Annotated in this window: 54 protein-coding genes, 1 other RNA gene and 1 pseudogene (2 of these 56 cut by a window edge); 22 read left to right on the top strand and 34 right to left on the bottom strand. The window is 55.9% G+C overall.

Annotated elements, in window-relative coordinates; genetic code table 11:
* The 3 genes from USF70_RS00840 to USF70_RS00830 form a co-directional block, all read right to left on the bottom strand.
* A protein-coding gene (locus USF70_RS00840) for a beta-galactosidase (RefSeq protein WP_232938496.1) crosses the window boundary here: on the bottom strand, window positions 1–2918 show its 5' portion. It extends 172 nt beyond the left edge of the window; the window shows 2918 of its 3090 coding nt (coding positions 1–2918); its start codon is at window positions 2916–2918; its stop codon lies beyond the left edge, outside the window.
* 102 nt (window positions 2919–3020) lie between these two features.
* Window positions 3021–4091 carry a LacI family DNA-binding transcriptional regulator gene (locus USF70_RS00835; RefSeq protein ID WP_320735170.1) on the bottom strand — a complete coding sequence of 357 codons (1071 nt, stop codon included), beginning with the start codon at window positions 4089–4091 and terminating at the stop codon, window positions 3021–3023.
* A 77-nt stretch (window positions 4092–4168) separates the two neighbouring features.
* A complete protein-coding gene (locus USF70_RS00830; RefSeq protein WP_069303744.1) occupies window positions 4169–4780 on the bottom strand; it encodes a YczE/YyaS/YitT family protein in 612 nt (203 codons plus the stop codon).
* An 86-nt stretch (window positions 4781–4866) separates the two neighbouring features.
* Between USF70_RS00830 and USF70_RS00825 the strand changes: the two genes are divergently transcribed.
* Window positions 4867–6288: a PLP-dependent aminotransferase family protein gene (locus tag USF70_RS00825; RefSeq protein WP_232938498.1), complete on the top strand. Its 1422-nt coding sequence runs from the start codon at window positions 4867–4869 to the stop codon at window positions 6286–6288.
* An 81-nt stretch (window positions 6289–6369) separates the two neighbouring features.
* Here the strand turns inward: USF70_RS00825 and USF70_RS00820 are convergent, their stop codons facing one another.
* From USF70_RS00820 to ffs, 3 genes are all read right to left on the bottom strand, one after another.
* Window positions 6370–6585, bottom strand: coding sequence for a hypothetical protein (locus tag USF70_RS00820; protein ID WP_023310588.1), 216 nt, complete (start codon window positions 6583–6585; stop codon window positions 6370–6372).
* On the bottom strand, window positions 6582–6833 hold the full coding sequence (locus USF70_RS00815; RefSeq protein ID WP_023310587.1) for a hypothetical protein: 252 nt from the start codon (window positions 6831–6833) through the stop codon (window positions 6582–6584). Before USF70_RS00815 ends, USF70_RS00820 begins: the two co-directional genes overlap by 4 nt.
* 260 nt (window positions 6834–7093) lie before the next feature.
* Window positions 7094–7190: signal recognition particle sRNA small type (ffs, locus tag USF70_RS00810), an RNA gene on the bottom strand.
* Window positions 7191–7274: 84 nt separating this feature from the next.
* On the opposite strand from ffs, the pseudogene USF70_RS00805 reads away from it, so the two are divergent.
* A pseudogene (locus tag USF70_RS00805) lies at window positions 7275–7672 on the top strand (MGMT family protein).
* A gap of 33 nt (window positions 7673–7705) precedes the next feature.
* Here USF70_RS00805 and USF70_RS00800 read toward each other — a convergent pair.
* Window positions 7706–8233, bottom strand: a complete 528-nt coding sequence (locus USF70_RS00800) for a YbaY family lipoprotein (RefSeq protein ID WP_008503301.1) — start codon at window positions 8231–8233, stop codon at window positions 7706–7708.
* A gap of 200 nt (window positions 8234–8433) precedes the next feature.
* Between USF70_RS00800 and tesB the strand changes: the two genes are divergently transcribed.
* Entirely contained in the window at window positions 8434–9294 is an 861-nt protein-coding gene (gene tesB, locus USF70_RS00795; protein ID WP_320735169.1) for an acyl-CoA thioesterase II, read from the top strand.
* A gap of 189 nt (window positions 9295–9483) precedes the next feature.
* On the opposite strand, the gene amtB is transcribed toward tesB, so the two are convergent.
* From amtB to USF70_RS00770, 5 genes are all read right to left on the bottom strand, one after another.
* On the bottom strand, window positions 9484–10773 hold the full coding sequence (gene amtB / locus USF70_RS00790) for an ammonium transporter AmtB (RefSeq protein WP_023310584.1): 1290 nt from the start codon (window positions 10771–10773) through the stop codon (window positions 9484–9486).
* A gap of 35 nt (window positions 10774–10808) precedes the next feature.
* The gene (gene glnK / locus USF70_RS00785) at window positions 10809–11147 is read right to left on the bottom strand and encodes a P-II family nitrogen regulator (protein ID WP_008503304.1); all 339 of its coding nucleotides are present in this window, start codon (window positions 11145–11147) and stop codon (window positions 10809–10811) included.
* Between the two features lie 220 nt (window positions 11148–11367).
* A complete protein-coding gene (locus USF70_RS00780; protein WP_320735168.1) occupies window positions 11368–13149 on the bottom strand; it encodes a SmdB family multidrug efflux ABC transporter permease/ATP-binding protein in 1782 nt (593 codons plus the stop codon).
* On the bottom strand, window positions 13142–14914 hold the full coding sequence (locus USF70_RS00775) for a SmdA family multidrug ABC transporter permease/ATP-binding protein (protein WP_087822098.1): 1773 nt from the start codon (window positions 14912–14914) through the stop codon (window positions 13142–13144). Before USF70_RS00775 ends, USF70_RS00780 begins: the two co-directional genes overlap by 8 nt.
* Window positions 14915–14944: 30 nt before the next feature.
* The gene (locus tag USF70_RS00770) at window positions 14945–15403 is read right to left on the bottom strand and encodes an Lrp/AsnC family transcriptional regulator (RefSeq protein WP_320735167.1); all 459 of its coding nucleotides are present in this window, start codon (window positions 15401–15403) and stop codon (window positions 14945–14947) included.
* Window positions 15404–15518: 115 nt separating this feature from the next.
* Here USF70_RS00770 and USF70_RS00765 point away from each other — a divergent pair, with 115 nt between their 5' ends.
* On the top strand, window positions 15519–16565 hold the full coding sequence (locus tag USF70_RS00765; protein WP_048975527.1) for a PLP-dependent cysteine synthase family protein: 1047 nt from the start codon (window positions 15519–15521) through the stop codon (window positions 16563–16565).
* Window positions 16566–16605: 40 nt separating this feature from the next.
* Here USF70_RS00765 and cof read toward each other — a convergent pair whose 3' ends face one another.
* Window positions 16606–17424 carry an HMP-PP phosphatase gene (cof, locus tag USF70_RS00760; protein ID WP_039263943.1) on the bottom strand — a complete coding sequence of 273 codons (819 nt, stop codon included), beginning with the start codon at window positions 17422–17424 and terminating at the stop codon, window positions 16606–16608.
* A 101-nt stretch (window positions 17425–17525) separates the two neighbouring features.
* Between cof and USF70_RS00755 the strand changes: the two genes are divergently transcribed.
* Both USF70_RS00755 and queC read left to right on the top strand, forming a co-directional pair.
* Window positions 17526–19226 (top strand): SgrR family transcriptional regulator, encoded by a 1701-nt coding sequence (locus tag USF70_RS00755; RefSeq protein WP_320735166.1) that lies wholly within the window; start codon window positions 17526–17528, stop codon window positions 19224–19226.
* Between the two features lie 66 nt (window positions 19227–19292).
* Entirely contained in the window at window positions 19293–19988 is a 696-nt protein-coding gene (gene queC, locus USF70_RS00750) for a 7-cyano-7-deazaguanine synthase QueC (protein ID WP_023310577.1), read from the top strand.
* 60 nt (window positions 19989–20048) lie between these two features.
* On the opposite strand, the gene USF70_RS00745 is transcribed toward queC, so the two are convergent.
* The 9 genes from USF70_RS00745 to bolA form a co-directional block, all read right to left on the bottom strand.
* Window positions 20049–20447 carry a YbgC/FadM family acyl-CoA thioesterase gene (locus USF70_RS00745; protein WP_032646165.1) on the bottom strand — a complete coding sequence of 133 codons (399 nt, stop codon included), beginning with the start codon at window positions 20445–20447 and terminating at the stop codon, window positions 20049–20051.
* 99 nt (window positions 20448–20546) lie between these two features.
* On the bottom strand, window positions 20547–20927 hold the full coding sequence (locus USF70_RS00740; protein ID WP_232938506.1) for a helix-hairpin-helix domain-containing protein: 381 nt from the start codon (window positions 20925–20927) through the stop codon (window positions 20547–20549).
* 147 nt (window positions 20928–21074) lie between these two features.
* The gene (gene ppiD / locus USF70_RS00735; RefSeq protein WP_033144773.1) at window positions 21075–22946 is read right to left on the bottom strand and encodes a peptidylprolyl isomerase; all 1872 of its coding nucleotides are present in this window, start codon (window positions 22944–22946) and stop codon (window positions 21075–21077) included.
* Window positions 22947–23158: 212 nt separating this feature from the next.
* On the bottom strand, window positions 23159–23431 hold the full coding sequence (gene hupB / locus USF70_RS00730) for a nucleoid-associated protein HU-beta (protein WP_002444653.1): 273 nt from the start codon (window positions 23429–23431) through the stop codon (window positions 23159–23161).
* A gap of 210 nt (window positions 23432–23641) precedes the next feature.
* Window positions 23642–25996, bottom strand: coding sequence for an endopeptidase La (gene lon / locus USF70_RS00725; RefSeq protein ID WP_023334706.1), 2355 nt, complete (start codon window positions 25994–25996; stop codon window positions 23642–23644).
* A 182-nt stretch (window positions 25997–26178) separates the two neighbouring features.
* A complete protein-coding gene (clpX, locus tag USF70_RS00720; RefSeq protein WP_024906819.1) occupies window positions 26179–27453 on the bottom strand; it encodes an ATP-dependent protease ATP-binding subunit ClpX in 1275 nt (424 codons plus the stop codon).
* Between the two features lie 126 nt (window positions 27454–27579).
* Complete coding sequence (gene clpP, locus USF70_RS00715; protein ID WP_010428105.1) at window positions 27580–28203, bottom strand: ATP-dependent Clp endopeptidase proteolytic subunit ClpP; 624 nt, start codon at window positions 28201–28203, stop codon at window positions 27580–27582.
* Window positions 28204–28463: 260 nt separating this feature from the next.
* The gene (gene tig, locus USF70_RS00710) at window positions 28464–29762 is read right to left on the bottom strand and encodes a trigger factor (RefSeq protein ID WP_023310569.1); all 1299 of its coding nucleotides are present in this window, start codon (window positions 29760–29762) and stop codon (window positions 28464–28466) included.
* 330 nt (window positions 29763–30092) lie between these two features.
* Window positions 30093–30410 carry a transcriptional regulator BolA gene (gene bolA / locus USF70_RS00705; RefSeq protein ID WP_021241655.1) on the bottom strand — a complete coding sequence of 106 codons (318 nt, stop codon included), beginning with the start codon at window positions 30408–30410 and terminating at the stop codon, window positions 30093–30095.
* Window positions 30411–30715: 305 nt separating this feature from the next.
* Between bolA and USF70_RS00700 the strand changes: the two genes are divergently transcribed.
* The 8 genes from USF70_RS00700 to USF70_RS00665 all read left to right on the top strand — a co-directional run bounded on the left by USF70_RS00700 (window position 30716) and on the right by USF70_RS00665 (window position 39588).
* Window positions 30716–31294 (top strand): lipoprotein, encoded by a 579-nt coding sequence (locus USF70_RS00700; protein WP_023310568.1) that lies wholly within the window; start codon window positions 30716–30718, stop codon window positions 31292–31294.
* A gap of 46 nt (window positions 31295–31340) precedes the next feature.
* Window positions 31341–32816: a muropeptide MFS transporter AmpG gene (ampG, locus tag USF70_RS00695; protein ID WP_033144772.1), complete on the top strand. Its 1476-nt coding sequence runs from the start codon at window positions 31341–31343 to the stop codon at window positions 32814–32816.
* 477 nt (window positions 32817–33293) lie between these two features.
* A complete protein-coding gene (cyoA, locus tag USF70_RS00690) occupies window positions 33294–34241 on the top strand; it encodes a cytochrome o ubiquinol oxidase subunit II (protein ID WP_014882770.1) in 948 nt (315 codons plus the stop codon).
* Between the two features lie 16 nt (window positions 34242–34257).
* Window positions 34258–36249, top strand: coding sequence for a cytochrome o ubiquinol oxidase subunit I (gene cyoB / locus USF70_RS00685; protein ID WP_213787634.1), 1992 nt, complete (start codon window positions 34258–34260; stop codon window positions 36247–36249).
* Entirely contained in the window at window positions 36239–36853 is a 615-nt protein-coding gene (locus USF70_RS00680) for a cytochrome o ubiquinol oxidase subunit III (protein WP_023334703.1), read from the top strand. Before cyoB ends, USF70_RS00680 begins: the two co-directional genes overlap by 11 nt.
* Entirely contained in the window at window positions 36853–37179 is a 327-nt protein-coding gene (locus tag USF70_RS00675; protein ID WP_006176899.1) for a cytochrome o ubiquinol oxidase subunit IV, read from the top strand. Before USF70_RS00680 ends, USF70_RS00675 begins: the two co-directional genes overlap by 1 nt.
* 11 nt (window positions 37180–37190) lie before the next feature.
* A complete protein-coding gene (gene cyoE, locus USF70_RS00670) occupies window positions 37191–38078 on the top strand; it encodes a heme o synthase (protein ID WP_013095848.1) in 888 nt (295 codons plus the stop codon).
* Window positions 38079–38226: 148 nt separating this feature from the next.
* Entirely contained in the window at window positions 38227–39588 is a 1362-nt protein-coding gene (locus USF70_RS00665) for an MFS transporter (protein ID WP_045887932.1), read from the top strand.
* Between the two features lie 32 nt (window positions 39589–39620).
* Here USF70_RS00665 and USF70_RS00660 read toward each other — a convergent pair whose 3' ends face one another.
* Window positions 39621–40112: a YajQ family cyclic di-GMP-binding protein gene (locus tag USF70_RS00660; protein ID WP_033144770.1), complete on the bottom strand. Its 492-nt coding sequence runs from the start codon at window positions 40110–40112 to the stop codon at window positions 39621–39623.
* A 121-nt stretch (window positions 40113–40233) separates the two neighbouring features.
* Here USF70_RS00660 and panE point away from each other — a divergent pair, with 121 nt between their 5' ends.
* On the top strand, window positions 40234–41145 hold the full coding sequence (gene panE, locus USF70_RS00655; protein ID WP_320735165.1) for a 2-dehydropantoate 2-reductase: 912 nt from the start codon (window positions 40234–40236) through the stop codon (window positions 41143–41145).
* Entirely contained in the window at window positions 41108–41698 is a 591-nt protein-coding gene (gene yajL, locus USF70_RS00650) for a protein deglycase YajL (protein WP_033144768.1), read from the top strand. The genes panE and yajL overlap by 38 nt, the downstream gene beginning before the upstream one ends.
* Before the next feature lie 61 nt (window positions 41699–41759).
* Here yajL and thiI read toward each other — a convergent pair whose 3' ends face one another.
* Complete coding sequence (gene thiI, locus USF70_RS00645; RefSeq protein ID WP_048978945.1) at window positions 41760–43208, bottom strand: tRNA uracil 4-sulfurtransferase ThiI; 1449 nt, start codon at window positions 43206–43208, stop codon at window positions 41760–41762.
* Window positions 43209–43399: 191 nt separating this feature from the next.
* Here thiI and xseB point away from each other — a divergent pair, with 191 nt between their 5' ends.
* From xseB to USF70_RS00625, 4 genes are all read left to right on the top strand, one after another.
* On the top strand, window positions 43400–43642 hold the full coding sequence (gene xseB, locus USF70_RS00640; protein WP_008503331.1) for an exodeoxyribonuclease VII small subunit: 243 nt from the start codon (window positions 43400–43402) through the stop codon (window positions 43640–43642).
* On the top strand, window positions 43643–44542 hold the full coding sequence (ispA, locus tag USF70_RS00635) for a (2E,6E)-farnesyl diphosphate synthase (protein WP_008503332.1): 900 nt from the start codon (window positions 43643–43645) through the stop codon (window positions 44540–44542).
* Window positions 44543–44566: 24 nt separating this feature from the next.
* Window positions 44567–46429, top strand: coding sequence for a 1-deoxy-D-xylulose-5-phosphate synthase (dxs, locus tag USF70_RS00630; protein ID WP_320735164.1), 1863 nt, complete (start codon window positions 44567–44569; stop codon window positions 46427–46429).
* A gap of 63 nt (window positions 46430–46492) precedes the next feature.
* Entirely contained in the window at window positions 46493–47467 is a 975-nt protein-coding gene (locus USF70_RS00625) for an aldo/keto reductase (RefSeq protein ID WP_063930900.1), read from the top strand.
* A gap of 61 nt (window positions 47468–47528) precedes the next feature.
* On the opposite strand, the gene thiL is transcribed toward USF70_RS00625, so the two are convergent.
* The 5 genes from thiL to nrdR form a co-directional block, all read right to left on the bottom strand.
* Window positions 47529–48500: a thiamine-phosphate kinase gene (gene thiL, locus USF70_RS00620; protein ID WP_182383108.1), complete on the bottom strand. Its 972-nt coding sequence runs from the start codon at window positions 48498–48500 to the stop codon at window positions 47529–47531.
* Window positions 48501–48577: 77 nt separating this feature from the next.
* A complete protein-coding gene (nusB, locus tag USF70_RS00615; RefSeq protein ID WP_006809908.1) occupies window positions 48578–48997 on the bottom strand; it encodes a transcription antitermination factor NusB in 420 nt (139 codons plus the stop codon).
* A gap of 21 nt (window positions 48998–49018) precedes the next feature.
* Window positions 49019–49489 (bottom strand): 6,7-dimethyl-8-ribityllumazine synthase, encoded by a 471-nt coding sequence (ribE, locus tag USF70_RS00610; RefSeq protein WP_006176874.1) that lies wholly within the window; start codon window positions 49487–49489, stop codon window positions 49019–49021.
* A gap of 87 nt (window positions 49490–49576) precedes the next feature.
* Complete coding sequence (ribD, locus tag USF70_RS00605) at window positions 49577–50680, bottom strand: bifunctional diaminohydroxyphosphoribosylaminopyrimidine deaminase/5-amino-6-(5-phosphoribosylamino)uracil reductase RibD (protein WP_320735163.1); 1104 nt, start codon at window positions 50678–50680, stop codon at window positions 49577–49579.
* 4 nt (window positions 50681–50684) lie between these two features.
* Window positions 50685–51134, bottom strand: coding sequence for a transcriptional regulator NrdR (gene nrdR, locus USF70_RS00600; RefSeq protein ID WP_008503337.1), 450 nt, complete (start codon window positions 51132–51134; stop codon window positions 50685–50687).
* Between the two features lie 152 nt (window positions 51135–51286).
* Between nrdR and USF70_RS00595 the strand changes: the two genes are divergently transcribed.
* Together USF70_RS00595 and USF70_RS00590 are read left to right on the top strand one after the other, a co-directional pair.
* A complete protein-coding gene (locus USF70_RS00595; RefSeq protein WP_033146491.1) occupies window positions 51287–51826 on the top strand; it encodes a DUF3251 domain-containing protein in 540 nt (179 codons plus the stop codon).
* A gap of 267 nt (window positions 51827–52093) precedes the next feature.
* A complete protein-coding gene (locus USF70_RS00590; RefSeq protein ID WP_033146490.1) occupies window positions 52094–52957 on the top strand; it encodes a nucleoside-specific channel-forming protein Tsx in 864 nt (287 codons plus the stop codon).
* A gap of 145 nt (window positions 52958–53102) precedes the next feature.
* Here the strand turns inward: USF70_RS00590 and USF70_RS00585 are convergent, their stop codons facing one another.
* From USF70_RS00585 to yajC, 5 genes are all read right to left on the bottom strand, one after another.
* Complete coding sequence (locus USF70_RS00585; protein WP_033144762.1) at window positions 53103–53783, bottom strand: helix-turn-helix transcriptional regulator; 681 nt, start codon at window positions 53781–53783, stop codon at window positions 53103–53105.
* Between the two features lie 14 nt (window positions 53784–53797).
* On the bottom strand, window positions 53798–54163 hold the full coding sequence (locus USF70_RS00580) for a VOC family protein (RefSeq protein WP_033144761.1): 366 nt from the start codon (window positions 54161–54163) through the stop codon (window positions 53798–53800).
* Window positions 54164–54305: 142 nt separating this feature from the next.
* The gene (gene secF / locus USF70_RS00575) at window positions 54306–55277 is read right to left on the bottom strand and encodes a protein translocase subunit SecF (RefSeq protein ID WP_033144760.1); all 972 of its coding nucleotides are present in this window, start codon (window positions 55275–55277) and stop codon (window positions 54306–54308) included.
* Window positions 55278–55287: 10 nt separating this feature from the next.
* Window positions 55288–57135 carry a protein translocase subunit SecD gene (secD, locus tag USF70_RS00570; protein ID WP_071884810.1) on the bottom strand — a complete coding sequence of 616 codons (1848 nt, stop codon included), beginning with the start codon at window positions 57133–57135 and terminating at the stop codon, window positions 55288–55290.
* A 27-nt stretch (window positions 57136–57162) separates the two neighbouring features.
* Window positions 57163–57409: the 3' portion of a preprotein translocase subunit YajC gene (gene yajC / locus USF70_RS00565; protein WP_003859109.1), read on the bottom strand. It continues 86 nt past the right edge of the window; the window shows 247 of its 333 coding nt (coding positions 87–333); its start codon lies off the right edge, out of view — the gene reads right to left on this strand; the stop codon is at window positions 57163–57165.

Genomic DNA, 57409 nt, shown 5'->3' with positions numbered 1-57409 from the left:
CGCAGCTGCTGCTGGCCGTAGCGGCTCACCGAGAAATGGAACCGGCCGTTCAGCTGATGCGTTCCCACCACAAGTTCCCGGGTATCGCAGCGCAAACCATTTTCCGTCGGGAAGATATACGGCGTGTGCATGGCCTCGAGAGGTAATGTCCAGCGACCCTGCTGCGCCGCCAGCTTTCTGTCCGGGTAGTTTTCATGCGGCCCCAGCCCCAGCCAGTGAACGTTTTCCGGCGTTTCGGCAAGATGAACGCTCAGGCCAACGCGCGCGGGTTCAGGGATATCAGATGCCATATCGACCTGAATATCGCCATGCAGAACGCCCCGATCGTCTACCCGCCAGACTTTACGGCTCATGAACAGGGCTTTGCCGCGATACTCAAGTACGTGCTGGGTTGTGACCACCACGTCGCCTGCGTGCTGCTGTGCCTCACAGTGCAGAACGCGCGAGGTGAGATCGTACATGCCCGACGCTTTCCAGCGCTCAACCCAGGCGTTCGGATCGATCTGCGTCGCCTCGCTCACGCCAATGTCGTTATCCAGCGGCGCGCGGCTGACGTTATCCGTCAGAGGTGAAAGGAGCGTTTCAACGCCGTTTCGCCACCATTGAGTCAGGTGTCCGGATGCGCGATCGAACTGCCAGCGCTGTTGACGATGGGCGATCTCCAGGATGCGATCGTTTTGCGTTAACACCGGCGGCTCGCCCGCCGGGACTGGCGGAGCAATAAAAAGGGGAGCCGGAAGCGGCCACTGCTCCCACGCGCAGCGGTGGTCAGCCGGAGACCACGGCGTTGCCCGCGGCTGGCGTACTTCAACGTTCAGCCAGACCTCACCCGGCACGGCTTTCAGCGCCGGCAGGTCAATCTCCAGACGCTGGGTGCCTTCAGGCGCCATCGAGAGCGTCACCTCGCCCGCGGCCAGCACGTCCCCGTCCCGGGCAACCGTCCAGTTCAGCACTTCGTTATCGGTGTGGCGGAACAGATAGCCGCTTTGCACCTCAATCACCAGCGGAGAGGTGCTGACCCGCGTAAAGGTAAAGAACTGCTGGGCGCGCTGCGCCTCGAACAGCGCCGGGTGCGGCGAGCGATCGGGGAACACCAGCCCGTTAAGACAGAACTGCCGATCGTTCGGCTTATCGCCGAAGTCTCCGCCGTAGGCCCAGAACGCGTTGCCCTTTTCGTCCCGTTTCGTCAGGGCCTGATCGACCCAGTCCCAGACAAACCCACCCTGCAGGCGAGGATGGCTGCGAAACGCTTCCCAGTATTTCGCAAACCCGCCAAAGCTATTTCCCATCGCGTGGGCGTATTCACAGAGGATCAGCGGGCGCGTTTCGTCCGGCATGCTGATCCATTTCTTGATTGACCATTTAGGCACTGCCGGGAAGGGCTGATCCCGATCGACCCGGGCGTACATCGGACAGACAATATCGGTCGCCGCCGTGTTCGCGCCGCCGCCTTCATACTGCACCGGACGCGTAGGATCGGTGGTTTTCAGCCAGCGGTACAGCGCATCGTGATTTGCGCCGTGGCCCGACTCATTGCCCAGAGACCAGATGATAACCGAGGGATGATTACGATCGCGCTGCACCATGCGGGTCACGCGTTCGCTCATGGCGGGCAGCCAGCGCGGATCGTCAGCAAGGCGGCTCATCGGCACCATGCCGTGCGTTTCGATATTGGCTTCGTCAACGACGTACAGCCCGTAGCGGTCGCAAAGCCGGTACCACATGGGATGGTTCGGATAGTGCGAGCAGCGCACGGCGTTGAAGTTGTGCTGCTTCATGATTTCGATATCGCGGCGCATGGTCGCTTCGTCCATCACCTGGCCGTTTTCCGGATGATGCTCGTGCCGGTTAACCCCGCGGATCAGCAGCGGTTTACCGTTAAGCTTCAGCAGGCCATTGCCGATCTCAACGCGGCGGAAGCCCACGTCGCACGCCTCAACCTCCAGCACCTCACCCTGAGGGTTAAGAAGCGCAATCGTCAGGCGATACAGTTCTGGCGTTTCAGCGCTCCAGAGCGCGGGCTGGTCAACAGGGATCGCCGCCGTTAAGCGCTCTGCCCAGCTGCCGCGCTCGTCGACGATGGCAGATCCTGGACGCCGGGAAACGCTGGCGCATTTTTCACCCGTGCGCCACAGGGTCATGACCACCTCGCAGTCTGCAAAGCCAGCGCCTGCCAGCGCGACATCCACCTTCAGCACCGCGCGGTCCAGCTCCGCATTCAGATCCGTCACCACGTGATAATCGGCAATCTGCGTCTCGGGTTTATGCAGCAGCGCCACATCGCGGAAGATGCCGCTCATGCGCCACATGTCCTGATCTTCCAGATAGCTGCCGTCGCACCAGCGCAATACCATGACCGCCAGCCGGTTCTGCCCGGGGCGCAAGGCCGTCGAGAGGTCAAATTCGGCGGGCAATCGGCTGTCCTGGGAATAGCCCATCCACTGCCCGTTGCACCAGAGATGGAACGCCGAGTTCACACCGTCGAAGATGATGCGGGTCTGCCCGCTTCGAAGCCAGGCGTCATCCACCTCAAATGTGAGCGAGTAACAACCGGTCGGGTTTTCCTGCGGCACGAAAGGCGGGTTAACGCGAATAGGATAGGTGACATTGGTATAGATGGGCGTGTCGAACCCCTGCATCTGCCAGTTAGACGGCACGGGCATCGCAACGGCATCGGCGCAATCTTCGGTTACCCATGCCTGAGGAACCTGCTCCGGCGCGGTAAAGTAGCTAAACCGCCACACTCCGTTCAGAGAGTGCCTGCTGATGGATCCAGCGTCCTCTCTGGCAGAGGGTTCATTGCGCCAGCTGTGTAACGGCGCGTGTGCGGCCAGACGGTTCCACTGGGTGACGCCAGGATTTTCCCAGTCCCGACGGGCCAGAATGGCGCTGAGGGTCAGCGGTGAAGTGGTGGACATAATAACCTCTTTGCGAAGCGCTCACAATTTTAGTTAACATGCCCTGGCACCCGACAACGGTAAAGCGTTCAATCGCGGGGTAGCGAGTCCGATCACAAAGTTTTATTTGCGGGCAATCTGCTCGGCAAGCAGTGCCAGACTTCTGAGCTGCTGCGCCAGATCCTCGCGTTCGGCCTGCTTAGGGTTGCGCCGTGCGCTGGAATGACGGGTAACCAGCGTCACCGGCAGCTGAACCTGCCGGCACGCTTCGCCCCCGGAAGGCGCCAGCAGCCACTCCACGCTGCGTTCGCCCGCCTCGCGAAACGCCTGACGAATGGTTGTCAGCGGCGGGGAAAACCAGGCGCTGTCGGCCGTATCGTCAAACCCTACCACCGAAAGCTGGCCAGGGATCGCGATCCCTTTTTCCGCGCAGGCGCGCATCGCCCCGAGCGCCATCTGATCGTTCGCCACCAGAATCGCGTCCGGTAATGCCGCACCCGACAGCAGCACGTGTCCCTTCTCATAACCGCTGGCCGCGCTCCAGTCACCGTAGGCCACAGCCGTCGCGTTAAGACCCGCCAGCGCCAGCGTCGCTTTCCAGCTCGCCAGGCGCGCCCGCGCAGAGACCGAGCTTTCCGGCCCGCTCAGCAGGGCAATGCGCTGATGCCCCAGAGAAAGCAGATGCTCAACGCCCAGACGCGCCCCCTGCTCCGCGTTAAACACGAGGCTGTTTACCCGCGCTGAGGGCGCCACATCGAGGAACAGCACCGGGACGGGCGACGCCAGCACCCCGAGCTCTTCGGCGTGCGGATCGTCAAGCGGCACATTCACCAGCAGCGCGTCCACCCGCTGTGCCAGCAGCGCCTGAAGCGCGGCCTGACACTGCTGGGGTTGCTCCACCATGGAGATAAGGACGCTCGCCCCCTGTTCCGCCGCACGCGATTTGACCGCCGACACAATTTGCGAAGGCGCGTGCAGGGCCAGGTCGGTGGTGATGAGGCCCAGCGTACGGGTGCGTTTTCCCGCCAGCTGCTGCGCCCGAAGGTTAGGAACGTAGTGCAGCTCCGCCATCGCCTGCTGCACCTTTTCTCGCGTGCGGGCAGACACATGTTCCGCGTCGTTAATGACGCGGGAAACGGTCTGATAAGAAACCCCCGCAAGGAGGGCGACATCATAGAGAGTGATTGCTTTCATGCTTTCTGGCATCGCGATTTTCGAAGCGTCTATTCTGGCACAGCGACGCCGTTAAAACATGTGAGCGCTTCGCAAAATTAAACAACCCGCTCCGGCTGGACTATTTCCGCAATGCGCGGCTTCTGGCGGAACCAGGGCAGGCAGAGCTGGATAAGCGGGCCAATGGTCAGTGCATACAGTACGGTTCCCACCCCAAACGTGCCGCCAAGCACGCACCCAATCAGCAGAACGGACACCTCAATTGAGGTACGCACGCTGCGAATGGACCACCCCAGTCGGGCGTGAATGCCGGTCATCAGGCCGTCGCGCGGGCCTGGCCCGAAACCGGCCCCGATGTACATGCTGGTCGCAATCGCGTTCATCACGATGCCCGACACCAGGAAAGCAATTCGAACGGGTAACGAATCCAGCTCCGGGATAAGCGCCATGCTGGCGTCCGCCGCCAGGCCGATACAAATCACGTTGCTGATCGTGCCAAGCCCCGGCATCTGGCGCAGCGGGATCCACAGCAGCAGCACCGCCGCGCCGGTCACAATGATCACCGTCCCGATAGTCATCCCCAGCTGCATCCCCACCCCGAGGTGAAACACATCCCAGGGATCGACACCCAAATCGGAACGAATAAACATTGCGGTGGAAAGGCCATACAGTCCTAAACCGACATAGAGTTGTAGCAGACGACGTACCATTTTTATCTTCTCCAGTGAACCATGCTTTCATCCTGACCTAAAATGGCACTATGATTAATGTCCAGTTTTCAAATAGTGGACTGCATATGTCATCACGTCGCTTCGGAAGCCAGTCTCTGGTACGCCTTTTAGGCCACTGGCAGCAAGCCTCATCCCGCACCCCGCTCTGGCGACAGCTGGCCGACGCGCTGCGTCTGTTAATCCTTGATGGACGTCTGGCACTGAATACGCGGCTGCCGGGCGAGCGTGAGCTGGCCACAGCGCTGGACGTGAGCCGAACCACCATCAGCAGCGCGCTCGCCCACCTGCGTGAAGAGGGGTACCTTGAAAGCCGCCACGGCAGCGGGTCGCGGGTCATTCTCCCGGACACGCGCGCCGTTCCCACCCTTTCCGCGGCGAGCGCCGCACTGGATCTCTCCACTGCCGCCCTGAATGCCGGGCCGGAGATCCATCAGGCTTATGCCCATGCGCTCACGGCCATTACCCCGCATCTCTCGCTGACGGGCTACGATCAGCTGGGGCTACCGACGCTGCGGGAGGCCATCGCTGCGCGCTATACCGCGCGGGGTCTTCCCACCCGCGCAGACGAAGTGATGGTGGTCAATGGCGCCGTCAGCGGCTTTGCGCTGGTGCTGCGGATGATGACCGGGCCGGGGGACCGCGTCGTGGTCGATCACCCCACCTATCCGCTGGCGATTGCCGCCATTCAGGGGGCGCAGTGTCGGCCAGTCGGGGTGTCGCTGCCGGAAACCGGCTGGGATACGGATGGCTTTGCCGCAACGCTTGCCCAGACGGCGCCGCGCCTGGCCTACCTGATGCCAGATTTTCATAATCCGACCGGGCGCTGTATGGATATCGCCACCCGTCGGGCCATCACGGATATTGCAGCCCAAACCCGCACGGCGCTGGTGGTGGATGAAACGATGGTGGATCTCTGGTTTGCTGCGCCTCCCCCGCCACCGCTGGCCGCCTTTAACCCGCAGGCCACCGTCATCACCTTAGGCTCTGCCGGAAAAAGCTTCTGGGGCGGGCTGCGTCTCGGCTGGATCCGTGCCTCATCGCGCATCATCGCCACCCTTGCCCAGACGCGGGATACTCTGGATTTAGGCTCGCCGCTGCTCGAACAGCTGGCAATGCGGTGGCTCATTAACAACAGCGAGACGTTTCTGCCCGCACGCCGGAAGATGCTGGCGGAACGGCGCGATCGATGTGGTGACCTGCTGCGCGAACATTTCCCGGAGTGGAAATTCCACGAGGCGGAAGGCGGGCTCTCTTACTGGATAGAGCTTCCGGGCATGCTGGCGACACAGCTTGCCGCGCGGGCAGAAATAATCGGGATTAACCTGGGAACCGGGACGCGATTTGGTTTATCGGGGGCGTTTGACCGCTATTTACGTATGCCCTTCTCGCTGGAATCGACAGAGCTTGAGCAGGCGTTGCTTAGGATCAAACCGTTATGGCTCGCCCTGAATAAAAACGTGCCATCGTTAAAACGCAGCGTGATCTGATATTTAAATATTTGAAGCAGATCATAAAATAAAAACTGCTGACTGTAATATATGCAGTCAGCAGTTTTCACTGGTCAGGGTTTAATGCTGAGGAGGAATAGGAAAGCCTTTTAGTGAAATAACGAAGTTATCACCGTCTTTCTTTATTTTTGCACCGGTATCACACCAGTCAGACGCAATACGAAAGAACTCATCGCTTCCAACATTCCAGCCAAGACGTACATGCTTCACGTAGCCTGAACGCAACAGATCGCAGGCCTCGTTGTAGTCACTGGCGGTTGACAGTTGTTGTTTCATTTTCTCTTCTTCAGAAGTTTACGTAGAGCCTTGATTTCTTTAGGAGTAAAAGGAGAAACACTCTCTTCTTCCGTATGCTGATTATCAATATCCTCTTCCGATACTCCCGCCTCTTCTACTGCTTCGAACGCCAGCAGCAGCAGTTTCTCTGTCGTCACGCTTAAATTCTCGTTATTGACTTCCGCATAGTGGCGAAGTCTTTCTTTTAGCGCGTCATCAATCTTAACGTTTAATACCGCTGTAGCCATGTTTGTCACTTCCCTTCGGAATAAGTACTTTATTTAATACACGAACTTAACAATGTTATCCAGATATATATTTTTTTGAGTTATGGAAGAAAATAACCGTCCGATTATAAAATGACAGTCTATTATTACAGGTTTATGACAATAATATTTCAGTGCAATGAAATATATATTACACGATACAGGCGTAGTTTTATTGTGGAGTAATGCTTTGAGGGAGAGGTGAAGCTGAAGAATCTTAGGAGGTCACAAATGGGTGGGGGCCCTGCCAGCTACATCCCGGCACACACGTCGTCTGCCCTGGCTGCTTCCTTCCGGACCTGACCTGGTGAACAGAGTAGCGTTGCGGGAGAACCAACAGAGCCCCCATTGAGAGCGTTGATAACCAACGCGCTGGCGCATTATCCCTGTGCTAAAGCCCAATTGCAAGCGACCAGCAACCGGATGCTGGTTTCTTGCGCAAACAGGCGCAGCAATCATGAAGATCTTCGTTTACCATAGCTTTCCAGAAACTCCCCACAGGTAAAGGTATGGACGAACACGACTCCTTTCCACAGCGCGTATGGCAAATCGTGGCCTCAATCCCGGAAGGCTACGTCACCACCTATGGTGATGTCGCGCGTCTGGCCGGTTCCCCGCGCGCGGCGCGACAGGTTGGAGGCGTCCTGAAACGGCTGCCGGAAGGCAGTACGCTGCCCTGGCATCGGGTGGTGAACCGTCATGGCGCCATTTCACTCACCGGGCCGGATCTTCAGCGTCAGCGTCAGGCGTTACTTTCAGAGGGTGTGCAGGTGTCAGGGTCGGGTCAGATCGATTTGCAGAAGTTTCGCTGGGTATATTGACCCCTCTCCCGGAGGAGAGGGGAAATGCAGAAATTACATCTGAGTCGGTGGAGTTGGCAGAGACGGCTGATTGGTCTGCGGTGCGACCGGCACTTCGGTCTGCTGCACCGGCACCAGGTTCAGATCGATTTTTGTCCCACCGTTGTTGATCGCTTCCTGGACCGTATCGGTGATAAAGACCAGCTTGCCGTTGATGGTTACCGCTGCGCTCAGCAGGATACGGGCGTTAGGCTGCACGTCCGACGGGTTATACGGCAATACGAAGCTAAACGGCGCCTGCTTGCCTTCAGTACGAACGGCACGCTGGGCAACGACTTTCGACGGCGCGTCGGCCAGAGAAGCATCAGACAGCGTTACGGTTAATACCGCATCCGGCGGCAACGCCACTTTCTGTTTAATCCAGATGGTACCGGAAACATTAGGCTGCTGAATGGATTGCTGTGAAAGGGTATTAATCCCGTTCGGGTCGGCTGCTGGTACTGGCACTTGGGCGCTTTTACCGGCACAGGCGGACAACGCCACCGCAATAGCTACACCACTTAGCATGGGCACGAGTTTCATTGAAGTCTCCTTATCAATGCACCAGCGGGATCGATCCCATCCGATGTCGTTTCAATCACATAACGTATTCAAGTGTGGCACAGATCACCGATTTATGCCTGAAAACGTGCCGATATTCAGATTATTCTACCCATCGGACCACTTTCATTTCTGCGTTATACTCTGCCTATCTTTCGCTACGGCGTTTATTGAGGACAACTATGAGTCAGGCACTGAACAATCTGCTGACATTACTGAATCTGGAAAAAATTGAGGAAGGACTCTTTCGCGGACAGAGCGAAGATCTCGGCTTACGCCAGGTCTTCGGGGGGCAAGTCGTTGGACAAGCTCTGTACGCAGCAAAGGAGACTGTCCCGGCAGACCGTCTGGTGCATTCGTTCCACAGCTACTTCTTACGCCCTGGCGATAGCGCAAAACCGATTGTGTATGACGTTGAAGTCCTGCGAGACGGCAACAGCTTCAGCGCGCGCCGCGTAGCAGCTATTCAGAACGGCAAGCCGATCTTTTACATGACCGCCTCTTTCCAGGCGCCGGAATCCGGCTACGAGCATCAAAAAGTGATGCCCCCGGCTCCGTCGCCCGACTCTTTAAAATCAGAGACGGATATCGCCCGCGCGCTGGCGCATCTGCTTCCGCCGCAGGTCAAAGAGAAATTTCTCTGCGATAAGCCTCTGGAGATCCGCCCGGTTGAGTTCCACAACCCGATGAAAGGCCATGCTGCCGAACCGAAACGCCAGGTCTGGATCCGTGCCAACGGGACCGTGCCGGAAGATTTCCGCGTGCATCAGTATCTGCTCGGCTATGCGTCAGATTTCAACTTCCTGCCGGTGGCGCTGCAGCCGCACGGGGTTGGTTTCCTGGAAAAAGGGATGCAGGTCGCGACGATCGATCACTCCATGTGGTTCCACCGTCCGTTCAACATGAATGAGTGGCTGCTTTACAGCGTGGAGAGTACCTCAGCGTCGAGCGCGCGAGGGTTTGTGCGCGGGGAGTTTTATACTCAGGATGGCGTGCTGGTCGCGTCTACGGTGCAGGAAGGGGTAATGCGTAATCGCGGGTGATTGTGTGCGGCCTGATGCCCTCACCCTGACCCTCTCCCACGGGGAGAGGGAATACACATTAAAAACGGCAACCGAAGTTGCCGTTTTGCTTTTGCCTTGTGCGGCCTGATGGCCTCACCCTGACCCTCTCCCACGGGGAGAGGGAATACACACTAAAAACGGCAACCGAAGTTGCCGTTTTGCTGTTTATCAGGCGTTATACGCATTCTCGCCGTGGCTGTTGACGTCCAGGCCTTCGCGCTCCTGCTCTTCCGGTACGCGCAGACCCACCGTCATATCCGCCAGCTTATAGCCAATGAAGGCCACAACGGCAGACCAGACAACGGTGATTGCAATACTTTCCAGCTGCACCAGCACCTGATGAACCATGGTCACGCCTTCTGCGTAGCCCACGCCACCGAGCGACTTCGCGGCGAAGATACCGGTCATGATACAACCCACGATACCGCACACGCCGTGAACACCAAACACATCGCATGGGTCGTCAACGCGCAGCACACGTTTCAGTGCGGTCACGCCCCATAGACCCGCCAGACCGGACACCAGGCCGACCAGCAGCGCGCCACCCACGCCGACATAACCGCATGCTGGCGTAATGCCAACCAGACCGGCAATGGCACCCGAGCAGGCACCCAGCAGTGACGGTTTACCGCGTACCGCCCACTCGCCAAACACCCAGGAGAGGATTGCACCCGCCGTGGCCACAACGGTGTTCACGAAGGCCAGCGCGGCGATTTCGTTTGCTGCACTTGCCGAGCCGGCGTTGAAGCCAAACCAGCCAAAGTAGAGGATAGCCGTACCGGTAAACACCATCGGCAGGTTGTGCGGTTTAAACGCTTCTTTACCGAAGCCCACGCGTTTGCCAATCAGGTAGGCACCCACCAGACCCGCTACCGCGGCGTTGATGTGTACAACGGTACCGCCCGCGAAGTCCAGCGCGCCGTGCGTTGCCAGCAGACCGCCACCCCAGACCATGTGCGCAATCGGCACATAGGAGAGCGTCATCCAGACCACCACGAAGATCAGCACGGCAGAGAAACGGATACGCTCGGCGAGCGCGCCCACAATCAGCCCGACGGTAATACAGGCGAAGGAGCCCTGGAACGCAACGTGGATGTACTGATAGAAACTGCCCATCAGCGCGGTCAGCTCAATATTTTTCAGCATCACCCAGTCGAAGTTACCAAAGAACGCGTTGCCCGTACCGAACGCCAGCGAGTAACCGTAAACCACCCACAGCACGCAGACCAGTGCGAACGTCACAGCAACCTGCGTCAGCATGGAGAGAACGTTTTTGCCACGGATCAGGCCGCCGTAGAACAGCGCAATGCCCGGAATTGACATGAACAGCACCAGCGCGGTGCTGATCATCATAAAGGCGTTATCGGCTTTGTCGACCACCGCAGGGGTAGCAGCCAGCGCCAGGCCCGGCAGCAGCGCCAGCGAACCCAGACCCGTTTTAAGTGTTGCTATCTTCATTTTCTCGATCCCTATCACTGTGTGCCAGGCGTTATTTACAATGCCGCTTCGTCAGATTCGCCGGTACGGATGCGAATGACGCGCTGCAGTTCGGCAACGAAAATTTTGCCGTCGCCAATTTTGCCGGTATAAGCCGCTTTGCTAATGACATCAATGACTTCATCAAGCTGATCGTCAGCAATCGCGACATCAATTTTTACTTTTGGCAGAAAGTTAACGCTGTATTCCGCCCCGCGATAAAGCTCGGCATGACCCTTCTGACGACCAAAGCCTTTCACTTCGGTGACAGTCAGTCCCTGAATACCCATTGAAGACAACGCTTCACGCACGTCTTCGAGTTTGAATGGTTTGATTACAACCGTAACCAGCTTCATAGATCCCCTCCAGTCAGAATTCGGTAATGGCCGCAGCTTACGCAGAAGGTATTGCAAGGGGTGTGCCAGAAATGAAAACGAGGGGGAACGGCGGCGCACAGAGCATTACGCGGCCGTAATAAACGAACAGGTGAAAAAAAACGCACCATGCCGGTGCACGGTGCGTTTCAGTTTTGCACCAACAGGAATGACTGTTAGCGCGTCGCCTCATTTTGGTGCATCAGGCGCTAAGCGACTCTTCATCACGCACGCTGGCCGCCAGCTCTTCGCCCGCCAGCTGCAGCTGGTACATCTGCCAGTAGCGCCCTTTGGCTTCCAGCAGTTCACGGTGCGTACCGCGTTCAACGGCCTGTCCGCGATGTAGCACCAGAATGGTATCGGCATCGACGATGGTGGAAAGACGGTGGGCAATCACCACCAGCGTCGTATGGTCGCGTACGGCGGCCAGCGCCTGCTGAATGGCCTGTTCGGTGCCGGAGTCAATACTGGCCGTGGCTTCATCCAGAATCAGTATCTGCGGCGTTTCAATCAGCACCCGCGCCAGCGCCAGGAGCTGCTTTTGCCCGACGGAGAGATTGTTCCCCTGCTCGCCCAGTTTGGTATTGATCCCATCGCTAAACCCGCGCGCCAGCTCTGCCAGCTGCACTTTTTCCAGCACGTCCCAGACCTGCTCCTGGGAGTAGTCTCGCCCCAGGGTCACGTTGGCGTAGAAGGTATCGGCCAGCACGACCGGATCCTGCTGCACCATCGCGACGCCTTTACGCAACACGGTGTGGCTGAGAGACGCGAGCGGGCGCCCATCGAGGCGGATTTCGCCGTGCGTGACCGGGTAATAGCCCATCAACAGGCTGGCAAGCGTGCTCTTACCGCTGCCGGTATGCCCTACCAGCGCCACGAAACAGCGCGACGGAACGTCGAGCGTGATGTCCTGCAGCACCAGCCGGTCTTCGCGATAGGCAAACGAGACGTTATCAAAGGCGATAGTCCCGCTTTGCAGAGGTCGCTCGTCATTGCCGTAGGCCTGGCGCGGCCTGTCCATCAGCTCAAACACGCGCTCACCGGCGACCACCGCCTGCTGCAGCATCGATTGCTGGGTGGTAAGCTCGATCAACGGCTCGTTAAGACGCCCGAGATAGCTGATAAAGGCGTACAGCACGCCCACTTCAATCGTACCGTTTGAGCTCAGCCCGAAGAGCATCAGCAGCCCGCAAAGCACCAGCGCCGAGAAAAGGCTCAGCAGCGGACGCAGCAGGAAACCATCAAGCCGCAGCGTCTGCATACGCGCCATGTAGTGCGAACGGCTGGCTTCCCCCATGCGTTCGCCAAAGCGCGCCTGCTGGCGGAACTGCTGGATGACGCTCATGCCGTTGATCACTTCGTTGAAGCCATCGTTAATGTCGGCCAGATACGCGCGCACCCGACGCACGATCGGCGTGCTGTAACGCTGGTAAATGACCATGACAATCAGCACCGCCGGGAAGATGGTGATCGCCACCAGCGCCATGCGCCAGTCGAGGCTGAACATCGCCACCAGCATCGCGCCAATCAGCGCCGCGCTGCGTAACACCGTCGCGACCACGGTAACGTACAGATCGCGGATCACCTCGGTATCGTTGGTCACGCGCGAAATCACCTGCCCGACCGGCTGGATGTCAAACTCGCTGAGCGGCTGGCGAAGCGCCGCGTCCATCACATCCGTACGCAGCTGCTGAACGACGCCCACGGCTGCGCGGTTAAACAGCAGCGACTGCGCATAGTGCAGCCCTGCCGCCGCCAGCTGCAGGCCAACGTAGGCCACGCCTAAGCCCGCCACCAGCCCCAGCGGAAGGTAGCTTTTGGCGACCATGTTGTCGATAAAATAGCTGATGAGCAGCGGACCGCTCACTTCAGCAATCGCCGCAATCCAGAGTAGAAGCACGGCCACGGAGAGCGGTTTACGCCACGGCGAGCCGTAGGCCAGCAGACGTTTGAGCGTCGGCCACATCGTTCCGAGCTTACGCATTAGCGGCCTCCTCATCCTGCTCCGGCGCATCATCCAGCGCCGCCTCAAGCTGTTGATAGCGGTACATATCGCGATACCAGCCCGGCTGCTCGGCAAGCGTTTCATGCTGCCCGCGCTGGGCAATGTGCCCGTGCTGTAAGACCACAATTTCGCTGGCTTCGGTGAGCGCCGACAAGCGGTGGGCGCTGATAATCACCGTGCGTCCGTCGCCCCACTGGCGCAGGTTATGCAGAATTTGATGCTCGGTACGGCCGTCCACGGCGGAAAGCGCATCATCCAGGATCAGAATTTCAGCATTCAGCAGCAGCGCGCGGGCAATCGATATACGCTGCTTTTGCCCGCCGGACAGCATGACGCCGCGTTCCCCGACTTCCGTTTCGTACCCCTGCGGCAGACGCAAAATATCATCATGAACGCTGGCCAGACGCGCCACATGTTCAATCTCTTCCTGCGTCGCCCCGGGGCGTCCCAGGGCAATGTTGTTTGCCACGGTGTCCGAAAATAAAAACGGCGTCTGGCTGACGACCGCCAGGCGACCGCGCCACTCGTCCAGCAGCAGTCTGGTCAGGGGGATATCGTGAAAGCGGATATCGCCCTCGGTGACGTCAAAGTGGCGCTGAAGCAGAGAGAGCACGGTACTTTTGCCGGATCCCGTCGGGCCGCAGATCCCCAGCATCTGGCCCGGCTGAAGCGTAAAGCTAACGTTCTCCAGCACCGGATGCTCCGTATGCGGGTAGACAAACTTGCGGACGTCGACGGTCATGGCGCCGCGCCCTTCCGGTACGGCCTCGCTACCGTCGATGACCACCGGCGCTTCGGCCAGCATGGCGCGAATGCGGCTGTAGGCAGCGCTGCCGCGCTCCACGATGTTAAACATCCAGGCCAGCGCCAGCATCGGCCAGATCATGAGCCCCAGATACATCGCAAAGCTGGTCAATTGCCCCAGGGTAAGCGTGCCCTGCACCACCATCCAGCTTCCGCCGCCAATGGCCAGCATATTTGCCATGCCGATTGCGATATAAATCGTCGGGTCAAAACGGGCGTCGATACGCGCGACGCGCATGTTTTTCGCCCCGGTGTCTGCCGCATCGGCGGCAAACAGCGCAGACTGACGGTCCTCCAGGCCAAACGCTTTGATCATGCGGATGCTGGTCATGCTCTCCTGGGTGCGATCGTTCAGAGACGAAAACGCCGCCTGCGCCAGCTTGAAGCGCTCGTGCAGCTGTTCGCCATAGCGATTGATCGCCAGCGCCATGATCGGCATCGGCAGCAGGGCGAGCAGGGTCAGCTGCCAGCTGATCTGCGTGGACATCACGATCAGCACCGCACAGCCCATCACCAGCGAGTCCACCAGCGTCAGCACTCCTTCCCCGGCGGCAAAGACCACGCGATCGACGTCGTTCGTCGCGCGGGCGATGAGATCCCCGGTGCGATGACGAAGATAAAATTCGGGATGCTGTCGGCTCAGCTGGCGGTAAAAATCTTCACGTAGCTCAACGGCCAGCTGATAGGACGCACCAAACAGCAGCACGCGCCAGACGTAGCGCAGCAGATAAACAATGACCGCCGTCAGCACCAGCGTGCCGACCCACATCAACACCCGTGCGGTGGTGTAATGCTGTTCGGTGACCCCATCCACGACGTACCCCACCACTTTCGGCGGGATCAGCTGCAGGATGGCAATAATAATAAGCAGGGCGACTGCACCGAGGTAGCGTTGCCACTCCCGACGAAAGTACCAGCTTAATTGGGCAAATAATCGCACGCGGTTTGTTCCTGAAGGTATTTTACGAAGTTATTCAATGGGTAATGCTGTGGTGTATTTAATCTGTTCCATGGCAAAGCTTGAGGTGACGTCCGACAGACCCGGAACGCTGTTCACCAGCCCCTTGTAGAAATCATCATAGCGCTTCATGTCGGCCACCTGGACGCGCATCAGGTAATCATACTCTCCGGCCATACGCCAGAAACCGAGCACTTCGGGCATCTCAGACACCTGAGTAACGAAGCGGCAATACCACTCGCTGCTGTGATGCTGGGTTTTTATCAGCACAAATGCCGTCAGCCCAAGCCCCAGTTTTTCGGGATCTAACAACGCGACGCGCCCCAGAAGAATGCCGTCATCTTCTAGCTTCTTAAGGCGCTTCCAGCACGGAGTGGTGGTCAGATTAACGGCATCTGCCAGCGCCTGCAAAGAGAGGGTACAGTCATTTTGCAGCAATGAAAGGAGCTTGCGGTCAATTTTATCTAGCATACCCACCTCACAGAGAAAATTTTTCTCTCTTCATTCTATTTTAAAGGCCAGATAGCAACAATTTTTTCTGTGCTTTTCGCTATCCTAGGCACAAAATGACAAACGGATAACGACGATGAATAGCACCTGGGTTAAACATGCGATCAGCGAAATCAATGCCGACTATCAGCGCTCGGCGGATACGCACCTGATTCGCCTTTCCCTGCCGGGATTTGACGGCATTCAGCTCTATCTGAAGGATGAAAGCACCCATCCCACCGGTAGCCTGAAGCATCGCCTGGCGCGCTCGCTGTTTTTATACGGTTTATGTAACGGCTGGATTAAAGAAGGCACCACTATTATTGAATCTTCGTCCGGTTCAACGGCGGTGTCCGAAGCCTATTTCGCCCGCCTGCTGGGCCTGCCGTTTATCGCGGTGATGCCGTCCTGCACCGCAAAACGCAAAATCGAACAGATCGAATTTTACGGCGGTCGCTGCCACTTTGTGGAAAGCGCCTGCGAAATCTACGCCGCCTCCGAAATGCTGGCCCGTGAGCTGAACGGCCACTATATGGACCAGTTCACCTTCGCCGAGCGCGCGACGGACTGGCGCGGCAATAACAACATTGCCGACAGCATTTTCCGCCAGATGACCCACGAACCGCATCCGGTTCCGTCCTGTATCGTCATGAGCGCCGGTACCGGCGGCACGTCAGCCACGATTGGACGCTATATTCGCTGTCAGGGCTACGATACCCAGCTGATGGTGGTTGACCCGCAGAACTCCGTCTTCCTCGACTACTGGCAAAACCGCAATGCGGAGCTGCGCAGCCCGGTGGGCAGTAAAATTGAAGGGATTGGCCGCCCGCGCGTGGAGCCCTCTTTCATCCCCGACGTCGTGGATGAGATGATGCGCGTGCCGGATGCCGCAAGCGTGGCAACGGCTCACTGGCTGGAAACGCAGCTGGGGCGCAAGGTGGGTGCATCGACGGGCACAAATATGTGGGGCGCACTGCAGCTTGCCGCCCGTATGCGCGAAGAGGGCCGCACCGGTTCCATCGTCACGCTGCTGTGCGACAGCGGCGAGCGTTATCTCGATACCTACTACAACGCGGAGTGGGTGCAGGCCAACATCGGCGATATCGCCCCGTGGAAAGCGCAGATTGCAGACCTGGTGAAATAAAAAAAGCCAGACCGAAGTCTGGCTTGCTGGAAGGGTCTCACTATTCGGGGGAATACGGGAGATTATTGTTGTCCAGCCAATGCGTCAAAAAATGGGACACTGCTTCATTGCGGCAGTGGCCAATAACCGGCAGATGGGGAAGTTCTGCTTTCAGCTGCGCCATCGCATTCCCCATGATCAGACCGCGACCTACGCTACCCAGCATTTCGCGGTCGTTCATGGCGTCACCAAACGCCATACACTCCTGCAGCGTTAAGCCCAGGTGGTCGCTGAGTACCGCCAGAGCGGAGCCTTTGTTACAACCCACCGGCAGCACTTCCAGACAATCCACCGCCGAGAAGGTCAGGTGCGCCCGGTCGCCCAGCGCCTCATTCAGCTGAATCCTTAAGCGGCACAGATCGTCATGATCGCCGCAGAAGCAGATCTTGGTTACCGCATGAGCGGGGATCCGACGCAGATCGATAAGCTGATATTTGAAACCGCTGTATACATGCGCGTGCAGCAGTTCAGGAATTTCACGTCCGGTAAACCAGCCCCGATCGTTAAAGACGTGGATACTGGCCTGCGTGTCCCAGGTGCTGTGCAGCACGATGTCCGCCACTTCCGGGTTGAGATCCTGCCGGTGCAGCACATCGCCTTCTACGGAGTGAATTCGCGTCCCGTTGCCGGTGATCAGAAAGGCGTCGAGGGAAAACGCGCCCAGCAAATGGCGCATCTCCAGCACATGGCGGCCAGTGGCAAACGTCAGGGTGACATCACGCTCGCGCAGGCGCTTCAGCGTGTTCAGGGTTTTTTCCCCTAAACGGTGATCCGGCATTAACAGCGTACCGTCCATATCAAATGCAGCTAGCCGAGCCATGATTACTCCCGAAATGTGATGCGGTTAACTTGTGCAACAGTATCGTGTGAGATATACGGAAGTAATAGTGAATAGATGAAAATTATTGTTCCGGGTTTCTTATGCGCCAGCTCAATCGACTCAACCAGTATCACCGCCTCTGGCAGCCTTCGCAGGGTGCAACGCAACAGGTCACCATCAGCGAGCTGGCCGCCCGCTGTTTTTGTAGCGAGCGGCATGTCCGAACCCTGCTGCGCCAGGCCCAGGAGGCGGGCTGGCTCAGCTGGCGAGCGCAGTCTGGCCGCGGTAAGCGCGGTGAGCTCACGTTCCATGTCGCCCCGGAGTCACTGCGCAATGCGATGATGGAAGAAGCGCTGAAAAGCGGGCAGCAGCACAACGCGCTGGAACTGGCGCAGCTTGCCCCTGAAGCGCTGCGGTCATTACTGCATCCTTTTTTGGGCGGGCAGTGGCAAAACGACACGCCGACGCTGCGCATCCCCTACTATCGCTCGCTGGAGCCGCTTCAGCCGGGTTTTTTACCGGGCCGGGCAGAGCAGCATCTGGCGGGAGAGGTCTTCTCAGGCCTGACGCGTTTTAACGGTAATAGCAGTGAACCTACGGGCGATCTGGCGCATCACTGGGATGTCTCTGCTGACGGCCTGCGCTGGCATTTCTACATTCGCTCCACCCTGCACTGGCATAACGGCGATAAAATAGAAACGCCGCAACTCCAGCGAAGTCTGACAGCGCTGTTGACGCTTCCTGCCCTGCGCACTCTGTTTCAGAGCGTCTTATGTATCGAAACAACGCATCCACAGTGTCTGACGTTTACGCTGCATCAACCGGACTACTGGCTGCCGCACAGGCTGGCAACCTACTGTAGCCGTCTGGCGCATCCCGACCATCCTGTGGTTGGCAGTGGCCCGTTTCGGCTGGCCGCCTTTGAGCCCGACCTGGTTCGTCTGGAAAGCCATGAGCAGTATCACCTGAGCCATCCGCTGCTCAAAGCCATCGAATACTGGATCACTCCCCAGCTTTTTGATTACAGCCTGGGCACCAGCTGTCGCCACCCGGTGCAAATCGCGATCGGCGAGGCCGACGAGCTGGAAAGTCTGCGGCTGGTAAGCAGCAGCACCAGCCTGGGGTTCTGTTACCTCACGCTAAAACAGAGCGCGCACCTGAGTGAGATCCAGGCAAAGCGGCTTATCAATATCATTCATCTCTCCAGGCTTCTTCACACACTTCCGCTAAACGAAGGGCTCATCACACCCACCCAGGAACTGCTTCCCGACTGGACAATCCCCGAATGGCCTGATTTATCGGACGTCACCCTCCCTGAAGCGTTGACGCTGGTTTACCATCTCCCTGTTGAGCTTCACACCATGGCCAGCCAGTTGAAGGCATACCTGGCGCTACAGGGGTGTGAACTGACCGTCATCTTTCACGACGCCAAGACGTGGGACGGATGCCTGGAGCTTGCCGATGCAGACATCATGATGGGGGACAGGCTGATTGGCGAAGCGCCGGAATATACGCTTGAACAGTGGCTGCGCTGCGATGCCCTCTGGCCGCACGTTCTTAGCGCACCGGCTTACGCCCATCTGCAAGCCACGCTGGATGCGGTACAGACTCAGGCCGAGGCTCGGGATAGACACGCGGGACTGCAAGCCATCTTTAACCGGTTAATGGAGAGTGCGGTGCTGACGCCACTCTTTAATTATCAATACCAAATCAGTGCTCCGCCTGGCGTGAATGGTATACGCCTCAACACCCGCGGCTGGTTTGACTTTACCGAAGCCTGGTTGCCCGCGCCCAAATCGTGAAGAAGCTGGTCGCCGTCGTGGTCAGACGGTAACATAACGTTTTTACCGTAACAGTCGAGATGATTTATGAAACGTGCCGTCGTCGTGTTCAGCGGAGGACAAGACTCTACTACCTGCCTGGTCCAGGCCCTTCATCAGTACGATGAAGTTCACTGTGTCACTTTCGATTATGGTCAGCGTCATCGCGCTGAAATCGACGTTGCCCGTGAACTTGCCCTGAAACTGGGCGCACGCGCGCACAAGGTGCTGGACGTTACGCTGTTAAATGAACTGGCCGTGAGCAGCCTCACCCGCGACAGTATTCCTGTGCCAGACTATGAACCCGATGCCAGCGGCATTCCAAATACCTTCGTGCCGGGCCGTAATATCCTGTTCCTGACTCTGACGGCGATCTACGCCTACCAGGTAAAAGCCGAAGCGGTGATCACGGGCGTGTGCGAGACCGACTTCTCCGGCTACCCGGACTGTCGTGATGAGTTCGTAAAAGCGTTAAACCACGCCGTCAATCTGGGGATGGCGAAAGAGACGCGCTTTGAAACTCCGCTCATGTGGCTGGATAAAGCCGAAACCTGGGCGCTGGCGGACTACTGGGGCAAGCTGGACCTTGTTCGCAGCGAAACGCTTACCTGCTATAACGGTATCAAAGGCGACGGTTGCGGCCAGTGCGCGGCCTGTAATCTGCGCGCTAACGGGCTAAACCACTATCTTGCCGATAAATCCGGCGTGATGGCCGCGATGCAGAAAAAGACCGGTCTTAAATAGGGCTACTTGACCGTGCTGTCGCAAACAGGTGTCGACAGCACGAGTACGCCTTAACATGTCTTACACGATCATCAACTCCAGCTTTTCCCGCAGTTCCCCTTCCAGCGGCAGCGCTTTCTGCGTTTTCAGATCGATACAGACAAACGTGATCAACGCATCTGCGACCACCTGCCCTTCTGGATCGAGCGTCACCACCTGGCTTAAGACCCCGCTTTTGCCATTGATCTGTTGCACCTGGCTGGTGACCGTGAGCACATCACCCAGCACGGCTGGACGGCGGTAGTTGATGTTGATATTGACGACCACAAACGCGATGTTGTGCGCGGTCAGCCACTGAAAGCTTTCGCTGTTTTCCAGCCCGTCCCAGCGCGCTTCTTCAAGAAACTCAAGATAGCGAGCATTGTTCACATGCTGATAAACGTCGAGATGAAAACCGCGTACTTTGATTTTTGTCTGCATAGCGCAATAGCCTTTACTGTTATTGTAGGAAGAGAGGTCATAACTGGTATGACCTCTTTATCCTGGCAAAATTTTGCCGCAGTGCAAGAAATTGCGTAATTACAGCGTCAGGTGTGAGAGGTTGCGCTCAACCAGCGCGCTGCCCATGCCCGGCACCTGCTTGAGATCGTCGACCGTTTTGAAAGGACCATACTCTTCGCGGTAGCTGACGATGGCCTGCGCTTTTTTCAGGCCCACGCCGTTCAACGCACGGGCGAGATCTTCCGCTGAGGCCGAATTGATACTGACCCGCGTACCTTCATCATCCGCATTTTTACCGGCATCTGTCGCTTTGGTTTGCCCTTGCACCGGCGCTGCCGCGTCGGACTTGCTCTGCGTAGCTTGTGTTTTGGCTGCAGGGGCCGACGCCATCGCACCCGCGCTCATCCCGGTGGTGGCAATAGCCAGCGTAATTAACAGTGCTTTGATTCCACATTTCATGCTGTATCTCCTTGTTTGTTGACAGCCAGGTCACAATAGCCGCCAGATAAAACCGGCACAAACAGCAGATTGCAGAAATGGAAAAGGCCGCGAAAGCGGCCTTTAGTTTTTGCAGAGCGTTACGAAAATCTGCGAGCAGACACGTAATTACTGCTGCTGAGTCATTACATCACCCAGCTTGATTTTGGCTTCTTTACGCAGGTTACTCATCATGGCTTCGAAGGCAATCTGGGCATTGTTCTGGGTAATTCCCTGAACCATCGCTTTCTTCTGCGCTTCTGGCAGGGTGCCGGCTTTTACTTCATCCAGCGCCAGCAGAACGACGTTACCCTGCGTATCGGTGGTGGTACCAAAGCTTGGCTTGTCCTTCGCAGGCAGAGTCAGACCAAACGCGGCCTGGCTGATTGGGTCCTGGCCGGTACGGCTCAGCGTTTTCGCTTCACCGAAGCTCAGGCCAGCTGCTTTCAGCGCGTCTTCTTTACCCGCTTTCAGATCGGACAGAATCTTCTCAGCATCCAGTTTCGCCTGCTGTTCCGCTTTGTTGTGCTTAACCTGAGCGACGACCTGATCCTTCACTTCCGCCAGCGGTTTGACCGCTTCTGGCTTGTGCTCGCTGACGCGCAACACAAACGCACGATCGCCGTCGACGGTAATGATGTCAGAGTTACTGCCCGGCGTGCCGTTTTCGCCCACCAGACCACCGTTGAAGATGGCATCGGAAACCGGTTTGAAGTTCAGCTCTTCCGGAAGGTTGTCACGACCAAACCAGCCCGTCTCAACCGCCTTCACGCCCGCCGCCTGCTCTGCACCTGCCAGAGATTCGTTGTCGTTGCTGGCAGCATCGCTTACCTTCTGCTGCAGCGCGTAGTAGGCATCCAGCGCTTTTTCCTGTTTCACTTTCGCCGCGATATCATCACGAACGTCAGCCAGCGGCTTGGTTTTCGCCGCGGTGATGTCGTCCAGACGCACGACCAGGAAACCAACGGAAGACTTAATGACGCCAGAAAGCTGGCCTTTCTCTTTCAGACCGGCATTTTTCAGCTCGTCAGGCGTGGTCGCATCTTCCAGCCAGCCCATATCACCGCCGTTCTTCGCAGAGATAATGTCGGTGGATTTCGCTTTCGCAACGGTCGCGAAATCAGCGCCTTTGTTCAGCTCATCCAGCGCCGCTTTAGCATCAGCCTCGGTTTTCGTCTGAATTACGCTGTAGCGGTTACGCTGCGGCTGAGTGAACTGATCCTGATGCTGATCGTAGTAAGACTGGATTTCAGCATCAGACGCGGTTTCCTGCAGCGCGGCCGCATCCAGCTTGATGTAGCTCACGCGGAACTGCTCTGGAGAAACAAAGGAATTCTTGTTCTGCTCGTAGTAAGCGTTAACGTCAGCGTCGCTCACCTGCTGTTTCGCCGCCAGGGCGTTCACATCAATGGTCGCTTCGCGTACAACACGCTGCTGCGCCACCAGCGCGGCCAGTTCATCCGTTTCACCTTTGAGCATGAAATCGGTGCCCACGACGGCATTGATGAGCTGCTGGGTGGTCAGCTGGTTACGCAGCGCCTGAGCGTACTGGTCGGCCGTCATCCCCATTTGATTGACGATGCTGTTGTAACGCGCGTTGTCGAATTTACCGTTAGACTGGAAGGCTTGCGTGGAGAAGATGGCTTTTTTCACCTGCTCATCGCTGATGCCAAGGCCCAGTTTTTTGGCATACTGATCAAGCAGCGCTTCGTCGATAAGACGGTTCAGTGTCTGTTGGCGCAGGGTCTTCATGTACCCTTCGTTCGCCGCCAGTTCAGAGAATTGGTCGCCCAGCTGTTGCTGCATACGGTTACGTTCACCGGCAAAAGCATTCTCGAACTGACCACGGCTGATTTCCTGGCCATTCACTTTTGCGGCATAGTTTGCGCCACCGCCAATAAGGTAACTGCTCACGCCGGTCAATATGAACGACACGATAATGATACCGAAAATAATCTTGAGCACGAGACTGTTAGCAGCCGTGCGTAAGCTGTCCATCATGGTGTAACAACACTCCGCTGTAGGTGACTGGTTACCTGACGCTTACGGAAAATCCTGCCCGTCGCGCGTGAAGGCGTATTGTGACAAGAAAACGGGGCGATTGTCAGCCCACAACTCGCATAAACTCGCACAAATCAGGTCTGGACAAACAAAAAAGGCACATCAAATGATGCGCCCTTGTACTTTCCGGCTTCCCTGAAACGGGAAAGCAATCAGTTTACTGCGTCTTTCAGCGCTTTACCTGCACGGAAACCCGGCACTTTAGCAGCAGCAATGGTGATCTCTTTACCGGTCTGAGGGTTGCGGCCAGTACGGGCAGCACGCTCTTTAACAGCAAAAGTACCGAAACCTACCAGTGCAACGTCGTCCCCAGCCTGCAGAGATTCAGTAACAGAAGCAATTAAGGCATCTAACGCACGTCCAGCTGCAGCTTTAGAAATATCAGCACCCGCAGCAATTTTGTCAATCAGTTGAGATTTATTCACTGTTCTCTTCCTCTCTTTATAATTTATATCGCGCCTGAATCCTTCACAACGCGACCGCGCAGCAGTTATATCAGGCCTGCCATGACCTTACAACACCCGTTGTTGATGACGGACCTAATCAGCAATCTAAATTAGCTATACAAAAAAAGGCTGGCAAGTGCGAAATGACTTACCAGCCTTGTTTTTATTGACGCTCTTTGCGCGAGGTCACTATTTTGCGGTTACAACCTGCATTCCGGAGGGTTCATTCTGCAGTGCGAGACTGAGAACTTCCTCAATTCGCTTCACAGGATGGATCTGCAGGTCGGCAATCACATTGTCCGGAATCTCTTCCAGATCGCGTTTGTTTTCGTAAGGGATCAATACGGTTTTGATCCCACCGCGGTGTGCCGCCAGCAGTTTTTCTTTTAAACCACCAATCGGCAGAACCTGACCACGCAGCGTAATTTCACCGGTCATTGCCACATCGGCACGCACCGGGTTACCTGTCAGGCAGGAAACCAGAGCGGTACACATAGCAATACCCGCGCTTGGGCCATCTTTCGGCGTCGCCCCTTCCGGAACGTGCACGTGGATGTCGCGTTTTTCGTAGAAATCAGGGTTGATACCCAGTTTCTCCGCGCGCGCGCGCACCACGGTCAGCGCCGCCTGGATGGATTCCTGCATCACTTCACCCAGCGAGCCAGTGTAGGTCAGCTTGCCTTTGCCCGGGACACAGGCGGTTTCGATGGTCAGCAGATCGCCGCCCACTTCCGTCCATGCCAGGCCGGTCACCTGGCCAACGCGGTTTTCGTTGTCCGCGCGACCGTAGTCGAAGCGCTGAACGCCGAGATAGGCATGCAGATTGTCGCCGTTAATCACAATGTGTTTCAGGCTCTTATCCAGCAGCAGCTGTTTCACCGCTTTACGACACAGTTTCGAGATTTCACGCTCAAGGCTACGCACGCCCGCTTCACGGGTGTAGTAGCGAATGATGCCGATAATCGCGCTGTCCTCGACGGTCAGCTCGTTGGCTTTCAGCGCGTTACGCTCAATCTGTTTCGGCAGCAGGTGCTGCTTAGCGATGTTCAGCTTCTCATCTTCGGTATAACCGGAGAGACGGATCACTTCCATACGGTCCAGCAGCGGGGCCGGAATGTTCATGGAGTTGGAGGTCGCCACAAACATCACATCGCTCAGGTCGTAGTCCACTTCCAGGTAGTGATCGCTGAAGGCCACGTTCTGTTCTGGATCTAGCACTTCCAGCAGTGCAGACGCTGGGTCACCGCGCATGTCCGACGACATCTTATCGATCTCATCGAGCAGGAACAGCGGGTTTTTAACCCCCACTTTCGCCATCTTCTGGATCAGTTTACCCGGCATAGAACCGATGTAGGTACGGCGGTGACCGCGGATTTCCGCTTCATCGCGTACGCCACCCAGCGCCATACGGATATACTTACGTCCGGTCGCTTTGGCGATGGACTGACCCAGAGAGGTTTTACCCACCCCCGGCGGTCCTACCAGGCACAGAATTGGACCTTTGATTTTGTTTACACGGCTTTGTACCGCGAGGTACTCAAGAATGCGGTCTTTCACGCGTTCCAGACCGTAGTGATCGGTATCCAGGATTTCCTGCGCCTGACGCAGGTCTTTTTTGACCTTGCTGCGGGCGTTCCACGGAACCTGCACCATCCACTCAATGTAGCCGCGTACAACGGTCGCTTCAGCCGACATTGGAGACATCATTTTCAGCTTCTGCAGTTCTGCTTCAGCCTTCTCTTTCGCCTCTTTCGGCATCTTCGCCGCGTCGATCTTACGCTTCAGCGCTTCGTTTTCGTCCGGCGCGTCGTCCATCTCGCCCAGTTCTTTCTGAATGGCCTTCATTTGCTCGTTCAGATAGTACTCACGCTGAGATTTCTCCATCTGCTTTTTCACGCGGTTGCGAATGCGCTTCTCAACCTGCAGCAGATCGATTTCAGACTCCATCATCGCCATCAGGTATTCCAGACGTTCGTTAACGTCGGACATTTCCAGCACGGACTGCTTGTCAGCCAGCTTCAGCGGCATATGTGCAGCGATGGTGTCCGCCAGACGCGCAGGATCGTCGATGCTGTTCAGCGACGTCAGCACTTCTGGTGGAATTTTCTTGTTCAGCTTGATATAGCCTTCAAACTGGCTAATCGCGGTGCGAACCAGCACTTCCTGTTCACGCTCATCAAGCTCAGGCGAATCAAGGTACTCTGCCTTTGCAGAGAAGTGCTCGCCGTCGTCTGACAGAGTGGTAATACGCGCACGCTGCAGGCCTTCTACCAGCACCTTTACGGTGCCGTCAGGCAACTTCAGCATCTGCAAAATAGAGGCCACGGTCCCGACGGTGAAAAGATCGTTTACACCCGGCTCATCCGTTGATGCTTCTTTCTGCGCCACCAGCATGATTTTTTTATCATGATCCATGGCGGCTTCGAGGCAACGGATAGATTTTTCCCGCCCTACAAATAAGGGTATGACCATGTGCGGATAAACCACCACATCGCGCAACGGCAATACGGGGATTTCAATGCGTTCAGAACGCTCAGGATTCATAGAGCTCTCTCTTAGTTAGTGTCCGCCAGGTAAGCTGGTCATGTCACTGTGCTTCACATAACCATTAACATGTATCCAGTATATGGGGATGTTTCCCACACATTCAACGCTATGAATACGGAAAAAGTAAAGGGGAGATAAAATCCCCCCTTTTTGATTAACTGCTTGTATGATTTGGTTAATTATTCGCCAGATGCCTGCTGCGCTTCCGGTTTGCCGTAAATCAGCAGCGGCTTGGTTTGACCGCTAATGACGGACTCGTCAATCACCACTTTCTCAACGTCTTCCATCGACGGAAGATCGTACATGGTGTCGAGCAGTGCCGCTTCAACAATTGAACGCAGACCACGGGCACCGGTTTTACGGATCATCGCTTTCTTGGCAATAGCATCCAGCGCTTCGTCGCGGAATTCCAGATCAACGCCTTCCAGATTGAACAGCGCCTGATACTGCTTGGTCAGCGCATTTTTCGGCTCTTTCAGGATCTGGATCAGCGCGTCTTCGCTCAGCTCATTCAGCGTTGCCACAACCGGCAGACGGCCGATGAATTCAGGGATTAGACCGAATTTGATCAAATCTTCCGGTTCAACCTGAGACAGCAGTTCGCCTTCGTTTGGTTTTTCGGACGTCGATTTCACCGTTGCGCCAAAACCAATGCCGGAGCCGGTTTCAACACGGTGGGAGATGACTTTGTCCAGACCAGCAAACGCGCCACCACAGATGAACAGGATCTTGGAGGTATCAACCTGCAGGAACTCCTGCTGCGGATGTTTACGACCACCCTGTGGCGGAACGGCAGCAACCGTACCTTCAATCAGCTTCAGCAGTGCCTGCTGTACGCCTTCACCCGATACGTCACGGGTAATGGACGGGTTGTCAGATTTACGGGAGATCTTGTCGATCTCATCGATGTAAACAATCCCGCGCTGGGCTTTCTGTACGTCGTAATCGCACTTCTGCAGCAGTTTCTGAATGATGTTTTCGACGTCCTCACCCACATAACCGGCCTCGGTCAGGGTGGTGGCATCCGCCATCGTGAACGGAACATCAAGCAGGCGCGCCAGGGTTTCAGCCAGCAGCGTTTTACCGGAACCGGTTGGGCCGATCAGCAGAATGTTACTTTTACCCAGTTCTACGCCATTGCTAGTGTCGCCGTTACGCAGACGTTTGTAGTGGTTATAGACCGCTACCGCCAGCACTTTCTTGGCCTGCTCCTGTCCGATGACGTAGTCGTCAAGGTGATGACGAATTTCATGCGGCGTTGGCAGCGCGCTGCGCTCACGGTGCGGTGCGACTTCTTTAATCTCTTCGCGAATGATGTCGTTACATAAATCGACACATTCGTCGCAGATATACACGGACGGCCCGGCAATCAGTTTACGCACTTCATGCTGGCTTTTGCCGCAAAAAGAGCAGTACAGCAGTTTGCCCGAACCATCTTTGCGTTTATCTGTCATGAGTCCAAACCTCTTTTTAAGTTCTTTGTGCCGCACATGACGACGCAAATGCCATTCTAAGACGCAAGCTGCAATCAGCAGCGTGCCGCCCTACCTTAGTATAGCGGCACACTCGCGTCGCGGGCATCAATTACGATGGGTCAACACGGAGTCGACTAAGCCGTACTCAACTGCCTCTGGAGCAGAGAGGAAGCGATCGCGCTCGGTATCGCGCTCGATCTGCTCGAGTGGTTGACCCGTATGCTGCGCCATAAGTTCATTCATGCGCGCTTTTACTTTCAGAATTTCGCGGGCGTGGATTTCGATATCCGTCGCCTGCCCCTGGTAACCGCCCAGCGGCTGGTGAATCATCACGCGGGAATTTGGCAAGCAGAAACGCTTACCTTTCGCCCCTGCTGTTAACAGGAACGCACCCATTGATGCAGCCTGACCCATACAGATAGTGCTTACATCAGGCTTGATGAATTGCATGGTGTCATAAATGGACATTCCTGCTGTAATCACGCCACCCGGGGAGTTAATGTACAGGTAAATGTCTTTTTCCGGGTTTTCCGCTTCCAGAAACAGCATCTGCGCCACGATCAGGTTAGCCATGTGGTCTTCCACCTGGCCGGTCAAAAAGATAACGCGTTCCTTGAGCAGACGGGAATAGATATCAAAAGAACGCTCACCACGTGAGGTCTGTTCAATAACCATTGGCACCAGAGCCATATGGGGTGCAAAGTTATCTCGTTCGCCACTGTATGACATTTCCGTCTCCTGGATCAAAATTGAAAACACCTGCTGTACTGATTGTAACCTTACGGACGGATTATCAGCCAGTCTCATTCATCATGATTACGTACTTATGGGGTTCACAGTGCCCTATTTCAAGCATAACAACCTTTTGTTGTTACGCTAACACCGAAAGGGCGTTTTAGCACTCTTCCTGGGCTATCGCTGCGATAAAAAAAACCCGCTGCCGCAAGGCAACGGGTTTTCTGTTCAAACTTTAAACCGTTGGGGCGAAATTACGCCTGCTGGTTCATCAGTTCGTTGAAAGAGGTCGCTTTTTCGGTCACTTTCGCTTTCGCCAGTACCGCTTCAACAGCCTGCTCTTCCAGGGCAACGTTGCGCATGTTGTCCATCAGCTCTTTGTTCTTACCGTAGAACTCGATCACTTCTGATGGATCTTCGTATGCAGAAGCCATCTCTTCGATCAGGCCTTTCACACGCTCTTCGTCAGCTTTCAGCTCGTGGGTACGAATTACTTCGCCCAGCAGCAGGCCAACAACAACGCGGCGTTTCGCTTGCTCTTCGAACAGCTCGCGTGGCAGTTCCATCGCTTGCTGCTGGTTGCCACCGAAACGCTGTGCAGCCTGACGACGCAGAACGTCGATTTCGCTGTCGATCAGGGCAGCTGGAACGTCGATTTCGTTGGCTTTCACCAGACCTTCGATCGCCTGAGATTTCACGCGGTTACGCACCGCGCCGTTCAGTTCGCGTTCCATGTTCTTACGCACTTCGGTACGCAGGCCCGCTACGGAACCATCTTCCACGCCGAAACGCTTGATGAATTCTTCAGTCAGTTCTGGCAGTTCGCGCTCTTCAACTTTCTTCAGGTTGATAGCGAACTTCGCTGCTTTCCCTTTCAGGTTTTCAGCGTGGTATTCTTCCGGGAAGGTCACGTCGATGGTGAACTCTTCGCCAGCCTTGTGGCCTTTGATACCGTCTTCGAAGCCTGGGATCATACGCCCCTGGCCCATCGCCAGTACGAAGTCAGACGCTTTACCGCCTTCGAACTCTTCGCCGTCTACAGAACCGGTGAAGTCGATGGTGACACGGTCTTCAGCGTCAACAGCGCCTTCTTTCTCTTTCCAGTTCGCCTGCTGTTTGCGCAGGGTATCCAGCATGCCGTCAACGTCTTCGTCAGTCACGGAAACAACTGGTTTTTCAACTTCGATAGATTCCAGACCTTTCAGCTCAACTTCCGGGTACACTTCGAACTCTACGGAGTAGGTGAAGTCTTCGCCCAGTTTGTATTCGCCTGGAACGTAGTTAGGCGCGCCGGCCGGATTGATTTTTTCTTTGATGATCGCATCAATAAAGTTACGGCTCATCAGTTCACCCAGCACATCCTGACGCACGGAAGCGCCATAACGCTGAGCAACAACATTCATTGGTACTTTGCCCTTGCGGAAGCCGTCAATACGTACTTTTTTTGCTACGTTGACCAGCTCGCTTTTCACAGCAGTTTCGATGCTGTCAGCAGCGATAGTAATCGTTACACGGCGGCCAAGGCCTTGAGTGGTTTCAACTGAAACTTGCATCTTGTTACCTCAAAAAAATCACAGTGCTCGGTCAACTCTGAATCTGTCTGTTATACCGGGATGCTCTCTTAGTGCAGATTCACATTCCCTGTCGCCAGAATCATCCCGAAGACATTCAATAAGACGCGGCATTATAGCGGCATCACTTAGGTGAGTCGAGAACGGTTGGGGCATGTTGCTGCGGCTTTTTTCACACTTTAAGGCTATTTTTAGCCTTAAAATCGCACCATCCGCTCAAAACTCAGACAAAACAAAACGGCCCGGAGGCCGTTTTGAGGAAATCTGTAAGCAACATACTGGAAAAGCTCCAGCCGTTGCAAATCCGATTTATCAGGCGATAGTGCCTGCACCGCGACAGGGCGGCGATGCGAAAACCGTATCCTGCAGGCCTTCCCATTCCTTAATGGTGTAGGTATGCAGTGCCAGCGCATGCACGGTCGTGGAGAGTTCTTCCGTCAAGGTGCTGTAGATCAAGCGATGTCGATTCAGGAAACGTTCTCCCGTGAAGCGATCGCTAACCAGAACCACTTTAAAGTGGCTTTCAGAACCTGCCGGCACGTTATGACGATAGCTTTCGTCGACGACTTCGAGGAACACAGGGTTGAACGCTGCCCTTAATTTATCTTCTATATGCTCACGTATCATCATGAAATTACTCCTCCGACAACGCCAGGATGTCACCCATCCCTTTAAATGTTAGCCGCTTTTACCGTTTCCATTACACCTTGACAACAAATATTTAGCTTTCGTCTGATTTTCTCATTCAAACGAATGAAGTTCACTGTGAGACTCATACGTTTTGTCATACACGGATTGGGAAAAAGGGTGATCTGGTCAGTTTTCGGACAAGGCGATGAATTTACATGCGTTGACCACTTCCCCTCGCCGTTGGCGATGTTATGATGGCGGCAATTTTTCTCTTTATATGCTTACGATTCGTTGAGAACCCGAAAATGTTAAAAAAACTCTTCTTTCCGTTGGTAGCCCTTTTCATGCTGGCAGGCTGCGCTACCCCGCCTACCACTATTGATGTCTCACCAAAAATCACCCTGCCTCAGCAGGATCCAAGCCTGATGGGCGTCACCGTGAGCATTAACGGTGCCGATCAGCGTCAGGATCAGGCGCTGGCTAAAGTGACCCGCGATAACCAGCAGGTTACTCTCACCGCCTCCCGCGACCTGCGCTTCCTGCTCCAGGAAGTGCTGGAGAAACAGATGACCGCTCGCGGCTATATGATTGGCCCAAGCGGCGCGGTTGATCTGCAGATCATCGTGAATAACCTGTACGCTGACGTGTCTCAGGGCAACGTGCGCTACAACATTGCGACCAAAGCGGATATCGCCATCATTGCCACCGCGAAGAATGGCAACAAGATGACTAAAAACTACCGCGCCAGCTACTCTGTTGAAGGTGCCTTCCAGGCTTCTAACCAGAACATTGCTAACGCCGTGAACAGCGTGCTGACCGATACCATCGCCGATATGGCGCAGGACACCAGCATTCACGACTTCATCAAGCAGAACGCGCGTTAATCCCGCTCTCTGACCCGGTGTATCACCGGGTCAGTTTTATAAGAACATGTCCAGCCATTACTTACGCATTTTCCAGCAACCGAAATCAGCGATCCTGCTGATCCTCGGCTTCGCCTCGGGTTTACCCCTCGCACTCACTTCCGGCACGCTTCAGGCGTGGATGACGGTTGAGAACATCGATCTTAAAACCATCGGTTTCTTCTCGCTTGTCGGCCAGGCCTATGTCTTTAAGTTCCTGTGGTCTCCGGTCATGGATCGCTACACGCCGCCTTTCCTCGGACGTCGACGCGGCTGGCTAGTGATGACGCAGATCCTGCTGCTGCTGGCCATTGCGGCGATGGGTTTTCTTGAACCCACCACCCAGCTTCGCTGGATGGCCGCGCTTGCGGTAGTGATTGCCTTCTGCTCCGCCTCTCAGGATATCGTGTTCGACGCCTGGAAGACGGACGTGCTACCTGCGGAAGAGCGCGGCGCCGGCGCGGCAATCAGCGTGCTGGGCTATCGCCTCGGGATGCTGGTCTCCGGCGGGCTGGCACTGTGGCTCGCCGACCGTTACCTAGGCTGGCAGGGCATGTACTGGCTGATGGCCGCCCTGCTGATCCCCTGCATTATCGCGACGCTGTTCGCGCCCGAACCGAGTGACGTCATCCCGGTTCCCCGCTCGCTGGAGCAGGCCGTCGCCGAACCGCTCCGTGACTTCTTTGGCCGCAACAACGCCTGGCTGATCCTGCTGCTCATCGTCCTTTATAAGCTGGGCGATGCCTTTGCCATGAGTTTGACCACCACCTTCCTGATCCGGGGCGTCGGTTTTGACGCCGGTGAAGTGGGTGTGGTGAATAAAACGCTGGGGCTGTTTGCGACGATTGTCGGCGCGCTTTATGGCGGCGTGCTGATGCAGCGCCTGACACTGTTTCGCGCGCTGCTGATTTTCGGCATCCTTCAGGGCGCCTCTAACGCAGGCTACTGGCTGCTGTCGATTACCGACAAACATACGATCAGCATGGCCGCGGCGGTGTTCTTCGAAAACCTCTGCGGCGGCATGGGAACCGCGGCGTTTGTTGCCCTGCTGATGACCCTGTGCAATAAGTCGTTTTCCGCTACCCAGTTCGCTCTGCTCTCTGCGCTTTCCGCAGTTGGCCGCGTGTACGTTGGCCCGATTGCCGGCTGGTTCGTGGAAGCCCACGGCTGGCCAACATTTTATCTCTTCTCGGTCGTGGCTGCCGTGCCGGGGATTTTATTGCTGCTGGTCTGCCGTCAGACGCTGGAATATACCCAGCGGACAGAACATTTTATGCCGCGCACCGAATATCGCCGCGCCTACCGTTTTGCGCTGCGTCTGTTAATGGCGGGTTGCATTGCTCTGGCGCTCTGGCTTGTGGTGCTTATTATCAATGCCAGCACCTCTCTGGTACTCCCTTTCGAAGCCCTTCTGCTGGACGCAGGCGCCCTGCTGGCTATCGCCGGGATCCTGACCGGAGGTCTGCTTGATTTCATGGCGTTGCGTAAAACGCAGATGACCTGAAGAAAAATGCGAAAGGTTATTTCCCGTTGTAATCACTAACCGAAATTATAACGGCGAAATAGCCGCCAGGCGCAAAAAAAATATTTGTTGTTTTGTGCGGGATAGGATTTGGAAATTATTGGCTCCCATTCCAAAACGCTATTTTTCATTAAACGATTCAGCATACGAGAGTTTGATTTTTCGTTTTTCAGATGTCTTTTTATTGATAATTAATTGTTAATTTTTTGTTTATTTTCAACAATGGTTATACCAATTGCCCCTTTTAGGGTATGCTTGGGGGTCCTTTCGTTATAAAGCCCATGCCATGCGGCTTCGGTCATAAAAACCGACATAATTTGCAACACTTGTGACACGTGCGGCAGAACCCGGTAACACCTTCCTGACACAGGCCTAATGATGTTTACAGTAATGTAACCTTCCCGTAAAATGCCCGCACACTTTAAACGCCACCAGACTCCGTGGAATTGAGGTCGTTAAATGAGACTCGGGAAATACAATAAAAGTTTGGGATGGTTGTCATTATTCGCGGGCACTGTATTACTCAGTGGCTGCGATTCTGCACTACTAGACCCCAAAGGACAGATTGGACTGGAACAACGTTCACTGATATTGACGGCTTTTGGCCTGATGTTGATTGTGGTTATTCCTGCCATTTTGATGGCTGTTGGTTTCGCCTGGAAGTATCGTGCGAGCAATAAAGATGCGAAGTATAGTCCTAACTGGTCACACTCCAATAAAGTGGAAGCTGTGGTCTGGACGGTTCCTATTCTGATCATCCTGTTCCTTGCCGTACTGACCTGGAAAACCACTCACGCACTTGAGCCAAGCAAACCGCTGGTTCACGATGAGAAACCTATTACCATTGAAGTGGTCTCCATGGACTGGAAATGGTTCTTCATCTATCCAGAGCAGGGTATTGCTACCGTGAATGAAATCGCCTTCCCGGCGAACACTCCGGTTCAGTTCAAAGTGACCTCCAACTCCGTAATGAACTCCTTCTTCATCCCACGTCTGGGTAGCCAGATTTACGCGATGGCCGGTATGCAGACCAACCTGCACCTGATCGCGAATGAAGCAGGCACCTATGATGGTATCTCCGCCAGCTATAGCGGCCCGGGCTTCTCAGGTATGAAGTTCAAAGCTATTGCGACGCCAGACCGTGCCGCTTTCGACCAGTGGGTTGAAAAAGCGAAGCAGTCTCCAAACACCATGTCTGACATGGCGGCGTTCGAAAAAGTGGCTGCACCAAGCGAATACAACAAGGTGGAGTACTTCTCTAATGTGAAACCTGATTTGTTCAAAGACGTTATTGGCAAATTTATGGATCACGGCAAGAGCATGGACATGACCCAGCCTGAAGGCGAGCACAGCGCGCACGAAGGTATGGAAGGCATGGACATGAGCCACGCGGAAACCGCTCACTAAGGGGCCGAGGAAGAAAATGTTCGGAAAATTGACACTGGATGCAGTGCCCTACCATGAACCGATTATCGTGGTTACGGTGGCTGCAATTATCATTGGTGGCGCGGCCTTACTGGCCCTGATCACTTACTTCGGTAAGTGGAGCTACCTGTGGAACGAGTGGCTGACTTCGGTTGACCACAAAAAACTCGGTATCATGTACTGCATCGTCGGTATCGTCATGTTAATTCGTGGCTTTGCGGATGCGATCATGATGCGTAGCCAGCAGGCACTCGCTTCTGCGGGCGAAGCCGGCTTCCTGCCACCGCACCACTACGATCAGATCTTTACCGCCCACGGCGTTATCATGATCTTCTTCGTGGCGATGCCGCTGGTTATCGGTCTGATGAACGTTGTCGTTCCGCTGCAAATCGGCGCGCGCGACGTGGCGTTCCCGTTCCTGAACAACCTGAGCTTCTGGTTCACGGTTGTCGGCGTTATCCTGGTTAACCTGTCACTGGGTGTGGGCGAATTCGCGCAGACCGGCTGGCTGGCTTACCCGCCGCTGTCAGGAATTGAGTACAGTCCGGGCGTTGGCGTCGACTACTGGATTTGGGCGCTTCAGCTCTCCGGTGTCGGTACTACCCTGACCGGTATCAACTTCTTCGTGACCATTATCAAGATGCGTGCCCCAGGCATGACCATGTTCAAGATGCCGGTATTTACCTGGGCATCTCTGTGCGCCAACATCCTGATTATTGCCTCCTTCCCAATTCTGACCGTCACCATCGCGCTGCTGACCCTGGACCGCTACCTGGGCACCCATTTCTTCACGAATGATATGGGTGGCAACATGATGATGTACATCAACCTGATTTGGGCCTGGGGTCACCCGGAAGTGTACATTCTGGTTCTGCCTGTGTTCGGTGTGTTCTCCGAAATCGCGGCAACCTTCTCGCGTAAACGTCTGTTTGGTTACACCTCTCTGGTGTGGGCAACCGTGTGTATTACCGTTCTGTCGTTCATCGTTTGGCTGCACCACTTCTTCACCATGGGTGCGGGCGCGAACGTAAACGCCTTCTTCGGTATTACCACCATGATTATCGCCATCCCTACCGGGGTGAAGATCTTCAACTGGCTGTTCACCATGTACCAGGGCCGTATCGTGTTCCACTCAGCGATGCTGTGGACCATCGGCTTCATCGTGACCTTCTCCGTAGGTGGGATGACCGGCGTACTGCTGGCGGTACCAGGTGCTGACTTCGTTCTGCACAACAGCCTGTTCCTGATTGCGCACTTCCATAACGTTATCATCGGTGGCGTGGTCTTCGGCTGCTTCGCTGGCGTAACCTACTGGTGGCCAAAAGCGTTCGGCTTCACGCTGAACGAAAAATGGGGTAAACGCGCGTTCTGGTTCTGGATCATCGGCTTCTTCGTGGCATTTATGCCGCTGTACGTGCTGGGCTTCATGGGTATGACCCGTCGTCTGAGCCAGCAGATCGATCCGCAGTTCCACCCAATGCTGATGGTTGCAGCGGGCGGCGCCGTGCTGATTGCCTGCGGTATCGCGTCTCAGCTGATTCAGTTCTACGTGTCTATTCGCGACCGCGACCAGAACCGTGACCTGACCGGTGACCCATGGGGTGGCCGTACGCTGGAGTGGGCGACCTCTTCTCCACCTCCTTTCTATAACTTTGCCATCGTGCCGCAGGTTCATGAACGCGACGCATTCTGGGAAATGAAAGAAAAAGGTGAAGCGTACAAGCAACCTGCTCAATACGAAGAAATCCACATGCCGAAAAACAGCGGTGCGGGCATTGTGATTGCCGCCTTCGCAACGGTATTTGGTTTCGCAATGATCTGGCACATCTGGTGGATGGCGATTGTTGGCTTCGCCGGCATCGTAATCAGCTGGATTGTGAAGAGCTTTGACGAGGACGTGGACTACTACGTACCAGTCCGTGAAGTTGAGAAGCTGGAAAATCAGCATTTCGACGAGATTTCTAAAGCGGGGCTGAAAAATGGCAACTGATACTCTGGCGCACTCAACTGCCCACGCGCATGAACATGCGCACCACGATACAGGACCGACCAAAGTCTTCGGTTTCTGGATCTACCTGATGAGCGACTGCATTCTGTTCTGCTGTCTGTTCGCGACCTACGCCGTTCTGGTGAACGGCACGGCGGGCGGCCCGGCTGGCAAGGACATCTTTGAACTGCCGTTCGTTCTGGTTGAAACCGCACTGCTGTTATTCAGCTCCATCACCTACGGCATGGCGGCTATCGCCATGTACAAAAACAACAAGAGCCAGGTTGTGTCCTGGCTGGCGTTGACCTGGCTGTTTGGTGCTGGATTTATCGGGATGGAAATCTATGAATTCCATCACCTGATTCTGGAAGGTTTCGGTCCAGATCGCAGTGGCTTCCTGTCCGCGTTCTTCGCGCTGGTCGGTACCCACGGTCTGCACGTCACCTCTGGTCTGATCTGGATGGCGGTACTGATGTTCCAGGTATCCCGTCGCGGCCTGACCAGCACTAACCGTACCCGTATCATGTGCCTGAGCCTGTTCTGGCACTTCCTGGACGTGGTGTGGATCTGTGTGTTCTCTGTTGTATATCTGATGGGGGCGATGTAATGAGTCATTCAAACGATCATGGCGCTTCCCACGGTAGCGTAAAAACCTACATGACAGGTTTCATCCTGTCGATCATCCTGACGGTGATCCCGTTCTGGATGGTGATGAGCGGTTCTGCGTCTAAACCGGTTATTCTGGGTGCAATCCTGGTGACCGCGGTGATTCAGATTCTGGTGCATCTGGTTTGCTTCCTGCACATGAACACCAAGTCCGATGAAGGCTGGAATATGACCGCCTTTATCTTTACCGTGATTATCATCGCTATCCTGGTAGTCGGTTCCATCTGGATTATGTGGAACCTCAACTACAACATGATGGTTCACTAAGAGCGGCGAGTATGTTTAAGCAATACCTGCAAGTAACGAAACCAGGCATCATCTTTGGCAACCTGATCTCCGTGATCGGAGGGTTCCTGCTGGCCTCTAAGGGCAGCATTGATTACACCCTCTTTATCTACACGCTGGTCGGTGTGTCACTGGTTGTTGCGTCCGGTTGTGTATTTAACAACTACATCGACATGGATATCGACAAGAAGATGGAAAGGACCAAAAATCGGGTGCTGGTGAAAGGCCTGATCGCCCCTTCCGTCTCGCTGGTGTACGCCACCTTGCTGGGTATTGCTGGCTTTATGCTGCTGTGGTTTGGTGCTAACCCGCTGGCCTGCTGGCTGGGGGTGATGGGGTTCGTGGTGTATGTGGGCGTCTACAGCCTGTATATGAAACGCCACTCCGTCTACGGCACGCTGATTGGTTCTCTCTCCGGCGCTGCGCCGCCGGTGATTGGCTACTGCGCGGTCACGAACGAGTTCGACAGTGGTGCGCTGATCCTGCTGGCTATCTTTAGCCTGTGGCAGATGCCGCACTCCTATGCCATCGCGATTTTCCGCTTTAAGGATTATCAGGCAGCGAACATCCCGGTTCTGCCGGTCGTGAAGGGCATTTCTGTTGCCAAGAACCACATCACGCTGTACATCATCGCCTTTGCCGTGGCAACGCTGATGCTCTCTCTGGGTGGTTACGCCGGGTATAAATATCTGGCGGTAGCGGCTGCGGTGAGCGTCTGGTGGCTCGGTATGGCGCTGCGCGGTTACAAAGTGGAAGATGACAAAGTCTGGGCGCGCAAACTGTTTGTGTTCTCGATTGTGGCCATCACCTCGCTGTCCGTAATGATGTCCGTGGACTTCATGGTGCCAGATTCACACAACCTGCTGACTTACGTCTGGTAAGCCAAACAGGTCAATAAAAGGGTGCTTCGGCACCCTTTTTTATTCACTGAATCTACTAATAACGCATGTAATATTTGTTAAATAACCCTTTATTTACCACGCCCCTTCCCCGCACTACACTATGGCCTGCTTTTGAACTGAGGTGGTAATGAACGATTATAAAATGACGCCAGGCGAGCTACGCGCGACCTGGGGCTTAGGGACTGTCTTCTCGCTACGGATGCTTGGCATGTTTATGGTCCTGCCTGTTCTGACCACGTACGGTATGGCGCTGCAGGGGGCCAGCGAGGCGCTGATTGGCCTCGCGATCGGCATCTACGGTCTGGCGCAGGCGGTTTTCCAGATCCCCTTTGGCCTGCTGTCTGATCGGGTGGGCCGAAAGCCGCTGATCGTCGGCGGGCTGCTGGTCTTTGTGCTCGGAAGCGTGATTGCCGCCCTCTCCCACTCCATCTGGGGGATTATTCTCGGCCGCGCCCTGCAGGGTTCCGGCGCGATTGCCGCCGCGGTGATGGCGCTGCTGTCCGACTTAACCCGCGAGCAAAACCGTACTAAAGCGATGGCGTTCATCGGTGTGAGCTTTGGCGTGACCTTTGCGATTGCGATGGTGCTGGGCCCCATCATTACGCACACGCTGGGTCTGCACGCCCTGTTCTGGATGATTGCCGTGCTGGCGACCATCGGTATTGCCTTAACCCTGTGGGTCGTGCCGGACAGCAAGAACCACGTCCTGAACCGTGAATCGGGGATGGTAAAAGGCTGCTTCAGCAAAGTGATTGTCGAGCCGCGCCTGCTCAAGCTGAACTTTGGCATTATGTGTCTGCACATCCTGCTGATGTCCACCTTTGTCGCCCTGCCCGGCCAGCTTGCCGCAGCGGGTTTCCCGGCGGCTGAGCACTGGAAAATCTATCTGGTCACGATGCTGATTTCGTTTGTCTCCGTCGTGCCGTTCATCATCTACGCCGAAGTGAAGCGCAAAATGAAGCGCGTCTTCGTGGGCTGCGTGGCGGTCCTGCTGATTGCCGAAATTGTGCTCTGGGGTGCTGGCCCGCACTTCTGGGAGCTGATTGCCGGCGTGCAGCTGTTCTTCCTGGCCTTTAACCTGATGGAAGCGCTGCTGCCGTCGCTGATCAGCAAAGAGTCCCCCGCCGGTTACAAAGGCACCGCGATGGGCATCTACTCCACCAGCCAGTTTCTCGGCGTGGCGATCGGCGGCTCGCTCGGCGGCTGGGTGGACGGCCTGTTTGATTCACAAACCGTGTTTCTCGCCGGTGCGCTATTGGCGACAGTCTGGCTGCTGGTCGCCAGCACCATGAAAGAGCCGCGCTACGTGAGCAGCCTGCGCGTGGAAATCCCGGATGATGTGGAAATCAGCGATGTGCTGAAGCAGCGTCTGGAAGCCAAAGAGGGTGTGACAGAGGTGCTCATCGTCCCGGAAGAGCGCAGCGCTTACGTCAAAATAGACAGTAAAATGACCAACCGCTTCGAGGTCGAGCAGGCGCTCAAAGCGTGAAAAAAAGCCCGGTTAAACCGGGCTTTTTTATATCAATCGCGGAAGTTTTTAAACTGGAACGGTTGCCCCAGATCGCCGCCGCGCACCAGCGCCATTACGGACTGGAGGTCATCGCGGGACTTACCGGTCACGCGAATTTCTTCGCCCTGGATCTGCGCCTGCACCTTCAGCTTGCTGTCTTTAATAAGCTTAACGATCTTCTTCTGCACCGCGCTCTCGATGCCCTGCTTCAGCCTGGCTTCAACAAACCAGTTTTTACCGCTGTGCACAAACTCTTCCGGCACGTCCAGAGACGTCCCTTCGATGCCGCGCTTTAACAGCTTGGCGCGCAAAATGTCGAGCAGCTGATTCACCTGGAAATCAGACTCGCTCAGCACCTTAATGGTCTTATTTGCGTCGTTCAGCTCAAACGACGCCTCAACGCCACGAAAATCGAAACGTGACTCAACTTCACGGGTTGCGTTCTCAACGCCGTTGCGAACTTCCTGGATATCAACTTCGGAAACAATATCGAAAGATGGCATCTTTTCTTCTCCCTTCACTTTTGTTGCGTTGCATAATACCCGCTACGAGGCATAACTCAACAGAAGCTTAGCTGTATAAGTAAGCTGTAACACCTGGCGCAGTTGCAGGTGAGGAGGAACAATGAAAATTACGGTGCTCGGATGCGGAGCGCTTGGTCAGCTGTGGCTGACCGCGCTGTGCAAGCACGGACATGAGGTTCAGGGCTGGCTGCGCGTGCCCCAGCCCTATTGCAGTGTAAACCTGATTGGTGAAGACGGAAGCATCTTTAACGAATCCCTCACCGCGAACGATCCTGATTTCCTGGCGCAAAGCGACCTTTTACTGGTGACGCTCAAAGCGTGGCAGGTCTCAGACGCGGTAAAAACGCTGGCCGCGCAGCTCCCCTCCACTTCCCCCATTCTGCTGCTGCATAACGGCATGGGGACGCTTGATGAGCTGAAAAACGTCCCGCAGCCCCTGCTGATGGCGACAACCACGCACGCTGCGCGTCGCGACGGCAACATCATCGTGCATGTCGCCAGCGGCGTGACGCACATCGGGCCCGCCAGAACTCAGGATGGAGATTATAGCTATCTTGCCGATGTGCTGCAGAAGGTGCTGCCGGACGTCGCCTGGCACAACAACATCCGCCCTCAGCTGTGGCGCAAGCTGGCGGTAAACTGCGTGATCAACCCGCTGACGGCGCTGTGGAACTGCCCGAACGGGGTGCTGAAAAATCATCCGCAGGACGTTGCGATTTTGTGTGCGGAAGTCGCGGCGGTCGTTGAGCGGGAAGGCCTGCATACCTCGGCCGACGATTTGCGCTGTTATGTCGAACAGGTCATTGAGAGTACGGCAGAAAACATCTCCTCGATGCTGCAGGATGTTCGGGCATTACGCCACACGGAGATCGACTACATTACCGGCTATCTGCTAAAACGCGCCCGCGCGCACGGCATTTCCGTGCCGGAAAACGCCCGTCTGTATGACCTTGTTAAACGTAAGGAGAGTGAATATGAGCGCGTCAGCACTGATCTGCCTCGCCCCTGGTAGCGAAGAGATGGAAGCGGTCACCACCATTGATTTGATGGTGCGCGGCGGCATTAAGGTCACCACCGCCAGCGTCGCCAGCGACGGTAATCTGGCAATCACCTGCTCGCGCGGGGTGAAAATCCTTGCGGATGCCCCCCTCGTTCAGGTGGCTGACGGCGATTACGACATCATCGTGCTGCCCGGCGGCTTAAAAGGCGCGGAATGTTTTCGCGACAGCCCGCTGCTGGTCGAGACCGTGCGTCAGTTTCATTTATCCGGCCGCATCGTCGCGGCTATCTGTGCCGCCGCCGGAACGGTTCTGGTTCCGCACGATATCTTCCCCATCGGCAACATGACCGGCTTCCCGGGGCTTAAGGATACGATCCCGGAAGAGCACTGGGTGGATAAACGCGTCGTCTGGGACCCGCGCGTCAACCTGCTGACCAGCCAGGGGCCAGGCACCGCGATTGATTTTGGCTTAAAGATTATTGACCTGCTGGTCGGGCGCGAGAAAGCGTACGAAGTGGCGTCGTCGCTGGTGATGCCGGCGGGGATTTATAATTATTACGAATAGGTGTTCTCCCTATGGGAGAGAGCCGGGGTGAGGGCTTCAGGCCGCACTCCCCGGCAAAAAACTACGGGCGATACACCTTCACGTTCGCAAAGCCCTGTTCGCGCAGATACAGCGCCTGCAGGCGACTCATCACCCCGCGCTCGCACCACAGCAGATACGTTTTGCTCTGGTCGAGATCGCCAAACTTGGTGCTCAGCTTATAGAACGGCAGAGAAACCACGTCGACGCCTTCAACCTGAAGCGGCTTGTCATCCTGCTCGTCAATGGAGCGGATATCCAGAATCGCATCGTTAGCGCCGAAACCGCTCACGGTTTCAACTTCAACGACTTCCTGCTCGGTCTGCTGGGCAATCTCGCGGATGTCGATGTTGGAGGCTTCCTCCACCACTTTTTCCAGAATGCTGAAATCGAAGTTCTCTTCTTCCGCTTCGATCTTCGCCTTCACCGCCTTCACCGTTGGGCTTTTTGAGATCACGCCGCAGTATTCCGGCATGGTGCGGGCAAAATCTTCGGTGCCGATCTCACGCGCCAGATCGATGATGTGCTCTTTATCGTGGGAGATCAGCGGGCGCAGGATCAGCGTATCAGACACGTTGTCGATCAGACGCAGGTTGGTCAGCGTCTGGCTGGACACCTGGCCCAGCGCTTCACCGGTGACCAGCGCCTGTACGCCGTAGCGCTCGGCAACTTTGGACGCCGCACGCACCATCATGCGCTTCAGCACCACGCCCATCTGGCCGTCGTCCACTTTTTCGAGGATTTCGCCGACCACAGGTTCGAAGTTGATCGCCACGAAACGCACGCGGTGGGAACTGCCGAAGCGGTTCCACAGGTAATGCGCGACCTGACGAACGCCGATTTCGTGCGCCGCGCCGCCCAGGTTGAAGAAGCAGTAGTGCACACGGCAGCCGCGACGCATCAGCATATAGCTGGAGACGCCGGAGTCGAAGCCGCCGGAGATCAGAGACAATACGTCTTCCTGGGTGCCAATCGGGAAGCCGCCGATACCTTCATAGCGCCCTTTCACCAGCAGCAGGCGATCGTTTTCGATCTCCAGGTTCACGGTTACGTCCGGGTTGGTCAGACGAACGCGCGCCGTTTCAACGTGCTGGTTCAAACCGCCGCCGACGTAACGTTCCACTTCAATAGAGCTGAACTCGTGCTTACCGCGACGCTTCACGCGCACGCAGAAGGTTTTGCCTTCGATCTGGTCGCGGTACTGCACCAGCGCTTTCTCGAAGATGTCGTGCATATCGCTGAACGGAACATCTTCCACTTCCAGGATATGGTGGATCCCCGGAATACGGGTCAGCGCGTCGCGAATATCCTGACGTTTGTTTTCGTCTTTGGCGCGCACTTCAACGTGGTCCCAGTGGCGCACCACGGCGAGGGTTTCGTCGTAGTGCTTTAATACGTTACGAATGTTCCCGGTGAGAATTTTAATAAAGCGCAAACGCACAGATTGGCTTTTGATGGTGATTTCAGGGAACAATTTAATGATAAACTTCATGGCGGCAATGTTTCTTAGGCAAGCGTATTAAGGCTTGTAATGGAAAAGAGTACAGCAGCCCACACCCGTGGCTGCATCCAGGCGCGCAAGTATACCACCATCGCGCCGCTCCTGTGCACATTGCGCGTTATTTGATAATTGCCCTGAGTCCGTTACCATGTCGGGGCTGAGAATATAAGAGTCAATTCACTATGCCGAAGAAGAACGACGCACCGGCCAGTTTCGAAACTGCGCTGAGTGAACTGGAGCAAATCGTTACCCGTCTTGAAAGCGGCGATCTCCCGCTGGAAGAGGCGCTCAACGAATTCGAGCGTGGCGTACAGCTGGCGCGCCAGGGGCAGGTCAAACTGCAGCAGGCCGAGCAGCGCGTGCAGATCCTGCTTTCCGACAGCGAAGACGCGAAAACCACGCCTTTCACACCGGACGCCGAGTAAATGGATTTTGCCAACGAGCTTCAGGCGCGTGTCGTACGCGCCAACGACGCCCTGCGCCGTTTTATTGCGCCACAGCCTTTTCAGAACACTCCACTGGTTGAAGCCATGCACTATGGCGCACTCTTGGGTGGAAAGCGCCTGCGCCCGTTCCTGGTCTACGCCACAGGCAATATGTTTGGCATCAGCGATAACACGCTGGACGCCCCGGCAGCCGCCGTTGAGTGCATCCACGCCTACTCGCTGATCCACGACGATCTCCCGGCCATGGACGACGACGATTTGCGTCGGGGTCAACCCACCTGCCATATCAAGTTTGGCGAGGCGAATGCCATTCTGGCGGGTGATGCCCTGCAAACGCTGGCATTCTCGATTTTGAGCGACGCGCCGATGGCGGAAGTGGCCGACCGCGACCGCCTGGCGATGATCTCCGAACTGGCAATGGCCAGCGGCGTGGCCGGCATGTGCGGTGGACAGGCGCTGGATCTTGAAGCGGAAGGACGTCAGGTTAATCTGGAACAGCTGGAGCGTATTCACCGCCATAAAACCGGGGCGTTGATTCGTTCCGCCGTTCGCCTGGGCGCGCTGAGCGCGGGTGAACAAGGGCGCAAAGCCCTGCCGATTCTGGACAGATACGCAGAAAGTATCGGTCTGGCGTTCCAGGTTCAGGATGACATTCTGGATGTGGTGGGCGATACTGCAACATTGGGTAAACGTCAGGGTGCGGACCAGCAGCTTGGCAAAAGTACCTACCCCGCCCTGCTGGGCCTTGAGCAAGCCCAACGTAAAGCCCGGGATCTGATTGACGACGCCCGCCAGTCGCTAAATGAACTGGCCGCGCAATCGCTGGATACCTCGGCACTGGAAGCGCTAGCGGACTATATAATCCAGCGTGATAAATAAACTATATATCTCGATGAGCCTTTGATGAGTTTTGATATTGCCAAATACCCGACACTGGCGTTAGTTGACTCCACCCAGGAGCTACGTCTGCTGCCGAAAGAGAGCCTGCCGAAGCTGTGCGACGAGCTGCGTCGCTACCTGCTCGACAGCGTAAGCCGCTCCAGCGGCCATTTCGCCTCCGGGCTTGGCACGGTTGAGCTGACCGTGGCGCTGCACTATGTCTATAACACGCCTTTCGATCAGCTCATCTGGGACGTGGGCCACCAGGCTTATCCGCACAAAATTCTGACCGGACGTCGCGATAAAATTGGCACCATTCGTCAGAAAGGCGGCCTGCACCCGTTCCCGTGGCGCGGTGAGAGCGAGTATGACGTGCTGAGCGTCGGCCACTCCTCCACCTCCATTTCTGCGGGCATCGGTATTGCCGTTGCTGCCGAGAAAGAGAACAAACAGCGCCGCACCGTCTGCGTAATTGGCGACGGCGCCATCACCGCTGGTATGGCCTTCGAAGCCATGAACCATGCGGGCGACATCAAGCCAGACATGCTGGTTATCCTTAACGATAACGAAATGTCGATTTCCGAGAACGTCGGCGCGCTGAACAACCATCTGGCCCAGCTGCTCTCCGGCAAGCTTTACTCCTCGCTGCGCGAAGGCGGCAAGAAAGTCTTCTCCGGCGTACCGCCGATTAAAGAGCTGCTCAAGCGTACCGAAGAACACATCAAAGGCATGGTGGTGCCGGGCACCCTGTTTGAAGAGCTGGGCTTTAACTATATTGGCCCGGTTGACGGCCATGACGTGCTGGGCCTGGTGACCACGCTCAAGAACATGCGCGACCTGAAAGGCCCGCAGTTCCTGCATATCATGACTAAAAAAGGGCGCGGTTACGAACCGGCGGAAAAAGATCCGATCACCTTCCACGCGGTACCGAAATTTGACCCGTCCAGCGGCTGTCTGCCAAAAAGCAGCGGCGGCATGCCGAGCTATTCCAAAATCTTCGGCGACTGGCTGTGCGAAACCGCAGCCAAAGACAACAAGCTGATGGCGGTGACGCCTGCCATGCGTGAAGGCTCCGGCATGGTGGAGTTCTCCAGAAAATACCCTGACCAGTATTTTGACGTTGCCATTGCCGAGCAGCATGCGGTGACGTTTGCAGCGGGCCTCGCCATTGGCGGCTACAAGCCCGTTGTCGCGATCTATTCCACCTTCCTGCAGCGCGCCTACGATCAGGTGATCCACGACGTGGCGATTCAAAAGCTGCCGGTACTGTTTGCTATCGATCGTGCGGGCATCGTCGGTGCCGACGGCCAGACGCACCAGGGCGCGTTTGATCTGTCGTTCCTGCGCTGTATTCCGGATATGGTTGTCATGACGCCAAGCGACGAGAACGAATGTCGTCAGATGCTGTTTACCGGCTACCACTATCAGGATGGCCCAAGCGCCGTTCGCTACCCGCGCGGCAATGCGGTAGGCGTTGAGCTGCAGCCGCTGGAAAAACTGCCGATCGGTAAAGGTCTGGTTAAGCGTCGCGGTGAGAAAGTGGCGATCATGAACTTCGGCACGCTGATGCCCGAGGCCGCGAAAGCGGCTGAAGCGCTGAATGCCACCCTGGTGGACATGCGCTTTGTGAAGCCCCTCGATGAATCTCTGATCCTGAGTATGGCTGAGACCCACGACGTGCTGGTCACGCTGGAAGAAAACGCCATCATGGGCGGCGCGGGCAGCGGCGTGAATGAGGTGCTGATGGCGAACCGTAAAGCCGTGCCGGTGCTGAACCTCGGCCTGCCGGATCGCTTCATTCCGCAAGGTACTCAGGACGAAGCCCGTGCGGCGATTGGCCTGGACGCCGCCGGTATCGAAGCCAAAATCCGTACCTGGCTGGACTGACCCCTCCCCCTTTTCCGCTCCTGCTATGCTTAAACCTGGTGTTTAAACAGCAGGAGCGGAACCGTGCAATACACAACATTAGGAAAAACGGACCTTAAGGTTTCCCGACTTTGCCTGGGATGCATGACCTTTGGCGAGCCCGATCGGGGAAACCACGCCTGGACGCTGCCGGAAGAGAGCAGCCGTCCGATTATCAAACGCGCCATCGAGGGCGGCATTAACTTCTTTGACACCGCCAACAGCTACTCAGACGGCAGCAGCGAGGAAATTGTCGGCCGCGCCCTGCGCGATTTTGCCCGTCGTGATGACATCGTCGTCGCTACCAAGGTCTACTATCCGGTGGGCGATCTGGCTGAGGGCCTTTCTCGCGCGCAGATCCTGCGCTCCATTGATGACAGCCTCAGACGCCTGAACATGGATTACGTCGATCTGCTGCAAATTCACCGCTGGGATTACAACACGCCAGTCGAGGAGACGCTTGAAGCGCTGAACGACGTGGTGAAAGCCGGGAAAGCTCGCTACATCGGCGCGTCGTCTATGCACGCGTCGCAGTTTGCCCAGGCGCTGGATCTCCAGGCGCAGCACGGCTGGGCGCGCTTTGTCACCATGCAGGATCACTACAATCTGATCTATCGTGAAGAAGAACGCGAGATGCTGCCGCTGTGCCATCAGGAGGGCGTGGCGGTGATCCCGTGGAGCCCGCTGGCGCGCGGCCGCCTGACCCGCCCGTGGGGGGAAACCACGGCTCGCCTGGTATCGGATGAAGTGGGAAAAAATCTTTATTCCGGTACAGAAGCCAGCGATGCGCTGATTGCCGAACGTTTAGCCGGGATCGCCGACGATACCGGTGCAACCCGCGCTCAGGTGGCGCTGGCGTGGCTGCTGGGCAAGCGCGGGGTCGCGGCACCGATTATTGGAACGTCGCGGGAAGAACAGCTTGATGAGCTGCTGAATGCGGTGGATATCACGCTGACGCCGGAGCAGATTGCCGAGCTGGAAACACCGTATCAGCCCCACCCGGTGGTGGGGTTTAAGTAAGCCCATCTTTTGTAGGCCGGGTAAGGCGGAGCCGCTACCCGGCAGTACAGCGCGCACAAACTTACGCGAAGTGATCGTATCCTTTCCAGTCCAGCGTAACGGGCGCACCGTCTTTCACAAACTTCAGCCCTTCGCTCTCCGGCATGATCTGACCGATGCAGGTAAACTTCGCGCCGAGATGCGCTAACGCCACGTCCAGCGTTCCACGGTTGAGCTCAGGCACCGTGAAGCAGAGTTCGTAGTCTTCACCACCGGACAGCGCCCAGCGCAGGGCCTGCTCAGGCTCTACATGGCGAAGCAGTTGCTCCGAAAGCGGGAACAGATCCAGGTCAACGCGCGCGCCTACGCCACTGGCCTTCAGGATATGCCCGAGATCCGAGATCAGCCCGTCAGAGAGATCGATAGCCGAGCTTGCCCGTTCGCGCAGCGCCTGTCCGTGCAAAATACGCGGCGTTGGCCGCAGATGGCGTTTCACCAGATACGCCACGTCGTCAGCATCTTCAACCGTTAAACGGTTCTGCAGGATCGCCAGCCCTGCCGCGCTGTCGCCCGGCGTACCGGTCACGTAGATCCAGTCGCCCGGTTTTGCGCCTGAGCGCTTCAGCGCGCGGCCGAGCGGCACGTAGCCGTGGATCGCCAGCGTCATCGACAGCGGACCGGCAGTCGTGTCGCCGCCAATCAGCTGCATATCGTAATAGCTAAGCTGCTCAAACAGCGCATCGCTAAAGGCTTCCAGCCAGGCTTCATCCACCTCTGGCAGGGTCAGAGCCAGCGTCAGCCAAGCGGGATCGGCACCCATCGCCGCCAGATCGCTGACGTTAACCGCCAGGGCTTTATACGCCAGATCGGCAGGATCGATATCCGGTAAGAAATGACGGCCGCACACCAGGGTGTCGGTGCTGATTGCCAGCGTCTGTTTTTCGGGAATATTGAGAAGTGCACAGTCATCGCCAATGCCGGTTTCAACATCAAGACGAGAGGTTCTGACACGGTCGAAATAACGGGCAATCAGGGAGAATTCGCCGCATGCCATACGTTATGCCTCAGCAAATAAAAGAAAAAACCGGAGCCGCACTGCCCGTCAGGCAATGCAGAACTCCGGTTTGCGGATCACTTTTTGTGGGGACGGATCGCAGGTGCTGCTTTATCAAGTACGCCGTTTACAAACTTGTGGCTGTCTTCAGCGCCGAAGGTTTTCGCCAGCTCGATCGCTTCGTTGATGGCCACTTTATACGGCACATCATCACGTTTAGACAGCTCAAACAGCGCGATACGCAACACTGCTTTTTCCACCTGGCCCAGCTCTTCGAGCAGACGGGACAGGTATGGCTTCATCAGGCCATCGAGATACGCGCTATTAGTCGCCACTCCCGACAGCAGTTCGCGGAAGTACAGAACGTCAACGTCTTTTACGTCCTGTTCTGACAGGAACTGGTATTCAACATCAGCGATGTCGTTCTGGGACAACTGCCAGGAGTAAAGTGCCTGGACGGCACATTCACGGGCGCGGCGACGAGCAGCAGGTTTCACGGAATTCCCCTTACAAAAAAATCAGGCCTTGATGGCTTTCAATACATTGATCATTTCAAGCGCGGTCAGTGCAGCTTCTGCACCTTTGTTACCGGCTTTGGTGCCAGCACGTTCGATGGCTTGTTCAATACTTTCGGTGGTCAGCACGCCGAACGCGACAGGAATTTCAGCATCCTGCGCAACGTGTGCCAGACCGTTGCTTGCACCGCCCGCAACGTATTCGAAGTGCGCAGTGCCGCCACGAATAACGGTACCCAGCGCAATCACCGCGTCGTATTTACCGGTTTTCGCCAGCGCGCCTGCCGCCAGTGGCAGTTCGTAAGCGCCTGGAACCCAAACAACAGTAATGTTGTCATCTTTAACCTGGCCGATACGTTTCAGGGCGTCAATCGCACCTTCCAGCAGGCTGTCGTTGATGAAGTTGTTGAAACGCGCAATGGTGATGGCGACGCGAGCGTCCGGGGTAGCTACAGCAGCTTCAATAATGTTCATACTCTTCCTTTACGGGTTCATTTGGCCCCGCAGGGGGGCGGATTTTATCATAATACTTTGCGCACTGCTTCCCTATTTCGGGAGCAATTACGCTGTCGTTAAGTGGAGGCAGACATCCGGGCCTACCGGACGAATCTCGCTAAATTTGAGTTGCGGTGCGTCGGCCAGTTTTTCAAGGCCGGGCAGCACAAACAGCCCGCGCGCGTCGTGACCTAACAGTTTAGGCGCAACGTAAACAATCAGCACATCCACCAGCCCGGCCTGTAAAAGCGCACCGGCGAGCGTTGGCCCCGCTTCAACCCAGATGCTGTTCACCTGCTGCTTGCCGAGCAGCATCATCAGCACCACCAGATCCAGATGACCGTTATGCTCCGGCACCATAATGCTGCGCACGCCTTCCGGCCATTCGCGCGTATCTTCTTTAGTGCGGGCAATCCAGGTTTCACCCGGCTGCTGGACGATGCGGTGCTCCGGCGTCACCCGGTTCTGGCTATCAATAATAATACGCAGCGGCTGGCGCAGGTTCTCCTGCGGGTACAGCGCCTGAGTATCGGCATTCAGCTCGTCCCAGCGCACGGTCATGGCCGGATCGTCAGCCAAAACGGTTTCACTGCTGGTGAGAATAGCATGGCTTTGCGCGCGCAGACGTTGCACATCGCGCCTTGCCTGTGGTGAGGTTACCCACTGGCTTTCGCCGTTTGCCATCGCCGTACGACCGTCCAGCGAGGCGCCCAGCTTGAGCTGAATATACGGGAACCCCGTGCGCATGCGCTTCAGAAAGCCTTTGTTGATCGCTTCCGCGTCCTGCATCATCAGCCCATGGCTGACGTCGATGCCTTCCTGCTGCAGGCGATACAGACCGCGTCCGGCAACCTGCGGATTCGGGTCCTGCATCGATGCGACCACGCGTGAAACGCCTGCCGCGATCAGCGCTTCGCAGCACGGCGGCGTACGCCCGTGATGGCTGCAGGGCTCCAGCGTGACGTAGGCTGTGGCGCCGCGCGCCTTCTCACCCGCCATGCGCAACGCATGAACCTCGGCATGCGGCTCGCCGGCACGATAGTGAAACCCCTCCCCCACGATCTCGCCATCTTTAACGATAACGCACCCGACGTTCGGGTTGGGATGGGTGGTAAAACGACCGCGCTGCGCCAGCTTCATGGCTCGCGCCATGTAAATCTCATCCTGCATGAGCTTAATCCTGTAAGCGGGCGATCTCTTCGCCAAACTCTTTGATGTCTTCGAAGCTGCGGTAGACCGAGGCGAAGCGGATATAGGCAACCTTATCGAGCTTTTTCAGCTGCTCCATCACCAGGTTACCGATCATTTTGCTCGGCACTTCACGCTCACCCAAACCACGAAGGTAAGATTTTATGTGGTTTAACGCCATCTCAACGTCATCCGCGCTGACGGGACGTTTTTCCAGGGCCTTCAGCATCCCGCTGCGCAGTTTCTCTTCGTTAAACGGCTCGCGCACGTCGTTGCTTTTCACCACGCGCGGCATTACCAGCTCTGCAACCTCAAAGGTCGTGAAACGCTCGTTGCACACCAGACACTGCCGACGACGGCGTACGGAGGACCCTTCGCCCACAAGACGAGAGTCGATGACTTTGGTATCCACAGCGGAGCAGAATGGGCAATGCATACGGTATCCCTGTTATGTGGTTAACTAATTTTCATTTTACCCTGATCTGGCCTGACAACAAAGGAAGAGCTTTTTGAGACAAAGGATCTATGTCTGACACGTCGAGTCTGGCTACCATTAAGGCGATCCGTTATTTCAAGGAAATAAACGCAATGACAAGACGTTACCTTAAAATTTTGCTGGTGGGGAGCCTCTTCACCCTTAGCGCCTGTGCACAGCAAACCGAAGTCCGTCAGATGAAACAGAGCGTGAACACGCTCAATGCGGCGATGGACAAACTAAACAAAGAAACGGTGAAGATCACCCAGCAAAACGCGCTAAACGCCAAATCCAGCAGCGGGGTTTATCTGCTGCCGGGAGCGAATACGCCTGCGCGTCTCAATAGTCAGATTGGCACGCTAAAAATGTCTCTGGTGAATGTGGCGGCGAATGCAAATGGTACTCGCGCAACATTACGCATTCAGGGCGAGTCCAACGATCCGTTGCCTGCCTTCAGTGGTACCGTCGAATGGGGACAGATCCAGGGCACCACTGAGAGCTACCAGGAGGTGAATGTTAACAGTCAGCTGTTCACCGCACCGGCCAGCGTGCTGGCTCCGAGCGATGTTGACATTCCGCTGCAGCTTAACGGACTCACTCCGGATCGGTTAGGTTTCATCCGCATTCACGATATCCAGCCCGCCGCGCAATAACCCTCCCTTTAGCGGAGTGAAATGTCACTCCGCTAACATTTACATTTCGTATGGATTGGCAACATAAATGATTGCCGCTACAATCCCGCCCGTTTAAAGTACGCAAACGTGAACGCAATCGATTACGCGTGTGAGAGATATGTGAAACAACACATATTTTTGTGAGCAGGGATTCCTATAATAGGCACCGCAGAAACACGAAATATTTAGAAACGCAATTCGCGCATTTTTCACTCCCGGAAGGGAATTTCAATCAGTGGCATGATTATGAAAAACACATTACTCGCAGCTGGCGCTGTACTGGCACTCTCCTCTTCTTTCACTGTTAACGCAGCGGAAAACGATAAACCACAATACCTCTCCGACTGGTGGCACCAGAGCGTTAACGTGGTAGGCAGCTACCACACGCGCTTTTCTCCAAAGCTGAACAACGACGTCTACCTGGAATACGAAGCGTTTGCTAAAAAAGACTGGTTTGATTTCTACGGCTACATCGATATTCCTAAGACTTTTGACTGGGGCAACGGCAACGATAAAGGTATCTGGTCAGACGGTTCCCCAATGTTCATGGAAATCGAACCGCGTTTCTCTATCGATAAGCTGACGGGCACTGACCTGAGCTTTGGTCCATTCAAAGAATGGTACTTCGCCAACAACTATATCTACGATATGGGTGATAACAAAGGCAGCCGTCAGAGCACCTGGTACATGGGTCTGGGTACAGACATCGATACCGGTCTGCCTATGGGACTGTCTCTGAACGTGTACGCGAAATACCAGTGGCAGAACTATGGCGCTTCCAACGAAAACGAGTGGGATGGCTACCGTTTCAAAGTGAAATACTTTGTGCCAATCACTCAGGTTTGGGGTGGCCAGCTGACCTACATCGGCTTCACCAACTTCGACTGGGGCTCAGATCTGGGTGATGACAAGAACCGTACCAGCAACTCTATCGCGTCCAGCCACGTTCTGGCTCTGAACTACGATCACTGGCACTACTCCGTAGTCGCGCGTTATTTCCATAATGGCGGCCAGTGGAAAGGTGGAGATACCGTGAACTGGGGTGATGGTGACTTCACGTCAAAATCAACCGGTTGGGGTGGCTACCTGGTTGTAGGTTATAACTTCTAACCTGTTCGGGACTGTGCGGGCTGATGCCCTCACCCTGACCCTCTCCCACAGGGAGAGGGAACAAATACAAAAAACGGCAACATTCGTTGCCGTTTTACTTTTACCTCGCCGCCGGGCAAAAAAAGCCAGCTCAAGAGCTGGCTTTTTACTGCTTAACCTTCCGCAAAAAATCCGCCAGCGATCTGTCCGCACTCTCGCTAAACCGCCTCTCCGTCTGCACAATATTGAGACAGCGGTCGAGCCGGAAACAGCGATAGTCGTCGCGCCGTTCGCACCACGCCGCCAGCAGCCAGCGCTCCCCCCAGAAGAACAAGCCCAGCGGCTGGACCTCGCGTTTAGAGAGCTGCCCGGCCTCATCACGGTAATGCAGCGCCAGCACGCGCTGGGCGGAAATCGCCTGATGGATCCTGTCAAAATCGCTGCGGGAGTGGCTTTGCATGCAAAAGTCCGGGGCGTAGATCCGCGTCTGCTCTGCCTTTCGACGACTCTCCTCGGACAGGATAGCCAGCACCTTCTCCTGAGCCGACTCCAGCTCGCGCGAAAGCGATTCCCCTCCCCAGGTTTTGAGCAGGCGAATCGCGACGATCAGCGCCTCTGACTCCTTATTAGTCAGCATCAGCGGCGGCAGGTCAAAACCCGACATCAGCCGATATCCGCTCCCCGCCTCACCTTCCACCGGCACGCCGGAAAGCGACAGATCGCGGATATCGCGGTAGACCGTGCGCTCGGACACGCCAAGTCGGTCCGCCAGATGCGCTGCCGTTGTCAGACGCCTGCCCCGCAGGATCTGCACAATCTGAAACAAACGGTCAGCGCGTCGGGTCATATCTTATTCCGCTCTCAGGCAGGTTGATGGAGGCCGACGCGGTTACCCTCGCTGTCGGTAAACAATGCGATAGTGCCAATGCCATGCGGCAGTTCCAGCGGGCCAAACACGCACTCGCCGCCCGCAGAGGCGATACGATCGAGCGTGGCCGCCAGATTGTCAGTATGCAGGTAGATAATAGCGCCCTGCAAAGACGGTGTAACGCCGTCAAATTTTGCCAGCGCCCCGCCGGTATACGGATCCTCATGCGGGAAAACGGCCAGCTCCGCACAGTCCATTTTCTCGCGACGCAGCGCGAGCTGCATCACCGGCTCATAAAATTTGATGGCGCGATCCATATCCGCGACCGGAATTTCAAACCAGTTAATGACGCTTTTCATATATTCTCCTGCCTGTTGTTTGGGTTCAGAAGAAGTCTACGACAGGGCTCCTGACAGCATACTGTCAGGAGTGTTTGTCAGGAGCAGATAAAAAAAATCCCGGTCAACAGACCGGGATTTCGATAACGCGCTAAACCTCGCCTTACGGCAGAATGGACGGCTGATCCGCCCCTTCTTTCTCGACTTTCTGCTGGAGCAGGTGCTCGCGCTTCATGCCGAGTTTCAGTGCCAGAGCGGATGCGACGTAGATAGACGACGCCGTACCGATGGTGACACCGATCAGCATGGTCAGCGAGAAGCCTTCCAGTACCGGACCACCGAAGAGGAACAGCATCAGGATCACCATCAAAGTGGTACCGGATGTGATCAAGGTACGGTGCAGCGTCTGGGTCAACGACACGTTAAAGATTTCGTACGGCGTACCGCGACGGATCTTACGGAAGTTTTCACGGATACGGTCAGATACCACGATACTGTCGTTCAGTGAGTAACCGATAACGGACATCAGGGATGCCACAATCGTCAGGTCAATCTCAATGTGGAACAACGACAGTATGCCCATGGTGATCACCACGTCGTGCGCCAGAGCGATAACCACACCGGCCGCCAGTCGCCACTCAAAGCGGAAACCGACGTATACCAGAATGGAGATCAGCGCTACCAGCAGCGCCATCGCACCGGTCTGCGCCAGGTCAGCACCCACGCTTGGGCCGACGAACTCAATACGCTTGACCGCCGCGTTCTGGCTGGTTGTTTCGTTAATCACGCTAACAACCTTACTGCCCAGCTCCTGGCTGCCGTTGGCATCGTGCACCGGCGGCATACGCACCATGATGTCGCGGCTGCTGCCGAAGTTCTGCAGCAGCGGCTCTTCAAAGCCCGCTTTCTGCAGCGATTCGCGCATCTGGTCCATATCGACCGGTTTTTCCAGGGAGATCTCGATGACCGTACCGCCTGTGAAATCCAGCCCCCAGTTAAAGCCTTTCACGCTCATAATGCCGATGGACAGAATCAGCAGGAAACCTGAAATGCCGAAGGCCCAGTAGTCCCAGCGCATAAAGTCCCAGACTTTACGGCCGTGGTTCAATTGTTCAACAGTATATTCCTGTGCCACAACGCACTCCTCAGATAGACAGCTTTTTGACGCGCTTGCCGCCGTACAGCAGGTTCACGATGGCACGGGTGCCGACAATAGCGGTAAACATTGACGTTGCGACACCGATACCGGTTGTAATCGCAAAGCCTTTGATCGCGCCAGTACCCACTGCATACAGGATAAGAACCTTAATCAGTGTTGTTACGTTCGCATCGAAGATGGAGCTGAACGCGCCTTTATAGCCTTCGTCAATCGCCTGCTGAACAGAGCGACCGTTGCTCAACTCTTCTTTGATACGTTCGTTAATCAGTACGTTGGCGTCGACCGCCACCGCAAGGGTAAGAACGATACCTGCAATGCCCGGCATGGTCAGCGTCGCCCCCGGCAGCAGGGACATAATGCCGATGATAAGCACCAGGTTGGCGATCAGCGCGGAGGTCGCAATCAGACCAAACTTCTTATAGAAGAAGATCATGAAGAGGATTGAGACCACCAGACCGGCCAGACACGCTTCCAGACCCTGCTGGATGTTTTGCATACCCAGAGTTGGACCAATGGTACGTTCTTCAACAATCTGAATTGGCGCAATCAGCGCACCGGCACGCAGCAGCAGGGAGAGCTGACGCGCTTCGTTCGGGTTGTTGATACCGGTAATACGGAAGCTGTTACCCAGACGAGACTGGATGTTGGCGATGTTAATCACCTCTTCCTCTTTCACCAGCACCGCACGACCGTTTGCATCTTTCTTGCCGCTGTCTTTGTACTCCACGAACAGGGTCGCCATCGGTTTACCGATGTTGTCCTTGGTGAAGTTAGACATGATGTTACCACCCGCGCTATCCAGCGAGATGTTAACCTGCGGCTGGTTGTATTCGTCCTGGCTCGAGGTGGAGTCGGTGATGTGGTCACCGGTCAGAATCACGCGTTTGTACAGCACAACTGGCTGACCTTCGCGGGTCTGTTTCACTTCGGAGTCACCCGGAATACGCCCTGCGGCGGCAGCGGACTGATCGACGTTGGAGTTCACCAGACGGAATTCCAGGGTTGCGGTCGCACCCAGAATCTCTTTCGCACGCGCGGTATCCTGGATACCCGGCAGTTCAACCACGATACGGTCAGCACCCTGACGCTGCACCAGCGGCTCAGCCACGCCCAGCTGGTTTACACGGTTGCGCAGAATGTTGATGTTCTGCTGAACGGCATATTCACGCGCTTCTTTCAGACGCGCATCGGTCATCACCGCGCGCAGCTGGTTGCTGCCCTGAGAGGTGATCACCAGGTCACGGTGACGTTGGGTCAGGTAATCTACAGCCTGATCGCGCGCCGCGCTGTCGCGGAACGTGATGCTCATGCCGTAGTTATCTTCTTTACGCACGGTGGTGTAAGCGATGCCTTTATCACGCAGATCGCTGCGCAGGCTGTCGATATTCTGTTCCTGCAGCTTGCCAAGCGCGGTATCCATATCCACTTCCATCAGGAAGTGAACGCCGCCACGCAGGTCAAGACCGAGTTTCATTGGCTCTGCTTTCATCGCAGCCAGCCAACGCGGGGTTGCAGGGGCAAGGTTAAGCGCCACGACGTATTTGTCACCCAGCACGCCCATCAGCGCTTCGCGAGCGCGGAGCTGCGTGTCGGTGGTGTCGAAGCGAGCAAGAATTGCACCCTCTTCCAGAGCCACAGACTTAGCGGTAATTTTTTCTTCTTGTAACGTTTTCTGGACCTGGATCAGCGTTTGCTCACTGGCGGCAACACCGCGCGCGCCAGTGATTTGAACAGCCGGATCCTCACCATACAGGTTGGGAAGCGCGTACAGCAGGCCGACGAGAATCACGACGACCAGCATGATGTACTTCCACAAAGGATAACGGTTTAACACGGCAGTTCCCTTTGGGAAAAGTTGGGATTACAGCGCCTTCATGGTGCCTTTCGGCAGAACGGCAGCTACGAAGTCACGTTTGATGACCACTTCAGTGGTGTCGTTCAGGGCGATAGCAATGTAGCCGTTTTCAGCCACTTTGGTTACGCGACCCACCAGACCACCGTTAGTCAGTACTTCATCGCCTTTGGCAATGGAGTTCATCAGGTTTTTGTGCTCTTTGGTGCGCTTCTGCTGTGGACGCAGGATCATGAAGTAGAAGATCAGACCGAAC

Origin of the sequence: Enterobacter sp. 237C8, assembly GCF_034106865.1 — a bacterium.
GTDB classification, from domain to species: Bacteria; Pseudomonadota; Gammaproteobacteria; order Enterobacterales; family Enterobacteriaceae; genus Enterobacter; species Enterobacter asburiae_B.
The sequence above is the reverse complement of the archived record's forward strand: the minus strand, read 5'-3'. Positions and strand labels throughout refer to the sequence as shown.

Excerpts from the sequence above, each read along its gene's own strand:
- USF70_RS00835 (WP_320735170.1), bottom strand. The coding sequence starts at position 4,091 with ATGAAAGCAATCACTCTCTATGATGTCGCCCTCCTTGCGGGGGTTTCT.
- USF70_RS00830 (WP_069303744.1), bottom strand. The coding sequence starts at position 4,780 with ATGGTACGTCGTCTGCTACAACTCTATGTCGGTTTAGGACTGTATGGC.
- USF70_RS00825 (WP_232938498.1), top strand. The coding sequence starts at position 4,867 with ATGTCATCACGTCGCTTCGGAAGCCAGTCTCTGGTACGCCTTTTAGGC.
- USF70_RS00820 (WP_023310588.1), bottom strand. The coding sequence starts at position 6,585 with ATGAAACAACAACTGTCAACCGCCAGTGACTACAACGAGGCCTGCGAT.
- USF70_RS00815 (WP_023310587.1), bottom strand. The coding sequence starts at position 6,833 with ATGGCTACAGCGGTATTAAACGTTAAGATTGATGACGCGCTAAAAGAA.
- USF70_RS00800 (WP_008503301.1), bottom strand. The coding sequence starts at position 8,233 with ATGAAACTCGTGCCCATGCTAAGTGGTGTAGCTATTGCGGTGGCGTTG.
- tesB (WP_320735169.1), top strand. The coding sequence starts at position 8,434 with ATGAGTCAGGCACTGAACAATCTGCTGACATTACTGAATCTGGAAAAA.
- amtB (WP_023310584.1), bottom strand. The coding sequence starts at position 10,773 with ATGAAGATAGCAACACTTAAAACGGGTCTGGGTTCGCTGGCGCTGCTG.
- glnK (WP_008503304.1), bottom strand. The coding sequence starts at position 11,147 with ATGAAGCTGGTTACGGTTGTAATCAAACCATTCAAACTCGAAGACGTG.
- USF70_RS00780 (WP_320735168.1), bottom strand. The coding sequence starts at position 13,149 with ATGCGTAAGCTCGGAACGATGTGGCCGACGCTCAAACGTCTGCTGGCC.
- USF70_RS00770 (WP_320735167.1), bottom strand. The coding sequence starts at position 15,403 with ATGCTAGATAAAATTGACCGCAAGCTCCTTTCATTGCTGCAAAATGAC.
- USF70_RS00765 (WP_048975527.1), top strand. The coding sequence starts at position 15,519 with ATGAATAGCACCTGGGTTAAACATGCGATCAGCGAAATCAATGCCGAC.
- cof (WP_039263943.1), bottom strand. The coding sequence starts at position 17,424 with ATGGCTCGGCTAGCTGCATTTGATATGGACGGTACGCTGTTAATGCCG.
- USF70_RS00755 (WP_320735166.1), top strand. The coding sequence starts at position 17,526 with ATGCGCCAGCTCAATCGACTCAACCAGTATCACCGCCTCTGGCAGCCT.
- queC (WP_023310577.1), top strand. The coding sequence starts at position 19,293 with ATGAAACGTGCCGTCGTCGTGTTCAGCGGAGGACAAGACTCTACTACC.
- USF70_RS00745 (WP_032646165.1), bottom strand. The coding sequence starts at position 20,447 with ATGCAGACAAAAATCAAAGTACGCGGTTTTCATCTCGACGTTTATCAG.
- USF70_RS00740 (WP_232938506.1), bottom strand. The coding sequence starts at position 20,927 with ATGAAATGTGGAATCAAAGCACTGTTAATTACGCTGGCTATTGCCACC.
- ppiD (WP_033144773.1), bottom strand. The coding sequence starts at position 22,946 with ATGATGGACAGCTTACGCACGGCTGCTAACAGTCTCGTGCTCAAGATT.
- lon (WP_023334706.1), bottom strand. The coding sequence starts at position 25,996 with ATGAATCCTGAGCGTTCTGAACGCATTGAAATCCCCGTATTGCCGTTG.
- clpX (WP_024906819.1), bottom strand. The coding sequence starts at position 27,453 with ATGACAGATAAACGCAAAGATGGTTCGGGCAAACTGCTGTACTGCTCT.
- clpP (WP_010428105.1), bottom strand. The coding sequence starts at position 28,203 with ATGTCATACAGTGGCGAACGAGATAACTTTGCACCCCATATGGCTCTG.
- tig (WP_023310569.1), bottom strand. The coding sequence starts at position 29,762 with ATGCAAGTTTCAGTTGAAACCACTCAAGGCCTTGGCCGCCGTGTAACG.
- bolA (WP_021241655.1), bottom strand. The coding sequence starts at position 30,410 with ATGATGATACGTGAGCATATAGAAGATAAATTAAGGGCAGCGTTCAAC.
- USF70_RS00700 (WP_023310568.1), top strand. The coding sequence starts at position 30,716 with ATGTTAAAAAAACTCTTCTTTCCGTTGGTAGCCCTTTTCATGCTGGCA.
- ampG (WP_033144772.1), top strand. The coding sequence starts at position 31,341 with ATGTCCAGCCATTACTTACGCATTTTCCAGCAACCGAAATCAGCGATC.
- cyoA (WP_014882770.1), top strand. The coding sequence starts at position 33,294 with ATGAGACTCGGGAAATACAATAAAAGTTTGGGATGGTTGTCATTATTC.
- cyoB (WP_213787634.1), top strand. The coding sequence starts at position 34,258 with ATGTTCGGAAAATTGACACTGGATGCAGTGCCCTACCATGAACCGATT.
- USF70_RS00680 (WP_023334703.1), top strand. The coding sequence starts at position 36,239 with ATGGCAACTGATACTCTGGCGCACTCAACTGCCCACGCGCATGAACAT.
- USF70_RS00675 (WP_006176899.1), top strand. The coding sequence starts at position 36,853 with ATGAGTCATTCAAACGATCATGGCGCTTCCCACGGTAGCGTAAAAACC.
- cyoE (WP_013095848.1), top strand. The coding sequence starts at position 37,191 with ATGTTTAAGCAATACCTGCAAGTAACGAAACCAGGCATCATCTTTGGC.
- USF70_RS00665 (WP_045887932.1), top strand. The coding sequence starts at position 38,227 with ATGAACGATTATAAAATGACGCCAGGCGAGCTACGCGCGACCTGGGGC.
- USF70_RS00660 (WP_033144770.1), bottom strand. The coding sequence starts at position 40,112 with ATGCCATCTTTCGATATTGTTTCCGAAGTTGATATCCAGGAAGTTCGC.
- panE (WP_320735165.1), top strand. The coding sequence starts at position 40,234 with ATGAAAATTACGGTGCTCGGATGCGGAGCGCTTGGTCAGCTGTGGCTG.
- yajL (WP_033144768.1), top strand. The coding sequence starts at position 41,108 with ATGAGCGCGTCAGCACTGATCTGCCTCGCCCCTGGTAGCGAAGAGATG.
- thiI (WP_048978945.1), bottom strand. The coding sequence starts at position 43,208 with ATGAAGTTTATCATTAAATTGTTCCCTGAAATCACCATCAAAAGCCAA.
- xseB (WP_008503331.1), top strand. The coding sequence starts at position 43,400 with ATGCCGAAGAAGAACGACGCACCGGCCAGTTTCGAAACTGCGCTGAGT.
- ispA (WP_008503332.1), top strand. The coding sequence starts at position 43,643 with ATGGATTTTGCCAACGAGCTTCAGGCGCGTGTCGTACGCGCCAACGAC.
- dxs (WP_320735164.1), top strand. The coding sequence starts at position 44,567 with ATGAGTTTTGATATTGCCAAATACCCGACACTGGCGTTAGTTGACTCC.
- thiL (WP_182383108.1), bottom strand. The coding sequence starts at position 48,500 with ATGGCATGCGGCGAATTCTCCCTGATTGCCCGTTATTTCGACCGTGTC.
- ribE (WP_006176874.1), bottom strand. The coding sequence starts at position 49,489 with ATGAACATTATTGAAGCTGCTGTAGCTACCCCGGACGCTCGCGTCGCC.
- ribD (WP_320735163.1), bottom strand. The coding sequence starts at position 50,680 with ATGCAGGATGAGATTTACATGGCGCGAGCCATGAAGCTGGCGCAGCGC.
- nrdR (WP_008503337.1), bottom strand. The coding sequence starts at position 51,134 with ATGCATTGCCCATTCTGCTCCGCTGTGGATACCAAAGTCATCGACTCT.
- USF70_RS00595 (WP_033146491.1), top strand. The coding sequence starts at position 51,287 with ATGACAAGACGTTACCTTAAAATTTTGCTGGTGGGGAGCCTCTTCACC.
- USF70_RS00590 (WP_033146490.1), top strand. The coding sequence starts at position 52,094 with ATGAAAAACACATTACTCGCAGCTGGCGCTGTACTGGCACTCTCCTCT.
- USF70_RS00585 (WP_033144762.1), bottom strand. The coding sequence starts at position 53,783 with ATGACCCGACGCGCTGACCGTTTGTTTCAGATTGTGCAGATCCTGCGG.
- USF70_RS00580 (WP_033144761.1), bottom strand. The coding sequence starts at position 54,163 with ATGAAAAGCGTCATTAACTGGTTTGAAATTCCGGTCGCGGATATGGAT.